The organism is Carnobacterium sp. GW821-FHT04C06 (assembly GCF_059420345.1).
The window spans coordinates 228,234-285,904 of record NZ_JBWKTN010000003.1 but is presented as its reverse complement, the minus strand read 5'-3'; the positions used below and the strand labels follow the sequence as shown (position 1 = coordinate 285,904).

Annotated in this window: 53 protein-coding genes and 2 other annotated features (1 of these 55 only partly in view); of the genes, 45 read left to right on the top strand and 8 right to left on the bottom strand. The window is 35.5% G+C overall.

The genetic code is table 11. The annotated features are described in order from the left end of the window. Both AC07SW_RS06740 and AC07SW_RS06735 read left to right on the top strand, forming a co-directional pair. Nucleotides 1-2,057, top strand: partial view of a 5'-nucleotidase C-terminal domain-containing protein gene (locus tag AC07SW_RS06740; RefSeq protein WP_494632497.1) — the 3' portion only. The gene continues 1,894 nt to the left of window position 1, outside the view; the window shows 2,057 of its 3,951 coding nt (coding positions 1,895-3,951); its start codon lies off the left edge, out of view; the stop codon is at nucleotides 2,055-2,057. Between the two features lie 303 nt (nucleotides 2,058-2,360). Then, complete coding sequence (locus AC07SW_RS06735; RefSeq protein WP_034572268.1) at nucleotides 2,361-3,542, top strand: NupC/NupG family nucleoside CNT transporter; 1,182 nt, start codon at nucleotides 2,361-2,363, stop codon at nucleotides 3,540-3,542. A gap of 71 nt (nucleotides 3,543-3,613) precedes the next feature. On the opposite strand, the gene AC07SW_RS06730 is transcribed toward AC07SW_RS06735, so the two are convergent. Then, nucleotides 3,614-3,952, bottom strand: a complete 339-nt coding sequence (locus AC07SW_RS06730) for a winged helix-turn-helix transcriptional regulator (protein WP_494632496.1) — start codon at nucleotides 3,950-3,952, stop codon at nucleotides 3,614-3,616. A 127-nt stretch (nucleotides 3,953-4,079) separates the two neighbouring features. Here AC07SW_RS06730 and AC07SW_RS06725 point away from each other — a divergent pair, with 127 nt between their 5' ends. After that, complete coding sequence (locus tag AC07SW_RS06725; RefSeq protein ID WP_494632494.1) at nucleotides 4,080-4,802, top strand: SDR family oxidoreductase; 723 nt, start codon at nucleotides 4,080-4,082, stop codon at nucleotides 4,800-4,802. Between the two features lie 124 nt (nucleotides 4,803-4,926). Beyond that, nucleotides 4,927-5,463 (top strand): dCTP deaminase/dUTPase family protein, encoded by a 537-nt coding sequence (locus AC07SW_RS06720; protein WP_034572259.1) that lies wholly within the window; start codon nucleotides 4,927-4,929, stop codon nucleotides 5,461-5,463. 36 nt (nucleotides 5,464-5,499) lie between these two features. Here the strand turns inward: AC07SW_RS06720 and AC07SW_RS06715 are convergent, their stop codons facing one another. Then, nucleotides 5,500-6,981: an AcpB/EbpR/MafR family transcriptional regulator gene (locus AC07SW_RS06715; protein ID WP_034572256.1), complete on the bottom strand. Its 1,482-nt coding sequence runs from the start codon at nucleotides 6,979-6,981 to the stop codon at nucleotides 5,500-5,502. 439 nt (nucleotides 6,982-7,420) lie between these two features. Here AC07SW_RS06715 and AC07SW_RS06710 point away from each other — a divergent pair, with 439 nt between their 5' ends. From AC07SW_RS06710 to AC07SW_RS06685, 6 genes are all read left to right on the top strand, one after another. Next, nucleotides 7,421-8,344 (top strand): helix-turn-helix domain-containing protein, encoded by a 924-nt coding sequence (locus tag AC07SW_RS06710; RefSeq protein WP_034572253.1) that lies wholly within the window; start codon nucleotides 7,421-7,423, stop codon nucleotides 8,342-8,344. Nucleotides 8,345-8,574: 230 nt separating this feature from the next. Next, nucleotides 8,575-9,324 carry a hypothetical protein gene (locus AC07SW_RS06705; RefSeq protein ID WP_051915703.1) on the top strand — a complete coding sequence of 250 codons (750 nt, stop codon included), beginning with the start codon at nucleotides 8,575-8,577 and terminating at the stop codon, nucleotides 9,322-9,324. A 131-nt stretch (nucleotides 9,325-9,455) separates the two neighbouring features. Next, a complete protein-coding gene (locus AC07SW_RS06700) occupies nucleotides 9,456-9,866 on the top strand; it encodes a VOC family protein (RefSeq protein WP_034572250.1) in 411 nt (136 codons plus the stop codon). Nucleotides 9,867-10,302: 436 nt separating this feature from the next. After that, nucleotides 10,303-12,600 carry a glycosyl hydrolase family 18 protein gene (locus AC07SW_RS06695; RefSeq protein ID WP_494632493.1) on the top strand — a complete coding sequence of 766 codons (2,298 nt, stop codon included), beginning with the start codon at nucleotides 10,303-10,305 and terminating at the stop codon, nucleotides 12,598-12,600. A 94-nt stretch (nucleotides 12,601-12,694) separates the two neighbouring features. Further along, a complete protein-coding gene (locus AC07SW_RS06690; RefSeq protein ID WP_034572246.1) occupies nucleotides 12,695-13,087 on the top strand; it encodes a hypothetical protein in 393 nt (130 codons plus the stop codon). Nucleotides 13,088-13,258: 171 nt separating this feature from the next. After that, nucleotides 13,259-13,546 (top strand): hypothetical protein, encoded by a 288-nt coding sequence (locus AC07SW_RS06685; RefSeq protein ID WP_051915702.1) that lies wholly within the window; start codon nucleotides 13,259-13,261, stop codon nucleotides 13,544-13,546. A gap of 96 nt (nucleotides 13,547-13,642) precedes the next feature. Here AC07SW_RS06685 and AC07SW_RS06680 read toward each other — a convergent pair whose 3' ends face one another. Next, on the bottom strand, nucleotides 13,643-14,542 hold the full coding sequence (locus tag AC07SW_RS06680; protein ID WP_490424758.1) for a helix-turn-helix transcriptional regulator: 900 nt from the start codon (nucleotides 14,540-14,542) through the stop codon (nucleotides 13,643-13,645). A gap of 374 nt (nucleotides 14,543-14,916) precedes the next feature. On the opposite strand from AC07SW_RS06680, the gene radA reads away from it, so the two are divergent. The 11 genes from radA to AC07SW_RS06625 all read left to right on the top strand — a co-directional run bounded on the left by radA (nucleotide 14,917) and on the right by AC07SW_RS06625 (nucleotide 24,998). Then, a complete protein-coding gene (gene radA, locus AC07SW_RS06675; protein ID WP_034572242.1) occupies nucleotides 14,917-16,293 on the top strand; it encodes a DNA repair protein RadA in 1,377 nt (458 codons plus the stop codon). A 59-nt stretch (nucleotides 16,294-16,352) separates the two neighbouring features. Further along, nucleotides 16,353-17,462 carry a PIN/TRAM domain-containing protein gene (locus tag AC07SW_RS06670; protein WP_034572240.1) on the top strand — a complete coding sequence of 370 codons (1,110 nt, stop codon included), beginning with the start codon at nucleotides 16,353-16,355 and terminating at the stop codon, nucleotides 17,460-17,462. Between the two features lie 11 nt (nucleotides 17,463-17,473). After that, nucleotides 17,474-18,190: a 2-C-methyl-D-erythritol 4-phosphate cytidylyltransferase gene (gene ispD / locus AC07SW_RS06665; protein WP_034572238.1), complete on the top strand. Its 717-nt coding sequence runs from the start codon at nucleotides 17,474-17,476 to the stop codon at nucleotides 18,188-18,190. Continuing rightward, on the top strand, nucleotides 18,187-18,666 hold the full coding sequence (gene ispF, locus AC07SW_RS06660; protein WP_034572236.1) for a 2-C-methyl-D-erythritol 2,4-cyclodiphosphate synthase: 480 nt from the start codon (nucleotides 18,187-18,189) through the stop codon (nucleotides 18,664-18,666). Before ispD ends, ispF begins: the two co-directional genes overlap by 4 nt. Before the next feature lie 84 nt (nucleotides 18,667-18,750). After that, the gene (gltX, locus tag AC07SW_RS06655; RefSeq protein WP_034572233.1) at nucleotides 18,751-20,223 is read left to right on the top strand and encodes a glutamate--tRNA ligase; all 1,473 of its coding nucleotides are present in this window, start codon (nucleotides 18,751-18,753) and stop codon (nucleotides 20,221-20,223) included. 24 nt (nucleotides 20,224-20,247) lie between these two features. Next, nucleotides 20,248-20,462: a binding site (T-box leader), on the top strand. 66 nt (nucleotides 20,463-20,528) lie between these two features. After that, nucleotides 20,529-21,041 (top strand): serine O-acetyltransferase EpsC, encoded by a 513-nt coding sequence (epsC, locus tag AC07SW_RS06650; RefSeq protein WP_034572230.1) that lies wholly within the window; start codon nucleotides 20,529-20,531, stop codon nucleotides 21,039-21,041. Nucleotides 21,042-21,093: 52 nt separating this feature from the next. Beyond that, nucleotides 21,094-22,509 carry a cysteine--tRNA ligase gene (cysS, locus tag AC07SW_RS06645; protein WP_494632492.1) on the top strand — a complete coding sequence of 472 codons (1,416 nt, stop codon included), beginning with the start codon at nucleotides 21,094-21,096 and terminating at the stop codon, nucleotides 22,507-22,509. After that, nucleotides 22,502-22,921, top strand: a complete 420-nt coding sequence (locus AC07SW_RS06640) for a Mini-ribonuclease 3 (protein WP_494632490.1) — start codon at nucleotides 22,502-22,504, stop codon at nucleotides 22,919-22,921. The genes cysS and AC07SW_RS06640 overlap by 8 nt, the downstream gene beginning before the upstream one ends. Then, nucleotides 22,911-23,780, top strand: coding sequence for a 23S rRNA (guanosine(2251)-2'-O)-methyltransferase RlmB (gene rlmB, locus AC07SW_RS06635; RefSeq protein WP_082985734.1), 870 nt, complete (start codon nucleotides 22,911-22,913; stop codon nucleotides 23,778-23,780). Before AC07SW_RS06640 ends, rlmB begins: the two co-directional genes overlap by 11 nt. A 22-nt stretch (nucleotides 23,781-23,802) precedes the next feature. After that, nucleotides 23,803-24,330 (top strand): NYN domain-containing protein, encoded by a 528-nt coding sequence (locus AC07SW_RS06630; protein ID WP_034572227.1) that lies wholly within the window; start codon nucleotides 23,803-23,805, stop codon nucleotides 24,328-24,330. Between the two features lie 77 nt (nucleotides 24,331-24,407). Continuing rightward, a complete protein-coding gene (locus AC07SW_RS06625) occupies nucleotides 24,408-24,998 on the top strand; it encodes a sigma-70 family RNA polymerase sigma factor (protein ID WP_034572226.1) in 591 nt (196 codons plus the stop codon). A 150-nt stretch (nucleotides 24,999-25,148) separates the two neighbouring features. Here the strand turns inward: AC07SW_RS06625 and AC07SW_RS06620 are convergent, their stop codons facing one another. From AC07SW_RS06620 to AC07SW_RS06610, 3 genes are all read right to left on the bottom strand, one after another. After that, entirely contained in the window at nucleotides 25,149-26,129 is a 981-nt protein-coding gene (locus AC07SW_RS06620) for a polyprenyl synthetase family protein (RefSeq protein WP_135017821.1), read from the bottom strand. Further along, nucleotides 26,129-26,686: a Gx transporter family protein gene (locus AC07SW_RS06615; RefSeq protein WP_034572219.1), complete on the bottom strand. Its 558-nt coding sequence runs from the start codon at nucleotides 26,684-26,686 to the stop codon at nucleotides 26,129-26,131. The genes AC07SW_RS06620 and AC07SW_RS06615 overlap by 1 nt, the downstream gene beginning before the upstream one ends. A 313-nt stretch (nucleotides 26,687-26,999) precedes the next feature. Beyond that, on the bottom strand, nucleotides 27,000-28,871 hold the full coding sequence (locus AC07SW_RS06610; protein WP_034572216.1) for an FAD-dependent oxidoreductase: 1,872 nt from the start codon (nucleotides 28,869-28,871) through the stop codon (nucleotides 27,000-27,002). A 359-nt stretch (nucleotides 28,872-29,230) separates the two neighbouring features. On the opposite strand from AC07SW_RS06610, the gene pplA reads away from it, so the two are divergent. The 16 genes from pplA to AC07SW_RS06530 all read left to right on the top strand — a co-directional run bounded on the left by pplA (nucleotide 29,231) and on the right by AC07SW_RS06530 (nucleotide 42,358). Next, nucleotides 29,231-30,166 carry an extracellular electron transfer flavoprotein PplA gene (gene pplA / locus AC07SW_RS06605; RefSeq protein ID WP_119907471.1) on the top strand — a complete coding sequence of 312 codons (936 nt, stop codon included), beginning with the start codon at nucleotides 29,231-29,233 and terminating at the stop codon, nucleotides 30,164-30,166. Nucleotides 30,167-30,327: 161 nt separating this feature from the next. Further along, on the top strand, nucleotides 30,328-31,410 hold the full coding sequence (locus tag AC07SW_RS06600; RefSeq protein WP_135022711.1) for an FAD:protein FMN transferase: 1,083 nt from the start codon (nucleotides 30,328-30,330) through the stop codon (nucleotides 31,408-31,410). A 26-nt stretch (nucleotides 31,411-31,436) separates the two neighbouring features. Continuing rightward, nucleotides 31,437-32,378 (top strand): 1,4-dihydroxy-2-naphthoate polyprenyltransferase, encoded by a 942-nt coding sequence (gene menA, locus AC07SW_RS06595; RefSeq protein ID WP_135022712.1) that lies wholly within the window; start codon nucleotides 31,437-31,439, stop codon nucleotides 32,376-32,378. A 93-nt stretch (nucleotides 32,379-32,471) separates the two neighbouring features. Continuing rightward, on the top strand, nucleotides 32,472-32,624 hold the full coding sequence (rpmG, locus tag AC07SW_RS06590) for a 50S ribosomal protein L33 (protein WP_074402359.1): 153 nt from the start codon (nucleotides 32,472-32,474) through the stop codon (nucleotides 32,622-32,624). Between the two features lie 39 nt (nucleotides 32,625-32,663). Beyond that, nucleotides 32,664-32,849 (top strand): preprotein translocase subunit SecE, encoded by a 186-nt coding sequence (gene secE, locus AC07SW_RS06585; protein WP_034572206.1) that lies wholly within the window; start codon nucleotides 32,664-32,666, stop codon nucleotides 32,847-32,849. A 156-nt stretch (nucleotides 32,850-33,005) separates the two neighbouring features. Beyond that, nucleotides 33,006-33,554: a transcription termination/antitermination protein NusG gene (nusG, locus tag AC07SW_RS06580; RefSeq protein WP_034572203.1), complete on the top strand. Its 549-nt coding sequence runs from the start codon at nucleotides 33,006-33,008 to the stop codon at nucleotides 33,552-33,554. Between the two features lie 67 nt (nucleotides 33,555-33,621). Further along, on the top strand, nucleotides 33,622-34,500 hold the full coding sequence (locus AC07SW_RS06575) for an alpha/beta fold hydrolase (protein WP_463685089.1): 879 nt from the start codon (nucleotides 33,622-33,624) through the stop codon (nucleotides 34,498-34,500). A gap of 146 nt (nucleotides 34,501-34,646) precedes the next feature. Beyond that, nucleotides 34,647-35,072, top strand: a complete 426-nt coding sequence (gene rplK, locus AC07SW_RS06570; RefSeq protein ID WP_034572199.1) for a 50S ribosomal protein L11 — start codon at nucleotides 34,647-34,649, stop codon at nucleotides 35,070-35,072. A gap of 107 nt (nucleotides 35,073-35,179) precedes the next feature. Further along, nucleotides 35,180-35,869 (top strand): 50S ribosomal protein L1, encoded by a 690-nt coding sequence (gene rplA, locus AC07SW_RS06565; protein ID WP_034572198.1) that lies wholly within the window; start codon nucleotides 35,180-35,182, stop codon nucleotides 35,867-35,869. A 52-nt stretch (nucleotides 35,870-35,921) separates the two neighbouring features. Beyond that, nucleotides 35,922-36,051, top strand: a sequence feature (ribosomal protein L10 leader region). A 135-nt stretch (nucleotides 36,052-36,186) separates the two neighbouring features. After that, nucleotides 36,187-36,687 (top strand): 50S ribosomal protein L10, encoded by a 501-nt coding sequence (gene rplJ, locus AC07SW_RS06560; RefSeq protein WP_034572195.1) that lies wholly within the window; start codon nucleotides 36,187-36,189, stop codon nucleotides 36,685-36,687. 71 nt (nucleotides 36,688-36,758) lie between these two features. Beyond that, nucleotides 36,759-37,124, top strand: coding sequence for a 50S ribosomal protein L7/L12 (gene rplL / locus AC07SW_RS06555; RefSeq protein WP_034572192.1), 366 nt, complete (start codon nucleotides 36,759-36,761; stop codon nucleotides 37,122-37,124). 227 nt (nucleotides 37,125-37,351) lie between these two features. Continuing rightward, a complete protein-coding gene (locus AC07SW_RS06550) occupies nucleotides 37,352-39,694 on the top strand; it encodes an ATP-dependent DNA helicase (RefSeq protein ID WP_494632487.1) in 2,343 nt (780 codons plus the stop codon). 151 nt (nucleotides 39,695-39,845) lie between these two features. Next, nucleotides 39,846-40,154: a rhodanese-like domain-containing protein gene (locus AC07SW_RS06545; RefSeq protein WP_119907477.1), complete on the top strand. Its 309-nt coding sequence runs from the start codon at nucleotides 39,846-39,848 to the stop codon at nucleotides 40,152-40,154. Then, on the top strand, nucleotides 40,154-41,803 hold the full coding sequence (locus AC07SW_RS06540) for an FAD-dependent oxidoreductase (RefSeq protein WP_135022715.1): 1,650 nt from the start codon (nucleotides 40,154-40,156) through the stop codon (nucleotides 41,801-41,803). The genes AC07SW_RS06545 and AC07SW_RS06540 overlap by 1 nt, the downstream gene beginning before the upstream one ends. Continuing rightward, nucleotides 41,803-42,108 (top strand): rhodanese-like domain-containing protein, encoded by a 306-nt coding sequence (locus AC07SW_RS06535; RefSeq protein ID WP_034572181.1) that lies wholly within the window; start codon nucleotides 41,803-41,805, stop codon nucleotides 42,106-42,108. Before AC07SW_RS06540 ends, AC07SW_RS06535 begins: the two co-directional genes overlap by 1 nt. Beyond that, nucleotides 42,098-42,358: a metal-sensitive transcriptional regulator gene (locus tag AC07SW_RS06530; protein WP_034572179.1), complete on the top strand. Its 261-nt coding sequence runs from the start codon at nucleotides 42,098-42,100 to the stop codon at nucleotides 42,356-42,358. The genes AC07SW_RS06535 and AC07SW_RS06530 overlap by 11 nt, the downstream gene beginning before the upstream one ends. A gap of 141 nt (nucleotides 42,359-42,499) precedes the next feature. Here the strand turns inward: AC07SW_RS06530 and AC07SW_RS06525 are convergent, their stop codons facing one another. Then, on the bottom strand, nucleotides 42,500-43,708 hold the full coding sequence (locus tag AC07SW_RS06525; RefSeq protein WP_135022716.1) for a YusW family protein: 1,209 nt from the start codon (nucleotides 43,706-43,708) through the stop codon (nucleotides 42,500-42,502). Between the two features lie 312 nt (nucleotides 43,709-44,020). Between AC07SW_RS06525 and AC07SW_RS06520 the strand changes: the two genes are divergently transcribed. The 8 genes from AC07SW_RS06520 (at nucleotide 44,021) to AC07SW_RS06485 (ending at nucleotide 56,574) form a co-directional block, all read left to right on the top strand. Then, nucleotides 44,021-44,629, top strand: a complete 609-nt coding sequence (locus AC07SW_RS06520; RefSeq protein WP_119907480.1) for a class I SAM-dependent methyltransferase — start codon at nucleotides 44,021-44,023, stop codon at nucleotides 44,627-44,629. A 141-nt stretch (nucleotides 44,630-44,770) separates the two neighbouring features. Continuing rightward, nucleotides 44,771-45,481, top strand: coding sequence for a DUF969 domain-containing protein (locus AC07SW_RS06515; protein ID WP_034572171.1), 711 nt, complete (start codon nucleotides 44,771-44,773; stop codon nucleotides 45,479-45,481). Continuing rightward, nucleotides 45,481-46,404, top strand: a complete 924-nt coding sequence (locus tag AC07SW_RS06510; RefSeq protein WP_034572168.1) for a DUF979 domain-containing protein — start codon at nucleotides 45,481-45,483, stop codon at nucleotides 46,402-46,404. Before AC07SW_RS06515 ends, AC07SW_RS06510 begins: the two co-directional genes overlap by 1 nt. 36 nt (nucleotides 46,405-46,440) lie before the next feature. Then, the gene (gene pcp, locus AC07SW_RS06505) at nucleotides 46,441-47,088 is read left to right on the top strand and encodes a pyroglutamyl-peptidase I (RefSeq protein ID WP_034572165.1); all 648 of its coding nucleotides are present in this window, start codon (nucleotides 46,441-46,443) and stop codon (nucleotides 47,086-47,088) included. Next, nucleotides 47,088-47,543, top strand: a complete 456-nt coding sequence (locus tag AC07SW_RS06500) for a gamma-glutamylcyclotransferase family protein (RefSeq protein WP_034572162.1) — start codon at nucleotides 47,088-47,090, stop codon at nucleotides 47,541-47,543. Before pcp ends, AC07SW_RS06500 begins: the two co-directional genes overlap by 1 nt. 335 nt (nucleotides 47,544-47,878) lie before the next feature. Then, on the top strand, nucleotides 47,879-51,463 hold the full coding sequence (rpoB, locus tag AC07SW_RS06495) for a DNA-directed RNA polymerase subunit beta (protein WP_119907482.1): 3,585 nt from the start codon (nucleotides 47,879-47,881) through the stop codon (nucleotides 51,461-51,463). Between the two features lie 117 nt (nucleotides 51,464-51,580). Then, complete coding sequence (gene rpoC, locus AC07SW_RS06490; RefSeq protein ID WP_034572157.1) at nucleotides 51,581-55,210, top strand: DNA-directed RNA polymerase subunit beta'; 3,630 nt, start codon at nucleotides 51,581-51,583, stop codon at nucleotides 55,208-55,210. A gap of 194 nt (nucleotides 55,211-55,404) precedes the next feature. Continuing rightward, nucleotides 55,405-56,574: an SAM-dependent methyltransferase gene (locus tag AC07SW_RS06485; RefSeq protein WP_034572155.1), complete on the top strand. Its 1,170-nt coding sequence runs from the start codon at nucleotides 55,405-55,407 to the stop codon at nucleotides 56,572-56,574. Nucleotides 56,575-56,618: 44 nt separating this feature from the next. On the opposite strand, the gene AC07SW_RS06480 is transcribed toward AC07SW_RS06485, so the two are convergent. Further along, complete coding sequence (locus tag AC07SW_RS06480; protein ID WP_135022717.1) at nucleotides 56,619-57,341, bottom strand: prepilin peptidase; 723 nt, start codon at nucleotides 57,339-57,341, stop codon at nucleotides 56,619-56,621. Nucleotides 57,342-57,671: the final 330 nt, after the last annotated feature.

Genomic DNA, 57,671 nt, shown 5'->3' with positions numbered 1-57,671 from the left:
CTCATTATCTAAGACCCTATATTGTTGAACAAGTTAACCTTGGTAATATCGAAGTTAAACAATCCGATACAGGTAGAACACCTAATATTGAATCTTTAAACGTTAATAAACTAATTGCAGAAGGAAAAATTCCAGAAGAAATAATCAATCAAAAAACACCTTTTACAATTATGCACACAAATGACATGCATGGAAGAATGGATGCAGATCTTAAAAACAACACACTTGGAGTAGCTAAATTAAAAACTTACAAAGATCAAATTCAGCCAACCCTAATGGTCGATGCAGGAGATGCTTTCCAAGGTTTGCCACTTTCAAATTATCGTCAAGGATTAGATATGGCAGCCGCAATGAATGCGGTAGGATATGATGCGATGACAGTCGGGAATCATGAATTTGATTTTGGTTACGACGTGGCTATGGCATACAAAAACGCGTTAAACTTTCCAATAGTATCGGCAAATGTGTACAAAGATGGGGCACGTTCATTTGAACCCTATACGATTGTTGAAAAAGCGGGACGTAAATACGCGATTATTGGTTTAACTACGCCTGAAACAGCAACAAAAACACATCCAGATAATGTTGAAGGTGTGACCTTTACAGATCCAATTCCTGAAGCAAAAGAACTATTAACGGAACTTAAAGGAAAAGCGGATTCGTATGTATTTTTAAGTCACTTAGGAGTAGATGAAACGACGCCAACCAAGTGGCGAAGTGATACTCTAGCTAAGTCTTTAAGTGAAGATACGGCGTTTAGCGATTTTGATATGGTCATTTTAGATGGTCATTCTCACACAGCCTTAAAAGAAGGTCTTCGATTTGGCAATGTTTTACTTGCGCAAACGGGTAATTATTTAAACAATGTTGGGATTGTAAACGCAGACTTTGGGAAAAATCCAAGCTCATTAAATGCTTCTCTAACACCAGCAGCTAGTTTAGCTGAATTAGTACCAGATCCAACAGTACAAGCCATTGTAGAAACTGCTAAAACAAACTTTGCAGAAGGAACATCAGAAGTAGTGATTCCTTATAATCCATTTACACTTAATGGCGAGCGAGACAATGTTCGTACAAGAGAAACGAATTTAGGAAACTTAATTAGTGATGCTTTGTATGATTACGGTCAAACTGGTTTTGCTCACCCCTCAGATTTTGCAGTCATTAATGGCGGGGGTATTCGTGCAAGCTTATTGCAAGGACCCGTGACAAAGGGAGATGTCATTGCAGTTCTACCATTTGGGAATATTATTTCGCAAGTTGCAGCAACTGGAGATCAAGTATATCAACTGTTCGAGCATTCACTTCGTTCAATGCCACGAACAGATAAAGAAGGCAAGGTCATTTTAGATGACAATGGACTTCCAGCATTAGGAGCTAATGGAGGCTTCTTACAGGCATCAGAATCGATTCGTGTCTATTACGATTCTACTAAAAAAGGCGCGGATTCAGAAGCTAAAACAGCAGGCGAACGCATTTTAAGAGTAGAATTGCTAAATAAACAAACAGGCAAATACGAGCCATTAGACAAAAAGAAAACTTACTATGTTACAACAAATGATTTCCTAGCAGCAGGAGGCGATGGCTTTACAATGCTAGGTGGGGAACGTGAAGAAGGGCCATCCATGGAAATGATTGTGATGGATTACCTGAAATCAGCCGGTACGCTTCGTGCCGTTTCAACTAAAGGAACGGTTGATTTGTCGAAATATGCTACGGAATTTCCAGGTGCACGTATTGTTTCAATGACGGAAGAAGACTTTTTAAATGCGAATAAACCAAAACCCGAAGTCCCAGGTAATAATGAATCGGGTATTGGAGAAGAAACAACTAGTCCAGGAACTGGAAGTACAGGAATTGGAAATCAAAGTAACAAACCAGCTGGCAATCAAAATTGGAACACGAATACCAACAATCAAGAAAAAATTTCTAACACAGAGAGGAATTTCCCAGCAACAGGAGAACAACAGGGAAACGAGTTGCTAAGTGGTTTTGCTTTACTTGCTTTGACAAGTGTAGGGCTATGGTGCAATAGTAGACGAAAAAAAACATCTTGATAAGTGGATAATTGATGAAAGGGTCAGACAAGATAGTCACGTCTGACCCTTTTTATTTTAAAAAATAGCGAATAAAATTTATTTTAAACCACCTGTTTTTTTAAATCTATGGTATAATATCAAATGCATGAGGAATTTATTTTTATAATGAAAAAACGTAAACCGATTTGGTTTTTAATTTCATAAAAATAGCCTATTAGCCAAATGTAAGGCTATTTTTTTTTGGAAAAGTTTGAGCATTAAAAAAACCTTTAGCAAAATTCGATAGAACATCGTATCTATCAAGTAAAGAGGGGGAGTTTGATGAAGTATTTAATTGGAGTTATCGGTATTTTTCTGATTTTAGGAACGGCATGGTTATTTAGCAAAGATCGTAAAAAAATCAAATTTCGACCAATCTTTACGATGTTGGTTTTACAGTTTGTACTAGGGTACATATTGTTGAATACTGGAGTAGGAAATTACTTAGTTTCTGGAATTGCAGATGGATTTGGCCAATTACTTATGTATGCTTCAGAAGGAGTAAATTTTGTTTTTGGTGATGTCATCAATCCAAAAGGGAATTCATTTTTCTTAGCAGTGTTGATGCCCATCGTGTTTATCTCAGCTTTGATTGGAATTTTACAATATATCAAAGTACTGCCATTTATTATTAAATATCTAGGTCTAGGCTTAAGTAAAATTAATGGTATGGGTAAATTAGAGTCGTATAATGCAGTCGCTTCTGTTATTTTAGGTCAATCAGAAGTTTTCATTTCAGTCAAAAAGCAATTGGATTTATTATCTGAAAAACGTCTGTATACGCTATGTGCTTCAGCTATGTCTACGGTTTCCATGTCGATTGTCGGTTCTTATATGATGTTGTTAAAACCAGAATATGTCGTTACAGCATTAGTTTTGAATTTATTTGGCGGATTTATCATTGTTTCGTTATTAAATCCATATGAAGTTTCTGAAGAAGAGGATATGTTGGAAGTTCAAAATGAAGAAAAACAAACCTTCTTTGAAATGCTAGGCGAATATATTATGGATGGTTTTAGAGTAGCAATTACAGTTGGAGCGATGTTGATTGGTTTTGTTGCATTAATTGCAATGATTAATGCCATTTTTGAAGGTGTTTTTGGAATCTCTTTCCAAAATGTATTAGGATATGCCTTTTCACCATTAGCCTTTTTAGTGGGAATACCTTGGAGCGAAGCCATTGATGCAGGAAGCATTATGGCAACTAAATTGGTTTCCAATGAATTTGTGGCAATGACCAACCTAAAAATGGGAAATCTTCAATTTTCAGACCGTTCAATGGCAATTCTCTCTATCTTTTTAGTTTCATTTGCTAATTTTTCATCGATTGGTATCATTTCAGGCGCAATTAAGAGCTTAAATGAACGTCAAGGAAATGTAGCAGCGAAATTAGGATTAAAATTATTATTTGGAGCAACCTTAGTTAGCTTTTTATCAGCTGCTGTTGCAGGCTTGTTATTTTAAGCTGAAAGATAATCATGCAAATAAAAAGTCAGTAATCTCAATGGCATTTTGCCTCAGATTACTGACTTTTTCTATTCTTCATTACATAATAAACGCTGGATTTTATCATGAGAGATATGTTCTAATCCCCAATTACAAATAACATCCAATACAGGAATCATACTTTGTCCGCTTTCTGTCAGAGAGTATTCAACATGAGGAGGAACTTCCTTAAAGATTTTCCGTCGAATAAGTTGGTCTTGTTCTAGTTCTCGTAGTTGATTGGTTAATGTTTTATGTGAGATTTTTTCGATGTATTTTTGAAGTTCATTGAAACGAACGGTTTTGCTTTCATAAAGTTCATATAGAATCATAATTTTCCATTTGCCTTGAATTAATTTCATGGTGGCATCAAATTCATTTAAATACATTTTTTTCGCTCCTTTAAACCAGTACATCGTTACTAAAAGGTTCCTTAGTGAAAAACAAGTGCGTACTAGTAATCTTCTAACAGTATAATATACTAAGAAGATAAATACACGAAAAGAGGAAAATGAGATGAAAAAATTAATTGTGATTACGGGTGCAAGTAGTGGTTTTGGAAAAGAAATGGCTTATTTATTTAGTAGAGCGGGGCATCCATTATTATTAATTGGACGTCGTGTAGACTTAATGGAGCAATTTAATTTGCCAAATACTCTTGTTCGAAAAGTAGATGTGAGAGATGCTAGTGAATTTGAAAAAGCTGTTCGTGAAGCAGAACAAAAATACGGAAAAGTTGATTTATTAATTAACAATGCAGGCATGATGTTGCTTGGAAATGTATGGGAACAAGATAGTGATGAGTGGCAAATAATGTTGGATATTAACATCAAAGGAGTCTTAAATGGAAGTAAAATTGTACTAAACGATATGATGGAAAGAAATGCCGGTTCGATTGTAAATATTTCTTCCATTGCAGGTCGTAAAACTTTTGGCAATCATGCGGTTTACAGTGCGTCGAAGTTTGGTGTTCATGCCTTAACAGAAACTATTCGAGAGGAAGTAGCTAGCACTAACGTTCGAGTAATGCTAGTTGCGCCAGGGGCTGCTGAGACGGAACTGTTGGGTCATACTACTAGCGATAGTATCAAAGAAGGCTATCAAGAATGGAAAGCAATGATGGGAGGGACTTCAATGAATCCTAAATACGTGGCTGAATCTGTTAAATTCATGTATGATTTGCCACAAGAAGTGATTATTCGAGAATTGCTGATTGCTGCTACGAAACAAGACGCCTAATCATTTTTAAGTTGTTGAATAATGTTTCGCTTCTTAGTGCTATCTTTGCTATAATAAATTGGATTGCGTATCTAGTAGAACGTAAAATAGGATTTGATAGTATCATTAAAAAGGAGCCATTAGAATGACCAGAAAAAGAGGATTTGAAGTAATAAGTAAGTATCAAGATCAAGGAATCAATCTCCCAACAAGAGCTACTAAACAAGCAGCAGGTTATGATTTTGAAGCATCGGAAGATGTTGTCATTCCTACTTTTTGGAAAACATTAGTAAAAAATGTGATTTGGGAAGTAACGAATGCATTTAAAGATACAGAGATTACGATGGAAGATCAAAAATTTTTAAAACCCGTGTTAGTACCAACTGGCATCAAAGCATATATGGGGGCTGAAGAATATTTGCAGCTAGCAAACCGTTCCGGGAATCCCTTGAAAAATTTCTTGATTTTAGCTAATGGTGTTGGTGTAATCGATGCAGATTATTATGGCAATGATGCTAATGAAGGACATATTATGTTTCAATTTATCAATTTTGGTTTAACAGATAAAGTTATTAAAAAAGGTGAACGAGTAGGTCAAGGCATCTTTTTACCCTTTTTGAAAGTAGATAATGATACATCTGAAACAGAACGCACAGGCGGATTTGGTTCTTCAGGCAACTAGCAAAAAAACATCCCATATGTTTAATGGGATGTTTTTTTATTTATTATTTTTTACATAATGCAATTCAGAAAGAAGCTTAGTTACTAATTTTAAATCTTTTTTAGTAGGAATCGGATTCCAATGAAAAACAGGTATATCTTTACTAAAAATTTTAGGTATTGAAACATCGGTTATAATCAAATCAATATCTTCGATGTGTTCATTAAATACAATCGGAAAAGGATTTAAATCTTTCATTTGCTCTTGTAAAGAATCTCGTTCGATGACATTTAAACCAGAAGCAAGGTAAATCGAAACGGGTTTTTCTTTTCTTTTTAGCAAATCAAGGACTAAAATTAAATACTGTGGGATCAATTGATTGTTGCGTTTAAAAATAAGTGAAAAATAAGGTTCATCTCTTTCTAATTTTAAACAGAATTGTTTAATTTTCACATAGTTATCTGGAGAGCGCTTAAAAATGTTAGAACCATTGTCTAAAATACCATAAACATTACTAGGTCCAATTAAATATAGTGCGCGGCTGTGTAGAGAGAGTAAATTTGTATAAAGGTAGAAATACTCGTTCGGAGTTAACGAAATTTCAAAAAATGTACAGAATCGTTTAATCCATATTTGACTAGCAGTAACAGGTACAAATTCATGATTTGTATCAATATCAACAACTGAATAAAAATCATGATGAGAAAAAGAGCTGGTGGTCGCTAATGAAAAATACAAAAACTGCAGTTCGTATTTCGTCAATAACTCAGCAGGCAAACTTAAAGTTTCAGCTAAAGTCAGTGCAAATTCTCGGAATTGGTCGTAGGAAAGATTGTGGTTTTGAAATTGTTGATAGTCTTCTTCATAATCAATGACATAACCCTGTTTAATTCGAATTAGAGAAACTGCAATCCAGACAATCATTTTATTAACATCAGGAATGGGAAGATTTTTAAAATTCTTTGTAATATCATGAAGAGTTACTTGTAATCTATGCAAATCAATATCCGGGAAGGGCCATTGTGTAGAGCTATACGATTCCCAAAAAAAAGTATAGTAGAAGTAGCGAATTTGATGTTCTTTACCAACAATCATTTGATTTTTTGCAAGATCTAAAGTTAAATCATATTGCTTCACTAAACGTTTTAAGCTGTCCAAATAACGTTTAGTGGTTGAAACACTTTGATAGTGCTTGGCAGAAAATTGAGAGATGTTCGTAAAATCTTGGTTGAAAATATCTAAACAAGCCTTAAAATTGATGGACTGTTCTAAATAATTTACATAGAGTATTTGAGGATCAAAGGAATCAACAAGCGTAAAAATAATGTTACGCTCATTTTGAAAATCTAAATGAATATCCTTTTCTAAACAAAATTGAAGAATATCTTGTTGAAAAGCTTGTAACAATCTAAGAGTTGTTCGCTTATCTAGACTAAATTTTTTAGATACTGATGAAATGGTTTGAATTTCGTCAGATTCCTTTAAAAGATAAAATAGTTTTAATTTATTTAAGGCATCTTTATTTAGTAACCGTATCAAAATGTAACCTCCTAGAAAATGAAAGATGAGTAAGAGCTTAACTAGTTCAATTTATGTCGTAATATACACAAATTGAATAAAAAAACGCGATTATTCAGTTTTTTTGTTTTTTTAATTCAATTTTATGCAAAAAAACATCTTTTTTTTTATTAAATTCCAATGAATGTAAACGGTTTATGCGAGTGTATATAATATTAATTAAGGTATAAACTGATAATTGCTATAAGAAAAAGCATAAAATGAATCTTCCTAATTAATCTGTCATCGGATATAATGAGAATACAGCTATAAAAAAGCTGTAGGATTGTTGATACGACAGGTGACTCTAATCGGTTTTTTCAATAAATAGTAGCTTCATTTTAACAGAAAATAATTAAAACCTAAATAGAAAACCAGTGAAAGTTGTCTAGATAAAAAAATATAGAAGAGGATTGGTAGAATGAAGTCACTAATAGAACAAAAAGACAGCAGAAAACTTGCTTTACTAGACTATTTGGCAGTAACTCAAAAGACATCAGTAGACGCTTGTAGTGCCTATTTAAATATAAGTGAAAAAGTTTTACTATTAGAACTGATGCAACTTCAAAATTTTATAGAAACCTGGGCAGACCAACTAAACATTACAATTGAAAATGATACAATTTCATTTAGTAAAAATCCAACTTTTGAAATGGAAAACGTCTATGTTGCTCTTAGAAAAAATTCTACTTTCTATTTATTACTTAACGAATCATTTCAATCAAAAGAAGCAACATTAAATGATTTTGCAGAAGCATATTACTGTAGCTATAATTATGTTTACCGTGCGAAAGAAAGAGTAGCACAATACATTGCGGAGTATAATTTTCAATTTGATTCAAAAACATTAGCGCTAAAAGGCAATAAACAAGCACTTCGGTTTTTCTTTTACAATTTCTACTGGGAGGTTCTAAAAGGAAAAGATTGGCCTTTTGGAAAAGAACTTAGAATCGAATTAGAAGATAAGCTAAAAGGGATGGAAGCAGACATTACGTTAACACCAATTGAAAAAGAAAAATTCCTTTATTGGATGGCTATCTGTTACCTACAAGTTAAAAAACAACAAACAGTGGATCAAAATTCTTTGTACCAAATAGTTGCGGAACAAGACCCACAATTTGTAAAAGTAAAAGAGCAATTAGCTTCTCTTTACGAAACAACTGAAATTGATGATGAGGTCAAAACAGAAGAAGTCTACTTTTTATATTTTGGGTTACTACTGGTTCAAGAAAAAAACATCTTAAGCACGATTAGTTCAGCGGATAAAAAAATCTTGGCCGAAACGAAACCGTTAATTCAAATGAAAATGAAATTAGCAAAAGAAAATAATTTAAAATTTAAATAAAACAGCAATTTACGGTTGCTGTTTTTTTCTAGTTGAAAGATAGATTGAAAAAAAAAAAGCATCTGGTCGCTTGGTGTAGCAAGGGTTTCTATTGTTTCATTAAATTTAGTTCATTTAAATTACAAGTAAAGATACATTTTTACTGAAAATAAGATATAATGAGAATTAGTGAATAACTCTAGTTTTAATTTAAAAGAGATGATTACAATAACACAATAAGGGGAAAGCAAATGACAGAGAAAAACAATAATCAAGAAGAGCAAAACGAGTTAAAAAATAGCGAGGAAATGGCAAGTGAAGAGACTACTGAAAAAGCAGAGCAAGTACTTATTGAAAAAGAAGAAGTTGTTGAAGCAAGTGAATTAGAAGAGGAGTTTGAAGATGATCTAGAAGATTTTTCAGATGAAGAACTTGAAGAAGAACCTAAAAGTAAATTAGCTAAATACATGGGGCCAATTTTATATAGTCTATTGGGAATTATGATTGTCGCAGCACTAATCTTTACTTATTACGTGTTCCCATTCTTTAGCAAGGTTTCAGGTGAATGGACGGGTTCCAGTGCTTCAGGAACTTTTAAAATTGTGAACAAAGGCAAAGATTCAGAATTTCGTTTTGTTGATATGAATGGAACCAAAGGCTTAGATTTAATTTTTGAAAGCAACTTAAGTCGTAAAGGTGTTAATCAGTATGATGTAACGAACACCAAAGTGAAATTATCATTGTCTAAAAAAGATATTTCTAAAGAAAATATTGAAGCGATGAAAAAAGAAACAAAATTAGTAAAAGTTGAGAAAGAAACAGCTAAGGAAGTTATTTTAAGCTATACAAAAGAAGGAATCAAATCAAGCTTTGGTGATACTAAACTAAACGATCTCTTTCATTACCAACTATCTGATATCAACTGGATGTTAAAAGGTGAAACACTTGTGTTGAAAAATCAAGTATTTGCAAATCCTTCATTAGATTTCCAACGTAAATAATCTTTCAAATAATCTTAACCAGACGTGCGTCTTGGTTAAGATTATTTTTTTTTGAGGATATCATTATCCTTTTATTTAAACTCTGTGCTATACTCAATTTAATTAAAATAAATAGAAAGAAGGAACCAATCATGCCTTTAAATATCTATTTAAATTTCAAAAATCAAGCAAGAGATGCAATCGAATTATACGAGAAAGTATTTTCAGTAAAATGTCAGGATATTATGACCTATGGAGAAGTTGAAATGGAAGGGGCACCTCCCATGGATGAAGCAACTAAAAAGCTCATCATGAATGCCAGTATTGAAATGGAAGGTACGAAAGTCATGTTCGCTGATGTTCCTGATTTTATGGAGTATAAGCCGGGCGATAATATTACCTTAGTCATTGATACATCCGATGAAACTCAGTTAACTACTCAATTTAATCAATTAGCTGAAGGTGGGAAAATAACGATGCCCTTGACAGAAACATTTTGGTCTAAGAAGTATGGTCAAGTAATCGATAAGTTTGGCATTGGATGGCAATTTAATCTATCATAAAGTAAAAAGAGCCGATTTTTTGGATACTATTTCCAAGAAATCGACTCTTTTTAAACTATCATTTATTTTGAAAAATATATTGGTGTTTTGTTATTTTTATTCAAATAAATATTACTTTAGTGTAATAAAGTAATTCATATGTGTAAAAATATATAATACTGTGTAAGCTCTCTGTGTAAGTGTTAAGTGAGGGAATACACGGTATTTCATTTGGCACGATAATTGCTTTGTACATAATTGGGATGGCAAAATATGTAAAGGAGGGTTGACGTATTATTCTGTAATTTAATCAGCTTTAATAAAAAAAGAAGATTAAACTGTGTTCTCAATAATATTCAAAGATATGGAGTTAAGAAAACTTTAAATGATAGCGTTTTCTTAAAAAGCTACAATTCTATTAGACTCTAATAGAAAACTAACTAAAAGAGGTGTCAAAATGAAGAAAATGAATCGAAAAGTTTTTGGAACATTTGCTACTATTTTGTTAACATGTGGATTAGCTGCTTCAACAGTTGTAACGGTAGCGATTGCTTCACCAGAAAAAGTGCAGGCAGCAGAAACAGCTCCTTACCGCAACGTGATGTATTATGGTGATTGGTCAATCTGGGGTGGAGAAGGAAACTTTTATCCAAAGGATATTCCAGCAGATCAATTAACACATTTGAATTTTGCTTTTATGGATTTTGATAGCAATGGGAATTTTAAATTTACAGATAAAGATGCAGCAGTCGGTGCACCAGTTGGACAAGAAGGCGTTCAATGGGGTGGAGCAAATGCGGGCGTATTAAATGCCCTCCAAGATTTACGTGCAAGCAATCCAAATATGAAAATTGGGATTTCAATTGGCGGTTGGTCAAAATCAGCAAACTTTTCAACAGTTGCTGCAAACCCAACAGCAAGAGCGAATTTTGTTGCCAATGCTATGAAATTTGTTAAATATACAAACATGGATTTTGTCGATATTGATTGGGAATATCCAACTTCTGTTCGACAACCAGACACTGTAGATAATAAAAATGATACAGGAACTCCAAATGCAACACCAGCAGACAAAGACAACTATATTACACTATTAAAAGATTTGCGTGCAGGCTTAGAAAAGCAAGGAACTGAAATTGGCAAAAAATATGAACTAACTGTTGCTTTACCTGCCTCTCAAGGAACACTAGCAGCAGGAATTGACGTGGCCAACTTATTTAAAGTCGTTGATTTTGCAAATGTTATGACCTATGACATGAATGGCGCTTGGGGCAATCAAAGTGCGCACCATACAGCTTTATATGGCAATCCAAAAGACCCTCAATACAACAGTGGACTGTCTGTCGATCAAACGGTTAAGTATCTTGAAGACAAAGGTGCATCCCCAGATAAAATTGTTATTGGCTCCGCTTTCTATACAAGAGGTTGGAATAAGGTAGCGCAAGGAAATGACCCATTACAACCAGGACTTTTCCAAGCTGCAGAAAAAAACAATAAAGATGCTGATTTATCTTTGACCTATGGTGCTAAAAATGAAAAACCTTTAACTTCTGGTGATGGTGGACGAGCTGGTGGTGTTTGGGCGTACCGTAGCATCGATGCGTTGAAAAAAGCGACGACAGGTTTGACTGAATATTGGGATGACGTGGCGAAAGCACCTTATTTATACAGTAAAGATACGGGTGAATTTTTCAGTTATGACAATACACGCTCAATTGGCTATAAATCGCAATATGTAAAGGATAAAAAGCTAGGTGGAATCATTTCGTGGATGCAGTCACAAGATAAACCAACGACTTCAACAAAACGCGATGAATTGACAAAAGCGATTAAAACAGGCCTATTAGGAAACACTGCAATTCCGAGTAATCCAATCGTTTATACAAATTTAAATGTTCAAGCAAGCATCACGCCTTATAACGAAAATGGAGCAGGATACGAAATTACAATCAAAAACAATGAAGTTGCAAATGAAAGCAATGAAGTTCTAAAATTAACAGAACTTGCTTTTGAAACGGTTAAAACTCCAAAATTCTATTTAACAACAAGCGCAAATGAAACACTAACGGCGGGTGATTATACTGCTGGAACAGTAACAACAGCAAATGGCATGACTGCAATTGACCTTTCATCTGTTTATGACGGTCAAACGATTCCACAAGGAGCCTCATATAAATTCCGTTTGAAGTCAAGTGCAGCTACAGTTGATGTTAAAAATATTCAAAAAATTAGTTTAACTCAACGAATGGCAAAAAATGGCGTTGAGCTAGGTAAGCAAGATATTTATACAGGTAATGGCGAAGTAACACCGCCCGATCCAAGTGATACTGTAGCACCAAGCATTCCAACTAATTTAGTAGCAAGCAATGTAACGGGTTCGACAGCAACTGTTACATGGTCTGCTTCAACAGATAATATAAAGGTTGCAGGTTACAAAGTACTTCGTGATGGAGTGGAAGTTAGCAATGTTACAAACGGTGTGAGCTTTACAGATACTAATTTAAAAGCATCAACCACTTACAATTATACAGTTAAAGCTTATGACGCAGCTGGAAATAGTTCAGCAGCAAGTGCAGCTTTAGTTGTAAAAACAACGGATACACCACCACCGGCAACCAATGAATGGAGTGCAACGAAAGTCTATGTTGGTGGAGATATCGTCACTTATCAAGGTCACCAATATAAAGCTAAATGGTGGACACAAGGCAATACACCAGGAGCAGAAGTCGGAGGACCTTGGGAACTAATTAAGTAAGAACTTAAATCTATAAAGATGAAAGCCTATCCGAATAAAGATAGTGCCTTTCATCTTTATATTTCTTTTAAGAACAGTAGGGGGATTGATAAAAATGACTGTTAAAAGAATTTCGTTAGAACTGTGGGAGCAGTGTAAAGTAGTTGTGCTAGGAATTATTACTCATGAAGGAATACCTGAAATGAAGGGATTGGTTACACCAATCAGCTATGTAGGATTAAAAACATTCTATTTTGATATCACAAACTATCAAATTGAGGCATCATTTTTTGAATTGCCTGTGACAGGAATCATTTGCTATTATAACCAAACAATTTTTAAAAGTGTAACAATCAATGGTCATATCCATTTGTTAACAAAAGAAGAAGTTCAACACATTCAAATCTCTCAAAAAATAAATCCATCAGCTAAATGCCAAATCTTACAATTTACTTCACAAAATGGAACCTTATACAGTGATTATAAAACACATTTGTTTGATATTTAACTAAATAAATTCAAGGAACGGTTAAAAAATCATGTGAAAACTATCACGATACCTTTACAAATCACATAGAAAATGCTATTTTATTTTCAGAAAGAACAAACATGAAAATATAATTGTAAAATTAGTTATTAAGAATGGTTATTTAATTTATCAAGGATGGGGTTGTGTAGGATGGACGCACAGATTAAAAAAGATTTATTAGATTTTATTTGGAGTGAAGGTCTTTTAGCAAAGGGACATTTGGTGAGCTCGCCAGAACATCCTGAAAAAGCATATCGGATTATCATTAAAAAAGATGAATTCATGGATATTATCGCAGAACAAAACGGGGATATGTTAGTAGTCGTTCCTGAAAAATCAATTATGGCTTTTTCTAAAAAGACAGAAAAAACGTGGGAACCTAAATATTATGAAAATTTAAGTATTGAAGATAAATTAACTGCAAGAGTACACTTTTAAAAAAATAATCTCAGCAAGACACAAAAAAGGATACACACTAAAAACGTGGAATGAATTTCCTGTTAGTGTGTATCCTTTTTTGAGTGGTCTATAAACTTAAATATCCTCCTCAAATAACGCTAAAACTTGATTGAATGGTGAGGCAATTAGCTTGCTTTTTATTTTAGTAAGCAATGTTTCGTTGCCATTTAAATAGGCTGTAGCTAACGCCAGTAAGTAATTCTTATTGGCTTGTTTGGAATCATTGATAGCAAAAAAGGTATTGCCCATTTCATAATAAAGCTCGTCTACTCGTTTTGTAAGGTTTTGTTTTTGAATTATTTTTTGAGCGTGTTTATAGAGTTTAAAAGTCTTAGTATATTGTTGATTAGAATTGAAAAATTCAGTTGTATTTAAGTACAGATGAATCAGCTGTTGATAAGGAATGGCATCTACTTGATCGAACTTTTGGAGCTGCTTAATTGATTTTTCAAAATAAGTTAAAGCTTTTACACTGTCTTTTTGGAGTTGATAAGCAACGCCAATTGCGTTGGTTGTTAGTACATCAACAAAATCAATCATAGCCGTTGGATTCTCCATTAATAAAACTAAATTGAAATAATAAAGACTGTCTTCTAAACTTTTAAATACATAAAGTTGTGTTAAACCCAAAAAATAATTGTAATATTTTGTTTCCAAAGATGTAAAACTTTTTACTTTTGGATTGTGCTTTTCAATGAACTGATGTGCTTTTAGGTATTGCTGGTTGTCGCAAAACTCTTCCAAAGATTGGAAAAAGACATAATTTGAATGGTCGTTTGAATTTTCGATACAAACCTCATTAATGGGAATACCTAAACGTTTGCAAATATTATTTAAAATAATTAGGTTTGGTAACTTATCGTAATTTTCGATTTTACTGATAGTCACCTGCGTGCAAATCCCTTGAGATAACTCTTTTTGTGTCAACTTTTGCTGTTTACGAATTTTCTTGATTTTTTTCCCCAGAATGATCATGTAAAAGCCCCTCTCAACGGGTTATCTATGTAGAGAGAAAATAATTGGCGGAATAATAATAACGATTATTATTATATTACCATGTTTACAGGCATGATAAAAGCGAACAACAGAAAAAATAATGCTAAAAAGCTAAAAAATTAAAAGAAAACCATTATTTTAACGGACAATAAGAACGATGAAGAAATCGTAGATAGACGGATAAAACACAAAATGAAAGGGACTTTTATTGTTTTATAAAAATTTAAGTTAGTATTTAACAAAATAACGATTTCTTAAAGCTTTTTTCAAGGTTTTTTCATCTAGTTGAAACAATTCTATGTTAAAATGAACTTAATATGTTTTTCGATTAGATATAAGGAGGATAAAAAGAAGTGGCCAAGAAAAAAAGTACGAAATTTGTGTGTCAAGCTTGTGGCTACGAAACTCCTAAATGGATGGGGCGTTGCCCAAGTTGTGGCGCGTGGAATCAAATGATGGAAGAAATGGAAACCGATAAAAACGATCGCAGAAGCCGTGTTAGCATGTCTGGAAAGGCAGCTAAAGCTGAAGCAATTCAAGATATAACTGTTTCAAAAGAACCAAGAGTCAAAACAAAATTAGGTGAACTTAACCGTGTTCTTGGTGGCGGGGTAGTTCCAGGTTCACTTGTTTTAATTGGTGGCGATCCAGGTATTGGAAAGTCAACCCTATTACTTCAAGTGTCTGCTCAATTAAATCAAGTAGGTGGTAGAGTTTTATATGTTTCAGGAGAAGAAAGTGCAAGTCAGATTAAAATGCGAGCAGATCGATTAGAAGTAAAAGGATCAGACTTTTTTATCTACCCAGAAACAGATATGGCAGCCATTCGTCAAACGATAGAAGACATCAAACCTGACTACGTGATTATTGATTCCATTCAAACAATGAGCCAACCAGATGTTCAAAGTGTTGTTGGAAGTGTGAGTCAAGTACGCGAGAGCACGGCAGACTTGATGAAAATTGCCAAAAGCAATAATATTGCTATCTTTATCGTCGGTCATGTGACAAAAGAAGGTGCAATCGCAGGACCCAGAATGTTAGAACATATGGTAGACACAGTCCTTTATTTTGAAGGCGATCGACACCATACATTTCGAATTTTAAGAGCTGTAAAAAATCGTTTTGGTTCGACTAATGAGATTGGAATTTTTGAAATGCGTGATGGTGGATTAATCGAAGTACTAAATCCGTCTGAACTCTTTTTAGAAGAGCGTTTAGCAGGTGCAACGGGATCTGCTATTGTTGCTGCAATGGAAGGGACTCGTCCTATTTTAGTTGAAGTTCAATCGTTGATTACGCCAACCGTTTTCGGAAATGCAAAACGCACGGCTAGCGGGTTAGATCATAACCGAGTATCGTTGATTATGGCTGTTTTAGAAAAACGAGCAGGCATGCTGTTGCAAAATCAAGATGCTTATCTAAAAGCAGCAGGCGGTGTTAAACTAGATGAACCGGCTATCGATTTGGCGATAGCCGTCAGCATTGCTTCAAGTTATCGGGAAAAAGAAACCAAATCCACAGATTGTTTTATTGGAGAAATTGGTTTAACAGGGGAAATTAGACGTGTTAGTCGGATTGATCAAAGAGTTCAAGAAGCAGCTAAACTAGGATTTACACGCATGTTCATTCCCAAAAACAACATTGGTGGTTGGACTTTTCCAAAAGAAATTGAAATTGTTGGTGTGACCACCATTGCAGATACTTTAAGAAAGGCCTTTGGTGAAAATTAAGCATAATAACAAGGGTGCCGTTTTTTGCAAAGGCACCTTTAAATAGAGGAGGAATTTCTTTGACAAAAAAAATCATAACAACGATTCTAGTCATTATTGGGGGAAGTATCGGAGCAAGTTTTCTACCAGATGTCTGGAATCTATTCAATGTAACAAATGTGTTACTTAATAATACTGTCACGAATATTTTGTTTGGAGCCATTATATTTTTACTAATTTCAGTTGTTCTCGTGAAGTATATTGAACGTGGTGTGAAAAAAGCAGAAGCGTATTTAAATCAGCTAAGTGCAAGTTATTTGCTATTTGGTAGTATCGGAACGATTATCGGTTTATTAGTAGCCTTTTTAGTGACGATGCCTTTGATTGGGTTAAAATGGCCAGTTTTAAGCAGTACATTGCCAATTTTAGTTTATGTGATTTTTGCATATCTAGGGTACCGAATTGGAACAACAAGACGTGAAGAGTGGCGTAAATTATTTCAATCCAAACCTAAGAAAAATTCAGACGATGAAGGTCAAATGTTAGAACGTAAATATGATGAGAGTTATCGTAAGTATAAAATCTTGGATACTAGCGTCATTATTGACGGACGTATCTATGACATCGCCAAAACAGGATTTATTGAAGGGACACTGCTCATTCCCAATTTTGTGCTACAAGAATTGCAATATATCGCAGATTCTGCTGATAGCTTAAAACGAGTGAGAGGGCGCCGTGGTTTAGATATTTTAAATGCATTGCAAAAAGAGTCAGATATGAACGTTGAAATGTACGATGGAGACTTTGAAGATATTACAGAAGTAGATAGTAAGTTAATCAAATTAGCAAAATTACTAGATGGCGTTGTAGTAACGAATGATTTTAATTTGAATAAAGTTAGCGAGTTTCAGAATGTTCCTGTGCTTAATATCAATGAGTTAGCAAATGCTGTGAAGCCAGTCGTTATTCCAGGAGAAACGATGAATGTGATGGTTGTAAAAGCAGGAACTGAGCGGAACCAAGGGGTAGCTTATTTAGATGATGGGACTATGATTGTTGTTGAAGATGGTCAATTTTATATGAATAAAGCGATTGAAGTGGTTGTAACAAGTGCTCTTCAAACAGCTGCTGGACGAATGATTTTTGCTAAACCTGTTCACGCACAAAGAGGAATCAAAGATAAAGAATAGGAGCGGTCGCAATGGACTATGAGCTAATTTTACTAGCAGCTGGTCAAAGTAGGCGGATGGTGGCTTCTACGAATAAAATCTTACTGTGTATACTTGATCGACCTGTAATCGAGTATAGCTTAGAAACTTTTCTGCAAGATGAGAAATGTCTGCATATCGTATTAGTTGTCGAAAAAAACGAGCAATTGTTATTAGAAAAATTAATCAGTGAAAAATTTGGTTCAACAAAAACGCCAATTACGATTGTAGTTGGCGGAATGGAAAGACAAGATAGCGTGTATAATGGATTGGCAACTTTAAAAAATCAAGAGGGATTTGTTTTAATTCACGACGGAGCAAGACCGTTTATTGAACAAAAGGTTGTTGATGAACTTGTTAATAAAATGACACAAACAAATGCGGCAATTGTTGCGGTACCTGTAAAGGATACGATAAAATGTGTGCACAATCAGGTTGTAGAAAAAACAATTCCAAGAGAATCACTTTGGCAAGTTCAAACACCACAAGGTTTTTTAATTAAAACAATCAAATCTGCGCATCAAAATGCTAAAATAGAAGGATTCTTTGGAACGGATGATGCTTCTTTAGTGGAACATTACGGAGGGAAAGTGGCTGTAGTGACAGGAGATTATGATAACATCAAATTAACAACCCCAGAAGATATGTTGATTGGTGAAGCAGTACTTTTGAAGCGAAGAACAGAAGATAAGGACGGTAGAAAATCATGATGCGAATCGGACAAGGCTATGATGTTCATCAATTAGTATCTGGAAGAGAGTGTATTATTGGTGGCGTCAAGCTTCCTTATGAATTAGGTCTGCTAGGACATTCAGATGCCGATGTGTTGTTGCACGCCATTATTGATGCGCTATTAGGTGCAGCTGGAAAAGGTGACATCGGTCATTTCTTCCCAGATACAGATGAACAGTATAAAAACTGTGATTCACGATTTTTACTGAGAGAAGTTTGGGATATATTAAGTAAAGAAGGCTATTCATTAGGGAACATAGATGCTACAATTGTAGCGGAACGTCCTAAAATGCAACCTTATCTCGAAACAATGAAAATGCATATTGCCGATGATTGTCAAACAGTAATGACAAGGATTAACATCAAGGCGACTACTTCTGAGAAGATGGGATTTATTGGTCGTAAAGAAGGAATAGCCGCTATGGCTGTTTGTTTATTAGAGAAAAAGGTATAATTAGTTTAAGTCAATAAGGGAGTTGCTTGGCTTTTTAAATGAAGGCAAGTCAACAACCTAAAAATAAGAAAAGAGGAAACAATTATGACTAAGAAAATCCGTGTACGTTACGCACCAAGCCCAACGGGACATTTACACATTGGAAATGCTCGTACAGCATTATTTAATTACTTGTTTGCGCGTCACAATGGTGGAGATTTTATTTTAAGAATCGAGGACACTGACGCCAAAAGAAATATTGCAGATGGGGAATCTAGTCAGTTAGACAATTTAACATGGTTAGGCATGGACTGGGATGAAGGTCCTTCAAATCCAGGCAACTATGGCCCGTACCGTCAATCAGAACGTGGCGACATTTATGATCCATTAGTAGAACAGTTACTATTGAGTAATCGCGCCTATAAGTGCTACTGTACAGAAGATGAATTAGAAGCAGAACGTGACGCTCAAAGAGCTCGTAGTGAAATGCCTCATTATGCTGGGAAATGCGCTAATTTAACACCTGCACAACAAGCAGAAAAAGAAGCAGCTGGTTTAAAACCTGTTATTCGTTTCCGTGTACCACAAAATACAACGTATAGTTTTGATGATTTAGTAAAAGGTCCAATTAGCTTTGAATCAGGTAGTGTTGGTGGCGATTTTGTTATTGTTAAACGTGATGGCGTACCGACTTACAATTTTGCTGTAGCAGTTGATGACCATTACATGGAAATTAGCCATGTGTTACGTGGAGATGACCATATTGCAAATACACCCAAACAATTAATGATTTATGAAGCATTCGGTTGGACTCCTCCAACATTTGGTCATATGACCTTGATCATTAACAGCGAAACAGGGAAAAAATTAAGCAAACGTGATGGAAGTATTTTACAATTTATTGAACAATACCGTGATTTAGGCTATGTGCCAGAAGCGATGTTTAACTTTATTACGTTACTTGGTTGGTCACCAGTTGGAGAAGATGAAATCTTTAGTAAAGAAGAATTTATCAAAATGTTTGATCCAGAACGTTTAAGCAAATCTCCAGCAGCTTTCGACGCTAAAAAATTAGAATGGATTAACAATCAATACGTTAAAGCAACTGATTTAGATACATTGACAGACTTGTCATTAATTCATTTAATCAAAGCTGGCTTAGTTGAAGAAAATCCAACTCCTGAAAAAATTGAGTGGGTGCGTCAATTAGTTAGCTTATATCACGAACAAATGAGTTATGGTGCTGAAATTGTTGAACTTTCTAGCCTATTCTTTAGTGACGTCCCTGAGTTAGATGACGTAGCCAAAGACGTATTAGCTGGCGAAACGGTACCAGTTGTTTTGGAAGCCTTCCACAAAGTGTTGGATGAAATTGAAACGTTTGATGTTGCTAGCATTAAAGCTGGTATTAAAACTGTTCAAAAAGAAACTGGGATTAAAGGAAAGAACCTGTTTATGCCAATTCGTGTAGCTGTAACAGGTCAATCACATGGTCCAGAACTTGGTGAAACAATTGAATTATTAGGTCGTGCTAAAGCAAAAGCTCATTTAGAAGCAGCTATTGCAAATTTAGCTTAAACAGACTATAATACTAAATTAATAGTTAAAACAGTGATGAGAAGAAGTAAATTAATGTTGGTTCTAAAGAGAGTCTGAATCGGTGCAAACAGACGTTCCAACCTAATTGAAATGCGTCTCGGAGTTACATTGTCGAATCAAGTAGACAATTGTCGGTTCACATCCGTTAATGTGTCTGAGGTAGGAACTTTTTGAAGTGCCTATAAAAAAAAGTGGAACCACGCAAAAGCGTCTTTTAAGTTGATTAAAAGGCGCTTTTTTTTACTTTACTTAGAGAAAGACTTTCAAAAGGAGGGGAGCGGAGGATGAGAACCATAAGAGAATATTTTGCGGTAGTTAAACAAAATGACCCTTCAGTCAAAAGCAATTTGGAAATTTTATTAACCTATCCTGGTTTCCATGCACTCTTATTTTATCGAATGGCTCATTTTCTTTACCAAAAACATCTCTTTTTGTTAGCTAAAATAGTTGCTCAATTTGCCAGATTTTTGACTGGAATTGAGATTCATCCAGGAGCAACAATTGGAAAAAGACTTTTTATCGATCATGGAATGGGAATAGTAATTGGAGAAACTACGATTATTGGAGATGACGTAATTATTTTTCATGGAGTAACATTGGGTGGAACTGGGAAAGATAAAGGCAAACGCCATCCAACGATTGAAAATGGCGTATTGCTGTCGGCAAATGCACAAATATTAGGTCCAATTACAATTGGAAAAAACGCTAAAATTGGTGCGTCAGCAGTTGTCTTAAAGGACATTCCAGCCAACACAACGGCTGTGGGAATTCCAGCGAAAGTAGTTAAAAGAGGCTAGCGACTAGTGAGATTACTTAAATCAGTTCACTAAAAAGATCGGAGTGAGAAGAATGTTAAAAATTTACAACACATTAACTAGAAAAAAAGAAGAATTTGTCCCATTAGAAGCTGGGAAGGTTAAAATGTACGTTTGCGGTCCCACCGTATACAATTACATTCATATTGGAAATGCTAGAAGTACAGTTGCTTTTGACACGGTTCGTCGCTATTTAGAATTTCGTGACTACGAAGTGAATTTTGTATCGAATTTTACAGATGTTGACGATAAAATTATTAAAGCAGCCAAAGAATTAAGCATTACAGCACCAGAAGTAGCAGATAAATTTATTTCTGCCTTCTATGAAGATACCTCTGCGTTAGGTGTGGAAAAAGCAACGTCAAATCCACGGGTAATGGAAAATATGCCAGACATTATCCAATTTATTGAAACTTTAATCGAAAAAGGATACGCGTATGAATCAGCAGGAGATATTTATTACCGTACACGTAAATTCAAAAATTATGGAAAATTAAGCAATAAAACGATTGATGAATTAGAAATCGGAGCAAGCAATCGTTTGGAATCTAGCGAAAATGAACGCAAAGAAGATCCAATTGATTTCGCCTTGTGGAAATCAGCTAAAGCCGATGAAATCAGCTGGGAATCACCTTGGGGACAAGGACGTCCAGGATGGCATATCGAATGCTCGGTAATGGCAACAAAATATTTAGGTGATACGATTGACATTCATGGTGGCGGACAAGACTTAGAATTTCCTCATCATGAAAATGAAATTGCACAAAGTGAAGCGAAAACAGGACATCCCTTTGCAAATTACTGGATGCACAACGGATTTGTCACAATTGGTGCCGAAGATGAAAAAATGAGTAAATCATTAGGCAACTTTGTTTTAGTCCATGATATGATAAAAGAAGTAGACCCACAGATTCTACGCTTCTTTATGGCAACCACTCATTATCGTCGCCCAATTGCCTATAGTGGAACAGCCATTGAAGAAGCAAAAGTCAATTTAGCAAAATTAAAAACAGCTTATGAAAACCTACATTACCGTTTAAGTGACTCTGTTTTAGAGTTGCCAACAGATCCATCTTTTTTTGATAAATTAACGACAATTAAAGAACAATTTATCGTGGAAATGGATGACGATTTCAATGCAGCAAATGGCATTACGGTGGTCTATGAATTAGCTAAAATGATGAACATTTACAGTGAACAAAAAGAAGTTTCGAAAGCAGTCGTAGAAGCGATGTTAGGAATGTTAAAAGAATTACTGAGTGTGTTTGGTATCATTTTAGAAGAAGAAACTCAGCTATTAGATGACCATATTGAAGCCTTATTATTGGAACGCACAGAAGCCAGAGCAGCTAAAAACTTTGCTCGTAGCGACGAAATTAGAGATTTATTAAAAAACGAGGGCATCATTATCGATGATACCCCACAAGGAGCTAGATGGAGACGTGGATAAAACGAATGAAAAAGACTGGGGTTTATTAAATGGTTTAGCTTTAGCTTATGTGGGTGATGCCATCTACGAAATCTATATACGCGATTATTTAGTAAACCAAGGTCAAACAAGACCGAATCAGCTACACAATGCTGCAACAAGATTTGTTTCAGCAAAAGCGCAAAATTATTTAATGAAAGAAATGTTAGCAGAAGAAGGCTTGCTTTCAGAAACGGAACTATTAATGTATAAACGTGGACGGAATGGAAAAAGTCATACATCTGCTAAAAATGTTGATATCACTACTTATCGAGTAGCGACAGGTTTTGAGTCTTTGATGGGCTATTTACACTTAGAAAAGCAAACCGAACGAATGGAAGAATTGATTCAATGGTGTATTAAGAAAGTGGAGGAAGATCAACATGGCAAATGAGCGTAATAATTTTGGTAAAAAAGTAACACAACAGAATCGCCGTCCTAAATCAAATAACAAACCGCAACGAACGTTCAAAAAAAGCGAACCAAAACACGTGGCTGAAATTGAAGAAACAGAAGAAGAGCGTGATTTAGTAGCAGGCAGAATGCCAGCAATTGAAGTTTTGAAATCAGAACGTGATATCAATAAAGTCTTTTTACAAGAAGGTTTGACGGGATCTAAAATGAATGAAATTATGAGTCTTGCTAAAAAACGCAACGCCCAAATTCAATTAGTTCCTAAAAGTAAATTAGACAATCTAGTCGATGGTGTAAATCATCAGGGCGTTGTTATTGCTGCTGCCGCTTTTCCATATGCGACACTGGATGATCTCTTTGCTGCTGCCGCTTTAAAAAACGAAGATCCATTCTTTATTTTATTAGATGGAGTAGAAGATCCACATAATTTAGGTTCAATCATGAGAACAGCAGATGCTAGTGGTGCTCACGGAATCATTATTCCTAAACGTCGAGCGGTTGGATTGACAGCTACAGTGGCAAAAGCTTCTACAGGGGCCATTGAACACGTCCCCGTTGCTCGCGTTACGAACTTGGTACAAACAATCAAAGAACTGAAAGAACGCGGTGTGTGGCTTTACGGAACCGATATGGCAGGTGTTGATTACCGTAAATGGGAAACAACATTACCAATTGCTTTAGTAATTGGTAATGAAGGAAAAGGAATTTCGCGCTTAGTTAAAGAACAAATGGACGGTATTGTTACGATTCCAATGGTAGGTCATGTTCAAAGTTTAAATGCAAGTGTTGCAACCAGCCTATTGATGTATGAAGTTTACCGCGGTCGCAATCAAATCTAACTAACAAGGAGGTGCATCACGTATGAAAAAAGAATTAATGATTGTGGATGGTTACAATATGATTGGCGCTTGGCCAGAGCTTGTAAAGCTGAAAAACCAAGATGAGATGGAAGAAGCCAGAGATCAATTGCTCCATCAATTATCCAATTACCAACGTTACGAGGGTATTGAAATTCTTGTCGTATTTGATGCACAATTTGTTCCTGGAATCCAAACATCCTTTCAAAAATATTTAGTCACGGTTATTTTCACGAAAGAAGGAGAAACTGCGGATAGTTATATTGAACGTATTGTTGAAGAAAAAAATAATCGATTGACCCAAGTAACAGTAGCAACAAGCGATATGGCAGAACAATGGCTTGTCTTTTCTAAAGGCGCGCTCCGAAAATCAGCCAATGAACTTTATCGTGATTTAAAACGTGCCAAACAAGCAATTAAAGCAGAAACTGTAAGTTTTCATTCTAAAACAATGCGTCGCAATACACCTTGGGATTCCCAACAACTAACAACGCTAGAAGAGTTGCGTGAAAATCTTTCTAAAAAAGAGTGATTGTTAACGAAACGTTATTTTCTATTAATAATATGTAATCGTTCCCTTCTAGTGTTGAATTAAAAGGGGGCATTCAAATGAACAGTAACAATGAACGAAAGAGTGATGGGGAACTGATTGTAGCAATAAAAAGAGGTCAGACAGAAGAATTTGAGCAATTGTTCCTCCGTTATTTACCATTAACAAAAAAGCTAAGCAACATGTACTATTTTAAATACTTAGAAGAAGAGGATTATTTACAAGAAGCACGAATGGTATTTTTTAAAGCCATTCAGCAATTTGTGGAAGGTAAGGGTCATACATTTGGGAATTTTTATAAACTTAATTTAAAGCATCATTTATTTAGTTTGATTCGTAAAGAAAATGCTAAAAAAAGAGGAGCAGATCGGCTATCTGATTCTTTAGATGAAATGTTGGAAAATAATCATGCACCCAAGTACATAGCCAACCAAGAAGAACAAGTGACAGCATACGATAAGATGATGATAAGTGAAAATGTGACAGCTTATTATGACACACTTTCTTCATTTGAACGACAAGTGTTTAATGGCTATTTAGCAAACCTAGAATTAGAGAAGATCGCAAAAAATCTTGATTGTGAGGTATTGAAAGTACGAAATGCATTAGATCGATGTCGGCAAAAATTACGAAAAAGTTTTGATGGATAATCAAAAGAATAGTTTCGTCTACTTTAAAAATATCTTTCCAACACTAAAACGTGACTAGTACGATTCCCATATATATGAAAAAATATCTTGAGGATTTTCAGTTTTTCTGAATTTCATCAAGATATTTTTATTTTTTATAGAGTCATAGACTTATAAATGTCGGCTTAGAAGACTTTTAGTAATCTCGCTAATTTGTTCTTTTTCAGGGATATCAGGAAGTTTATCAATGCCCTTTAAAGCTTTACGTGTATATTTTTCAGCGAGTTCTTGTGCTTGAGATACACCACCAAGGGTTACTACAAGTTGGTGAACGGTTTGGATGTCTTCATTGGTCATATCCGCTTTTTTTGAAAGATAAGGAGCAAAAGCTTTAGGGTTTTTACGAAGTGCAAAAATCAATGGAGCGCTATAAACACCTTGTCGTACATCTTCTAAAACAGGTTTGCCAAATATTTCAGCTGATTGCGAGTAATCAAGAATGTCATCCATAATTTGAAAAGCCATGCCAATATGGCTGCCTATATAATAACAAGAACGAGCAAACTTTTCAGTAGAACCACCTTCTAACGCGCCAGAAAAACAACTTAAAGCAAAAAGTTGAGCTGTTTTACCCGATATTTGTGTTAGATATTGTCTCATCGTGATTTTCTGATTGTACCGCAAATGCATTTGATCCAGCTCGCCCATCAAAATACGTTCCATACCTCTAGTATCGATTTGAATACTTTCGATTGAACTTGAATATTTTGATAATAATTTAAAGCAGACGGTAAATAAATAGTCACCTGCGTAGACAGCAACGTCTTTACGATACTTAGCTTGAATGGTAGGTGTGCCACGTCGAAGGGGAGAATCATCAACAACATCATCATGGATTAATGTCGCCATGTGTAAGATTTCCAGTGCGGCAGCCACGGCTTGAATTTTTTCTGAATCTGGCTTAGATCCAAATTTTGAAAATAAAATGGTGTAGGCAGGTCGAAGTAGCTTGCCGCCGGAATGAATCAATTCAATAATTGTTTTTTCAATATCTTTATTTCGGATTGTGATGCTGTTTTCCATTAAATTTACGGTCGCTTCTAATTCTGATTTAAGTTCAGGGTAAGCTTCCCATAGTGGATGAATCTTCATTACGATTCTCCTTTCATGTGATGGTCAGAAAATGGATGATACATCGCTTTAAAATCGCGTAATGTTTGGACATGTTCTATTAAATAATTTGCTGCAATGCCAATGGCAATACCAGATAAGATACCTAAAAAGGCCAATACAGGCAAATAGAGCATGACTGTCCAAGTTTGAGCAATCCAACTGGCGATCATCAGTTGACCCACGTTATGTAAAATGCCACCAGTCGCACTGATTCCAATAATACTTACGCGTTTTGGTCCCAATTGTTTTACTGCTAGCATGCCAACGTAACTCAATAACGCACCTGCGCAACTATACATGAATGTCGATAAGGTTCCACCTAATAATGTGGTCAGTAAAAGTCGCATCCAGACAACCGTAAAGCTGTCTTTAACTGGCAATGTAAAAATAGAAATAATTGTAATTAAGTTTGCTAAGCCAAGTTTTGCTCCAGGAGCAAAAGCAAATGGAAAGGGAATGCTGCGTTCGATAAGCCCAATTACAACTCCTTGTGCGGCTAGTAAAGCAATATAAACAATCTTTTGATTTCGAGTCATCTCGCTTTTCCTCCTTTAATGAACAGTCATCTTTTAGTTTATCAAATCGCTCTTGTGGTTTCTATCTGCAGGGTGATAACAGACAGAGTTCATTTTTCGTTGTTAATGAATGAAAGCAAAATGATTTTAGTTCCATAGTAGTTTGGTGCAAATAAAAAAGAACAAGAGGCAAAAAAGAAAATGATGAAAAGTTTTTTTTATGGTATTAAAAAAATACATTTCTTTTCTCTCTCCTATTTTTTTAGTTGATTTTGTAAAAAAAAGAATGGTTAAGGCAGCATTTTTCATCTGCCTTAAACCATTAATTAATGACTTATTTTCCGTCGTATAAGGATTTAGGTGTACCATACCACCATTTTCCAGCGACTTTTTGTACCCATGGAATCACATAATAATCTAAACCAAAGGCACGACCAGAACCATTCATTAATGCAATAGCGGCGAAAATAAACCAAATATTTACCCAGTAGAACATACCTGATAATGCGAAGCTGATTACTAATGCAATTGTAGCAGCATTGCTTAACCAAGTGAATAGACCTGCAATAATAGCAAGTGCAATTAATAACTCAATGATTGTCATAGCTTTTTGGAAGAATAATGCAACTTCAGGAGTTGGAATCATTTTTTCCATCATCCATTCAAACCATTTAGGAGCTTTCTCAAAGACCATCATAGGTTCTTCGCCATATGCATAACTAAAACCGAATACAGGTTTTGCAGTTTCAACAACAGCATCAGCAGCGCCACCGGCAGCTTCAGATGCACCACTCGTAGCTTCTTGCAACCAAGCAAATGGCAGTTTTACTGAATCGCCAAACCATGATTCTCCACCAAACCATCCAAAGGTTTTCTTACCAGCTTCAAGGAGCCACATACTACCGTAGAATACGCGCAGTGGAACACTCCATAGCACGTTACCATAACGAGATAAATGACCACGGAAGATATTACGTTTGTCTTTAATGTGGAAGAATTCATGCATAATATATTGGAATGCATAGTATCCTGAACGAATATCAAAGAAATATTTCAAGTTAACAATGTGTTTCATTAAGATAGCTAAGAAACCACTTAAGTGAATTTTTTCAAATAAACAAGCAACGCCATAACGGCTACCGATTGATACCATGAATCCTTGATAATTTCCTTTGTATTCATGTTTTTCAGTACCGTCAATTTCAGCAATGATGTTAGCAGCTGCAGTATGAGCTGTACATTCAGCAGCTTGAACGATTTGTGGTGTTGGAGTATTTTCAAACTCTTCAAAGTACACTAGATCGCCAATAACGTAAACGTCTTTTAAATCTTTTGCTTCCATATATTGATTGGCAACTAAACGTCCAGCGCGAGCTGCTTCCATACCAAATTCAGCAGTATCAGAGTTTGCTCTAACACCAGCAGTCCAAATCAATGTGTGAGTTGGGATGCTTTCGCCTGATTTTAATAAGATGTGATCTTCTTTCACTTCAACAATAGGTGAGTCAGTTAAAATTTTAATGCCTTTTTTAGTCATGTAACGTTCTGCTTTACCAGCATCATTACGATCTAACATATTTAAAATGGTTGGTGCAGCTTCAACTACATATAATGTAATTTCTTCAGCTGAAATTTTATTGTCTTTTGCAAGACGTTCTTTCCATTCTAGCAATTCTCCGACCATTTCAATCCCAGTAAATCCAGAACCACAAACAGTGAAAGTTAACATGGCTTTACGTGTTGCTTCATCACGAATTTTAGCAGCTTTAGCTACTGTTTCTTCGATATGAGTACGTAATTTCATTGCATCTTCCCATGACCATAAAGTGAAGCCGAAATCTTTAACACCAGGAGTTCCAAAGTCATTAGGCTCGCCACCCATACCTAATACTAGGTAATCATAGCTGTATGAACCTTGCTCAGTTGTAACAACTTTTGTATCGTGATTAATGTCAGTAACATTATCTGTTACTAATTTAACATTTTTCAAACGACAAAATAGACGTTGTAAGTCATATTGAACAGCATTAGGCTCAACACGAGCACCAGCTATTTCATGTAATTCAGTCATCATAGTGTGGTATGAGTGACGGTCGATCAAGGTAATCGTAACATCTTTGTTCTTTTTGTACTTTTTCGCTAGCTTTTTAGTAGCAGCTACTCCAGCATAACCTGCGCCGATAACAACAATATTCTTTTCGGGCATTTTTTCCACTCCTTTGAGATAGTTATTTTTAAGAAATAATAATAGCAACTATAAATTATAGTTAAATGGTTCACAACCTTACTAATTATACAAGATTTAATAAATTAAGTCTATGATTATCTCGTTATAAAAGATAAAACTTTCGTTATCTAAAAAAGTTTGTGAACTATTGTTCAAATTTGAACGAAAAACGAATATTATAATAAAATTCTAATTAAAAACGTGATGAAATAAATAGACAAAAAATCAAAAAGTGAGTATGATGTTAATAGGTACTTACGGACATTGTGAACAATATAACATATAGCGTTTACAAATTGCCTTAAGTAAACTAAAAAGGATAAGGTGGGAATTTTATTATGGAATTCAAAAAAGTAATGACAATTGGGTCATTGGTTTTAGCTTCAACTTTTGTATTAGCAGCTTGTGGTGGCGGAAACGACACTAAAAAAGACAGCTCAGATAGCAAAACAAGTGAAGTAGCTAAAGATTCTTCTAAAAAAGAGTCAAAAGAAATGGTTAAAACAGCTGGTGGCGAGTTAAAAGACGGTACCTACACTCTTGAAGAAAAAAACTTTGACGATAAAGGCTGGAAAGTAAACTTCAGCATGACTGTTAAAGATGGTAAAATTACTAAATCTGATTACGATTATTTAGATAAAGATGGCAAGAAAAAATCTGAAGATAAAGCTTACCAAAAAGCAATGTCTGAAAAAACAAAAGAAAAAATTGGGCCTGCTGACTACATTCCAGCTTTAAACGAAGAATTAGTTAAAGCTCAAGATGCAGCATCAGTTGACGTTGTAAGTGGCGCAACTCACTCATCAGAAGCGTTCAAAAACTACGCACAACAATTAGTTCAAGCAGCTCAAGCTGGTAAAACTGATAAAATTGAAATTGACAACAATGCGGATCTTAAAGATGGTACGTATTCATTAGAAACTAAAAATGCTTCAAACGGCTGGACAGAAACATTTGAAATGGTAGTTGCTGGTGGCAAAATCACTGAATCTAAATACGATGGTACAAACGATAAAGGTGAATTAAAATCAGAAAACAAAGAATACCAAGAAAACATGTCTAAGATTGCTAAAGTTGGACCAGCAGATTACTTCCCAGCTTTAAACAAAGGATTAGTTGAAAAACAAAATCCAGGTGAAGTTGAAGTCGTAAGTGGCGCAACTCACTCATCAGAAAGCTTCAAATTATGGGCAGCACAATTAATCAACGCTGCTGAAAAAGGAAGCCAAGACAAAATCGTTGTAGATAACATCGTAATGTCTGAAAAAAAATAAGTCTAACGACTAATTGAATGAAAGTTGAAGGTCTTAGGGGATTGATCACTCTAAGGCCTTTTCTTATGAAATTAGCTAGTAGATAAACTTGTAAAATAATAGCGCCACTACTATAATGAAAAAGATAAATAGAGACTGATAGACAAGGGGCAATTATGAAGATGAAAAACAAACACTTACTTTTAATGAGCTTTTTCTTCGTTTTAGTAATCGGATTGGCAGGTTGTGGAGATGGAAAAGAAGAAAAAAAAGCTGCAATTCTTAAAGATCCTTATTCAGATACACAGTTTTTAATGGGAACAGTTGTCAATGTAAAAATATACAACGAAGGCAAGGAAGACGTTTTAGAGAAATCATTTGACCGAGTAAAAGAACTAGCTGCTAAAATTACAGTGAATGAAAAAGGCTCTGAAATTGATGAAATCAACGATCAAGCGGGAGTTGCTCCTGTGAAGGTAACAGATGACATCTATTACTTATTAAAAGAAGCCTATCATTATAGCAAGACGTCAGAGGGCGGATTTGATATGACGATTGGTTCATTAACGGATCTTTGGCGAATTGGTTTTCCAGATGCTCGAAAACCAGCACAAAATGAAATTGATGCCGTCCTACCATTAATTGATTACAAAAAAGTTGTTTTTAATGATAAAGACAAAACAGTTTATTTACCTGAAAAAGGTATGCAATTGGATTTAGGTGCTATTGCAAAAGGTTATATTACGGATGAAGTAGTGAAAGTCTTAAAGGCAAACGATGTTGACACTGCAATTGTCGATTTAGGTGGAAATATTTTTGTTTTAGGACACAGCCCAAGAAAAGCAGATGCAGACTGGAATGTCGGAATTCAAGATCCAAATGAAACACGAGGCACAACGATTGGAACCATTCCAGAAAGCAATCGTTCGATTGTAACATCCGGTATCTATGAACGTTTCTATGAAGACCCAACAGACGGGAAAAAATACGATCATTTAATGGACGGTACAACGGGTTACCCATTTGATAATGATATTGCAGGTGTTTCAATTGTTTCAAAAAAATCAATTGATGGCGATGGGTTATCAACCGCTGTCTTTTCAAAAGGTGTTAAAGGCGGTTTAGAATTTGTCGATAAGTTAGACGGTGTTGAAGCTATTTTTGTGACGAAAGAAAATAAAATCTATCTTTCAAAAGGATTAGATGGCGTATTTAAATTAACAAGTGACAGCTATACGGTAGGAAAACGAGACACATTGAAATAAGAAAATAAAGGAACGGGAGAAAATCTATGTCCTTCAAAACATTTTTAAAATTAGTAGAGATTCAAACAAAATTAGCAAGTTTATTTCCATTTTTACTAGGAACATTATTTGCTAGTGTGTATTTTAAGCAATTTAATCTAATTAATACGTTGTTATTTTTTGCAGGAATGTTGATATTTGATATGACGACGACTGCAATCAATAATTTTATGGATTATCAAAAAGCGAAAAATGCAGGTTATAAAGATAACGTTAATGTGATTGGACAAGAAAAAATACCCGAAAAGTTAGTTCGCATGTTGATATGGGTGATGTTGTTGGTTGCAGCTGTCTTAGGGATTATTTTGACTTGGCGCACAGATATTTTAGTCTTATTGATGGGCGGAATTTGTTTCTTTATCGGTGTGTTCTACACTTTTGGACCTGTCCCACTGTCAAGAATGCCTTTAGGAGAGCTGTTCTCAGGAGTGACAATGGGGTTTGGAATCTTTTTCATATCTGTGTATGTCAATTTGACAGAAGGCACACTTTTGGCTTTTGAATTTTTACCAAATAATCAATTTATCTTAAGTGGTAATTATTTAGAAATAGTGACGGTATTGCTGGTGTCATTGCCATCCGTATTTACGATTGCGAATATTATGCTAGCAAACAATATTTGCGATTTAGAAGAGGATATTTCGAATCATCGTTACACACTGCCGTTTTATTTAGGAAGAAAGTTAGCGGTTCAGCTTTTTGATTTTTTAATTTATTTTTCTTACGTAGCGATTATTGTAGCGGTTATTTTCGGTGTCTATCATCCAATTATGCTAGGCGCATTAGTCAGCTTTATTCCAGTTAAAAAGAATCTAGCTATTTTTAGCAAAAAACAAGTGAAATCTGAAACCTTCGTCATCTCGATTAAAAATTTAATTCTAGTAAATGGTTCTCAAGTGTTATTTTTATCCCTTAGTTTGTTATTTTAAATAAAAATAATAAAAGTTGATTTGACACATTTTACAAGGAATGTTAAATTATAAGATGATAAGTATCGGTCATAAAGAAAGTATGGTGGAAAAATGACTAGTAAGAAAACAGCATTAGCATGTTCAGTATGCGGTTCAAGAAATTACGCTAAAAAAGTAAATGAAGGCAATCGCACAGAGCGTCTAGAAATCAAAAAGTTCTGTAAATATTGTAATCAACACACATTACATCGTGAAACAAAATAAACTATTTTTAAATGAAACTAAACGTTCGGAGGTATAAAGATGGGGAAATTATTCGGCTATTTCGGTAGCGTTAAACGTGAAATGCATGAAGTGACTTGGCCAACAAAAAAAGAACTAAGAAAATCAATGATGACTGTTATCGGCACTGTATTTTTCTTTGTAATCTTCTTTATGGTTGTTGATTATGGCATTACATCAATTTTAGATTTATTTCTAAAAAAATAATTAAATTACTAGCGAGTATGCTGTAGTAATGGTATACTTACTGTACAAACAAGCGATAAGAAACCTTCTTTATAATATTGAAGGTTTTTTTGTATGAATTTAAAATGATCGGTATAATACCATGAAATTAAAAATAAAAATTTAGGAGTGTTCATCGTGGAAACAGTAGAATTAGAAAAAAATTGGTACGTCTTACACACGTATTCTGGTTACGAAAATAAAGTGAAAACAAACATCGAATCTCGTGCAACAAGTATGGGAATGAACGATTACATTTTCCGCGTAGTAGTTCCTGAAGAAGAAGAAACAGAAACAAAAAATGGGAAAGAAAAAATCAACATGAAAAAAACGTTCCCTGGATACGTCCTTGTAGAAATGATTATGTCTGATGATTCATGGTATGTCGTTCGTAATACTCCTGGAGTAACAGGATTCGTTGGTTCCCATGGTGCAGGTAGTAAACCCGCTCCACTATTAAAAGAAGAAATTGAAGTTATTTTACGTCGTCTAGGTATCAGCACGCGTCATCAAGAAATCGACTTTGAAGTGGGCGATACAGTCACAATCATTGAAGGTGCATTTAGTGGATTGATGGGTAAAATTACTGAAATTGACATGGAACGCGCTAAATTAAAAGTAAACGTAGATATGTTTGGTCGTGAAACAAGTACCGAACTTGATTTTGAACAAATCGACAAATTATAAACGAATAAAGAAAGTTCCTTTTAATAAAGGGACTTTTTTTCTATCTATTTGTAAAAGGAGGGTCATTATGAAAAAAATAAGCTTAATTCTGTTTGTATTTATGATTTTAATTGGAAGCATTATTTTCTATTCAAAGTGGAATGACACAACAGGCCAACCTAAATTGCCCCAAAAGAATGAACGAGCAAAAGTTGCAAAAAAAGAAACGGTATCCGAATCAATTCCTACCATCTTTGTTCATGGGTACAGTGGTACCAAAAATTCATTCGGTGGAATGATTAAGCGACTGACTAAAGAAAAAGTAGCAACTCCTTCTTTAATAGCAACAATCACAAGTGACGGAGAAATCACTTATGAAGGAGAATTTAATAAAAAAGAAAAAAATCTAATGATTCAAATATTGTTTGCGGACAATAAAAGTACAGAAGAAAATCAAAGTTGGTGGCTACAAGAATTAATGCAGTCCTTAAAAACAAAATATGGAATTGAAAAGGTGAACGCAGTGGGACATTCAATGGGTGGTGTGGCATTAACTAATTATGTGACGGCAGTTGGGATAAACGGTGCTTATCCTGAGGTAGAAAAACTAGTTCTAATTGCAGCGCCAATCAACGGTCTTGAAATTGGAGAAGACGGCATAACTGATTATGACCTGACAGAGAACGGCCCCAAAATGCAGACAGAGCGCTTTGCCAATTTCGATACTTTAAAAGAAAAAATCCCATCCAAACTAGCCGTTTTGACGATTGCTGGTGATAAGGAAAATGGCACGAAAAGTGATGGCTCTGTTTCAGTTGCAAGTGCATTGTCAGCCAAATTCATTTATCAATCGCAAGTGACGGATTACCGAGAAATGGTATTTACAGGTATAAAAGCGAGCCACAGTCTGCTTCATGAAAATACAGGCGTTGACAAGGCAGTTGCCGAATTTTTATGGTCAGAATAAACACCGTAAAAAAAATAATTTAAAGGTTGAAAAACACAAATGAATTTGATATAGTATGTAGGTACGTTTTACGTATGTAAGAAAGTGGGAGGGGAAATATTAACCCCATTAACCACATCACGGACTCAATCAAGGAGGTATGTCTCGTGGCTAAAAAAGTTGTTAAATTAGTTAAATTGCAAATTCCTGCAGGAAAAGCAAATCCAGCTCCACCGGTAGGACCTGCATTAGGTCAAGCACAAGTAAACATCATGGGATTCTGTAAAGAATTCAATGCTCGTACTGCTGATCAAGCTGGACTAATCATTCCAGTAGTAATCTCTGTATATGAAGATCGTTCATTTACATTTATTACAAAAACACCACCTGCTGCTGTTTTACTTAAAAAAGCTGCTGGTATTGAATCTGGTTCAGGCGAACCAAACACTAAAAAAGTTGCGACAGTTAAACGCGATAAAGTTAGAGAAATCGCTGAAACAAAAATGCCTGACTTAAACGCTGCAAATGTTGAATCTGCAATGCGTATGGTCGAAGGTACTGCAAGAAGCATGGGGATCACAATCGAAGATTAATCTTCATTAACCGCTTCTTACGTATCGACTCATAAGTTAATTTATTAGCTTTGAGGATTAAGTGGGAGGTAAAACCGTTATAACCACAATCAAGGAGGAAAAAGAACATGGCTAAAAAAAGCAAACAATATCAAACTGCCCTTAAGCAAGTTGATGTTACAAAAGCTTATTCAGTAGAAGAAGCAGTTGCTTTAGTAAAAGAAATCGATTTTGCTAAATTTGATGCAACAGTAGAAGTCGCTTATAGACTTGGTGTTGACCCTAAGAAAGCTGACCAACAAATTCGTGGGGCAGTTGTTCTTCCAAATGGAACAGGTAAAACACAACGCGTTTTAGTATTTGCTAAAGGCGAAAAAGCTAAAGAAGCAGAAGCAGCAGGCGCAGATTACGTAGGTGAATCTGATCTTGTTCAAAAAATCAGTGGCGGTTGGTTCGATTTCGACGTAATCGTTGCTACTCCAGATATGATGGGTGAAGTTGGTCGTCTAGGACGTGTTCTAGGACCTAAAGGATTAATGCCTAACCCTAAAACTGGTACTGTTACAATGGACGTTACAAAAGCAGTTAACGAAATCAAAGCTGGTAAAGTAACTTACCGCGTTGATAAAGCTGGTAATGTACAAGCTCCAATTGGTAAAGTATCGTTTAGTACTGACAAATTAATTGAAAACTTTAAAACAATCAACGATACAATGTTGAAAGTTAAACCTTCTTCAGCTAAAGGTCAATACATCAAAAACATTACTGTAACAACAACTTTTGGTCCTGGCGTAAAAGTTGACCAAAGTTCTTTATAATCACTAATTAAAATTTTACTTGACCTAGATGATTGTACTTGTTACAATCATCTAGGTTAATAAATATTTACCGAAGACAGTAGGTGACGCAAGTCTTAATTTCCTACCGAGGATCATACTATGTGCAAACATACAATAATCCCTCTATGTCTAAGGTGACATGGGGCTTTTTGCTTTTCTTGACTATAATGACTTGTTTTGCAAGCCAGAGTAGGTAAAGAAGTGAAAAATGAGTCTTATAGAAGTGGTCTTAAGACGATTTTTATAGTTCTTATTTTTAAATCCCCAGACAATCTATCAGGAGGTGAAACTTACACATGAGTCAAGCAGCAATCGCTACAAAACAAGTAATCGTTGAAGACGTAACAAAGAAATTTGAAGCAGCAGCTTCAATCGTCATTGTTGACTATCGCGGATTAACTGTTGAAGAAGTTACAGAATTACGTAAACAATTACGTGATGCTGGTGTTGAGATGAAAGTTATTAAAAACTCTATTCTTAGCCGTTCAGCTGAAGCAGCTGGTTTATCTGGTTTAGGAGATATCTTTAAAGGTCCTACTGCTATCGCATTCAGTAATGAAGATGTTATTGCACCTGCAAAAATCATCAATGAATTTGCTGAAAAAGCTGAAGCATTAGAGATTAAAGCTGGCGTTATTGAAGGTAAAGTTTCTTCAAAAGAAGAAATCGAAGCTCTTGCAAAACTTCCAAATCGCGAAGGTTTGTTATCTATGTTACTTTCAGTACTACAAGCACCAGTCAGAAATACTGCACTTGCTTTCAAAGCAGTGGCAGATTCAAAAGAAGAAGTGGCTTAATTACGAGTTACAATTTTTTTGAAACAAAACAAGCAATCTAAAAATATACCCAATAATGGAGGAAATTAACAATGGCATTAAACATTGAACAAATCATTGCTGATGTGAAAGAAGCAACAGTATTAGAATTAAACGACTTAGTAAAAGCAATCGAAGAAGAATTTGGCGTTACAGCAGCTGCTCCTGTAGCAGCTGCTGGTGTTGCAGGTCCTGCAGCAGCAGAACAAACTGAATTTACAGTAGAATTAACTTCTGCTGGAGATCAAAAAATTAAAGTAATCAAAGTAGTTCGCGAAGCTACTGGCTTAGGTCTTAAAGAAGCTAAAGCATTAGTTGACGGAGCTCCTACAGCACTTAAAGAAGGCGTATCTAAAGATGACGCTGAAGCTATGAAAGCACAACTTGAAGAAGTTGGAGCTTCTGTAGAAGTTAAATAATCATTTTTAATGATAGAAGAAGACACGCAGTTTACTGTGTGTCTTTTTTTTGTGGATAAATAAGATGCAATCAAAAAGTTATTCAGTTGTGGAAAACTTTTTTCCGGATTCTAACTTGCTATTCATCCACAGTAAAGAAAAACAAGTCATTTTTTGTGGATAAGTCTGTCTTTTTTCGAATGTATGTTCTATAATGTGGAGAGTTACATAAAGAGAGTAGGGTGCGTATGAATCAAAACAATCGGTTATCTGTTAGGAAATTAGTAGAGTTTGTATTGAAAAAAGGTAGTATTGATGAACGTTATACAGGTTCTGCGCATACTGCAATCGAGGGAACAAAGCTTCATCAGAAAATCCAAAAAGAAGCTGGGGATAACTATCAAAAAGAAGTGTTCTTAAAAAAAGAGCTGTTAATAAATCAGCGGAATTACTCCATCGAAGGACGAGCGGATGGCGTTGTCGAAGAAAAAAGTGGGAAATATTGGGTCGATGAAATTAAAACCTCTGAAATAGACTTTGATTTATTACCTGATAATACGCTTGAACGGTTTTGGGGACAACTTATGTGTTACGGCTATATGCTAGCTGTGGAAAAAGAATTAGCAGAGATTGAATTGCAGTTAACATACTATGAAACATTAAATGAAAAAATAACTCGAACTAGAAAAAAAGTATCCATCACTGAATTGACTTCTTTTTTTAATCATTTAGTGGAACAATATGAAAAATGGGTCATTTTTAATGACAATTGGCGTATTTTGCGCAATCAAACACTTAAACAACTTGACTTTCCTTATGGTGATTACCGCTCAGGACAAAGAGAACTTGCTGTTGCGGTGTATAAAACAATTTTAACTGAACAAAATTTATACTGTGAAGCGCCAACTGGAATTGGCAAAACAATGTCTACTTTATTTCCAGCGGTGAAATCGATTGGAGAAGAGAAAGCTGAAAAATTATTCTATTTAACAGCTAAAACCGTTACACGTCAAGTAGCAGAAGATGCAGTCGAACAAATGGAACGAAATGGAGCAAAACTAAAGAGCGTTACGTTAACGGCTAAAGATAAAATTTGTTTTTTAGATGAACGTAAATGTGATCCGAAGCACTGTATATTTGCAAGAGGCTATTATGATCGTTTGAATGAAGCGTTATTTGAATTGCTACAGCAAGAAAATCATTTTACAAGAGAGATTGTGGAAAGTTATGCTAGAAAATATACACTATGTCCATTTGAATTATCTTTAGATATTAGCTTATGGTGTGACATAATTATTTGTGATTACAATTATTTGTTTGATCCGATTGTGTATTTGAAGCGATTTTTTAACGATGAAAAGAATGAGTATGTATTTTTGATTGACGAAGTCCATAACTTAGTTGATCGTTCACGAGAGATGTTCTCTGCAAGCTTATCGGAACAAAAAATAATAACGATATACAGGGAGTTGTTGAAAGAAGATCAAAAGCAACGACGTGTGATGAACCGTTTAATAAAAGATTTTAAAAGTTTTAGAACCAACTGTGGCGAAGTGGAGTTTATGACTCAAAGTGAACCAGCGGATTTATTTTTAAAACATGTAGTTAAATTTACTGAGAACACAAAAGAATGGTTGCTGGTGAATCAACAAGCGAGTAGTCATTCGAAAATGTTAGAGCTTTATTTTGAAGCACTAACCTACTTGAAAATTTCAGAATTTTATGATGAACGATACGTAACCTATGTTCATTTAGTAGGGAAGGATATCACTATTAAGCAATTCTGTTTAAATCCCTCTTTTTTAATTAATCAAACATTGAAACGTGGAAAAGCATCAGTTTTATTTTCCGCCACACTGTCTCCAATCAACTATTTCGCGCAATTACTAGGAGGGAAAGAAAAGCCTTTAATGTATCAATTGCCTTCACCATTTAAGCAAGAACATCAATTGTTAGTAATTGCAAATTACATTGATACTCGTTACCAAGTGCGTCAAGCCAGCCACCAACCGATTGCCAACGCTTTGACTACAATGGTTACTCAAAAAAAAGGCAATTATTTATTCTTTTTTCCTTCTTATCAATATTTGGAATCGATTTATCAAGAGTTTGTCGAAAAGAATCCGACAGTAGAAACGGTGGTTCAAGGAAGGGTTATGGATGAACAGCAACGTGAATTGTTTTTACAGAAGTTTAAGAATAGGCCAGAATCGAATTTAGTTGGTTTTTGTGTACTAGGAGGCATTTTTTCAGAAGGAATCGATTTAAAAGGGGAACGTCTTATTGGTGTGGCTATAGTTGGCGTGGGATTAGCACAATTGAATGCAGAAGCTGATTTAGTTCAAAAATATTACCAAACAGAAAACCATGAGGGGTATCAATTTGCGTATCAAATTCCTGGAATGAACAAAGTTCTTCAAGCGGCAGGGCGCGTGATTCGAAGCGAAACAGATATTGGCGTTGTTCTATTATTAGATCAACGTTTTAATGCTAGAAGATACAGAGAGTTATTCCCAGAACATTGGCAACAAATCGAGAGTGTAAACAATGATAGAGAACTAAAGAGCCAGTTAATGAGATTTTGGAAATAAAAAAGATTATTATGGAAGAAATTTCTTTCATAGTAATCTTTTTTATTTACAAATTATACCGCAAGGGGTATAATTTGTTTTGGATACGGTAGGAGGTATTTTTGGATTTCCTTCTAAATGAAGTATAGAGTATGAAAGGATTGTGTATAGAATGTTTTTCTTTAAAAAATTACCAAGTATCACAACAAAAGAATTAGAAGAAATGTTACCTAAGAAACCGATGATTATTGATGTTCGTGAGCCACAGGAGTTTAGTGGTGGACATATTCCTACAGCTAAAAATATTCCTTTGAAAAAGATAAACAGCTATCAAACAAAAGAACCTGTTTACATTATTTGTCAGTCTGGTATGCGAAGCAAACAAGCGGTGAAGACATTACGAGCTAAAGGTATGGATGCAGTCAACGTTAAGGGCGGAATGATGAGTTGGGCTGGAAAAGTTAGAGGAGGAAAATTATAATGAGATTTGTTATTATTGGTGGAGTAGCTGGCGGAATGTCAGCAGCTACTCGCTTAAGAAGATTAAACGAAGATGCAGAGATTATTGTTTTAGAAAAAGGACCGTATGTGTCTTTTGCAAATTGTGGCTTGCCTTATTATGTTTCAGGAGAAATTCAGCAACGCCAAGAATTGCTAGTACAAACACCAGAACAATTAAAGGCACGTTTTCAATTAGATGTTCGACCATTTAGTGAAGCCATTTCAATTGATGCTGAAAATAAAGTTGTACAGGTTCGAAATGATGAAGGAGAGTATTCTTTGTCTTATGACAAGTTAATTCTATCTCCAGGAGCCAAACCGTTTATTCCGCCTATCGAAGGATTGGATCAAGCAAGCAATGTCTTTACCCTTAGAAATGTACCGGATGTTGACCAAATTATGAAATTTACCATTAGTCAAAATCCGAAAAAAGCAATGGTTATCGGTGCTGGTTTTATCGGTTTGGAAATGGCCGAAAGCTTAGCAAAACGTGGGATAGACGTAACAATTGTCGAAAAAGCACCTCATGTACTGCCTCCTATTGATGAAGAAATGGCTGCTTTTGTTACAAAAGAATTAAAAGACAATCAAGTAACTGTTTTGACAGGAACGTCAGCGACAGCCTTTACGAATAACGGGGGACGTGTCCTTTTAGAAAATGGAGAAGAGATTGCAACAGATTTAATTATTTTATCAGTCGGTGTGCAACCTGAAAATACATTGGCTCTACAAGCTGGTATTGAAACAGGAATGCGTGGAGGAATTTTAGTAGATGAACACTATCAAACAAGTCAAAAGGATATTTATGCTGTAGGCGACGCTATTTTGGTGAAGCAGTTTACGAGCCAAGAGGATGCCCTGATCTCACTAGCATCTCCTGCTAACCGACAAGGTAGACAAGTTGCAGATGTTTTATCAGGTATACCCCGCAAAAATTTAGGAAGCTTAGGAACAGCAATTGTCCGCGTCTTTAGCCAAGCAGTTGCTTCGACTGGTTTAACAGAACGTCAATTAAGAGCCCTTGGTTTAGAGTATAAGAGTGTCCACGTTCAAGGGAAAAGCCATGCTGGATATTTTCCTCATGCAGAAGGGATTTTATTGAAGCTGCTATTTAACCCTACAACAGGCGAGCTATATGGCGCTCAGGCAATTGGGAAAGATGGCGTGGACAAACGCATTGACATTATTGCAACGGCGATTAAAGGTCGTTTGACTGTTGAGGATTTACCAGAATTGGAATTTAGCTATGCACCTCCATTTGGCTCTGCAAAAGATCCAGTGAATATGGCGGGTTATGCTGCATTAAACATTATGGAAGGTATTTCTGAGTCGATTCAGTGGTATGAATTAACAGAAAAACAAGCAGAAGGAGCCTTTTTATTAGATGTTCGAACAACCAATGAGGTAGCTCAAGGTAGTTTAAAAGGTGCGTATCACATTCCGTTAGATGATTTGAGATGCCGTCTTCATGAATTGCCAAAAGACAAAGAGATTATTGTAAGTTGTCAAAGTGGATTACGTAGTTATCTTGCAGAACGTATTTTAAAACAATCAGGTTATCAAGCGAAAAATTTAGACGGCGCATTTAACCTGTATTCAACTATAAAACCAGAGGAGATCGTAAAATAATGTATCAATCAATTACAATGCCAGAATTTGAGCACTTAGTAAAACAAGGTGGAATTTCAATTTTAGATGTTCGTGAACCTACTGAATTTAGTAGCGGTCATATTAAAGAAGCGGTTCTAATGCCGTTGAATTCAATTCCAGAACAATTAAATCAATTGAATAAAGAAAAAGAGTATTATATTATTTGTCATTCCGGTATGCGTTCAGCATCAGCAAGTGCTTTCTTAGCAGAAAAAGGATACAGCGTTACAAACGTCATGGGTGGAATGTCTGCTTGGAAAGGAGAGACTCTTAGTGGAATGTGATAAAAAAATATTAAATCGTCTAAAACGTTCAGAAGGTCAAATTAGAGGCGTTTTGAAAATGATAGAAGAAGAACGAGAATGCCAAGATGTCATCACGCAACTTTCGGCAGTCCGTTCAAGTATTGATAAAGTAATGGGAATCATGGTAGCTGAAAACCTCGTTCATTGCATTGAAGAAAGCGACAATAGTAAAGAAGTTTATGAACAACGTGTTAAAGAAGCGATTGATTTAATTGTAAAAGTAAAATAAAGAAAAAACGCTGTATCCATTGGATACAGCGTTTTTCTGATTAACTGAGATATTAGGGTATCTTTTAGTATAGTTTTATTTTTTGAGGTTTAAATAAGAATTAGCAATCTAAATTTATCGATTAATTAAAAAGAAGAGGGGTTACTTTTTAATTTTGATTTTAACTTTAGTATTATCTGTAAATTGTGCTTGTAATTGGAATTGTTTGTAGTCAGAACCCGCATTTAATTTTTTAACAACGTGTTTTTCAATGTCTGATTGACTAGCAGAATTTAAATCGATACCAGTTAAAACAGCTTTTACTTTTTCTTCAGCTTTAGCGCCTTGGAAATTTTCTTTTGTTAAGCCATTTTTGTATTGAGCTTTAATAGTTCCGTTAGAATTTACTTGATATTGTAATTGGATATCGCCTTTTTTATAATCAAGTTCGATTTGTAATTGACGGATATCTGAAGTTTGTTCAGCACTTTCTTCTTCACCAGCGTTTGATGAATCACCAGGTTTTTCAGTTTCTGGAGCTTCAACTTCTGGAGCAGATCCATGAGATTGCACGCCTAATTCAGCTTTAGGGAAATTATTTTTGATAACAATTACTTTAAAGTCTAAGTTCGCAACATTTGCAACCTTTTGTAAAAGAGCAAGTGATTGGCTAGCGTTTAATTTAACACGGTTCGCAATTAAAGTAGCTTCAGAAGCTTCATAACCAGCTTTTTCCCAAACTTTAGCATCTGTCAACGCTTTTTGGATAGCAGCAGCATTTTTAGTTGTTAGTTCAAGTCCAGTTAATTCTTTAATTTCAGCTTTCGTGAATAAAGTGATTGATTTGTACGCATTAGATTCAATTACAGTACCTAATGGAGTTGATGTTTCTGGAACTTCAACTTCAGGAGTTTCTGTACCTGGGTTACTTACTTCAGGTTTTTCAGCTTCTGGAGCTGATACGTGATTTTGAACGCCGATTTCAGCTTTTGGATAGTAATTATTTTTTACAAGAGTCACTTTAAATTGTAAATTAGAAGTGTTTGCCATTTTCTTTAAAAGGTTTAAAGATTGGTTATAGCTTAATTTAACACGGTTCGCAATTAAAGTAGCTTCAGAAGTTTCGTAACCAGCTTCTTCCCAAACGGCTACTTCAGATAAAGCTTTTTGGATAGCAGGTGCATTTTTAACAGTTACATCAAGACCTGTTAATGTTTTGATTTCAGCTTTGCTAAATAATGTCACCGATTTGTATTGATTTGACTCGAGAACTGTTTCTGCGTTAGCTTTTGGGCTAACGGCTAACGTTGACATCGCGCCAACTGATAAAACTAGACCTGCAATTAATGTTGATTTTGTTAATTTGTTCATAATGTAGAACCTCCTAAGTTTTTTTCTACTATTTTTTGATTACTAGTTAATGAATAGTAGCTGACGTCAGTATACGAAGAAATAATTAAAAATACAACCGTTTTGATTTTTTTAAATTTCCCAAAATTGAGTAAGAAAATGTAAAAAACTGATGTGTCTGCGTTTGCCGAACTATTTTTAAAGAGAAAAGTCTGTAAAATAGAGGGATTCTATTTTTTTAGTAAGTATTTAGTTGAAAAGTAGGAAGTTTAGCAAAAAAAGTGTAGAATATAGAAGAGATTAATGAACAATTGGTTCAGAAAGGAATTTACAATGGCAGATCATTATTATACAAACAAACCTAAAACTGAATCGAAAGAGAGTGCTTGGACGTATCAGTTAAAAGGCTTTGATTTTAAATTTGTTACAGATTTAGGTGTGTTTTCAAAAAAAACAGTGGATTTCGGATCGCGTTTACTAATAGAAACAATTGATTTAAACGATGTAGTCAGTGGTGACGTGTTAGACGTAGGGTGTGGATATGGTCCAATGGGCTTATCTTTAGCCAAAGCAGATCCAAATCGTCAAGTTGAAATGGTTGATGTAAATGAACGAGCGTTAGGATTAGCAAAACAAAATGCTTCGAATAATCGTATTTCCAATGTTTTGATTCATCCATCAGATGTGTATGATCAAGTTGAAGGCAAAGAATTTGCGCTAATTGTAAGCAATCCGCCGATTCGTGCAGGAAAAACAGTCGTACACACGATCTTAACTGACGCATATACACACTTGAAAAAAGGTGGGAAGTTAGTTATTGTAATTCAGAAAAAACAAGGGGCACCAAGTGGAATGAAAAAAATGGAAGAAACCTTTGGAAATGCTGAAGTTATCGCTAAAGATAAAGGTTACTGGATTATTCAAAGTATTAAAGAAAACTAAATTAAAACATCAAAAGAAGAGTGTTTATTGTTCTTTTGATGTTTTTTTATTTTTCAAAAAAATGTTATTAAATCATTTCCATTCAATTTTACATAGTGTATACTGAAAAAATATAATGAATTATGAAGGGGTTTAAATAAGATGGAAGCAATTAAGTTGATAGGTATTTTGATTATTCTAGTTGGCTTTATTTTTAAGTTTGACACAATTGCTGTGGTATTGGTAGCAGCATTAGCAACAGCATTAGTTTCGGGGATTTCGATTCCAGATTTTTTAACGATGTTAGGAGAAGCGTTTGTTTCCAATCGTTTAGTTACGTTATTTTTACTAACATTACCTATGATCGGTTTATCTGAACGTTTTGGTTTACGTCAGCAAGCCGTTGTATTAATTGAAAAAATGAAAGGTTTAACACCGGGGCGATTTTTAACAATCTATATGATAATCCGTGAATTGGCAGGCTTCTTTTCAATTCGTGTACAAGGGCATACACAATTTATCCGTCCAATCGTCAATCCGATGGCACAAGCTGCAGCATTGACTAAATATGGTGAAATTACGCCAGAAGATGAAGATAAAATCAAAGCAAAAGCAGCCGCGACCGAAAACTTTGGGAATTTCTTTGCTCAAAATACGTTTATTGCAGCAGCCGGAGTATTATTGATTGAAGCAACAATGAAATCATTAGGTTATGAAGCGACAGCGGTAGCGATTGCACAAGCATCTATTCCAATCGCGTTGATTATGTTGCTGTTAGTTGCGATTTCAAATGTGTTATTTGATAAAAAAATGGCTAAAAAATATGGCATGGAAAAAGTTGAAGAAATCAAAAGCAAAGGAGGACGTTCTTAATGGAAAGTTTAATCAATAATTTATTGGAGTTCTTCTATATTTTAATCGGTTTGTTGTTAATGACAACGGCTGCGCGTGTGTTTATGGATAAAACACATCCAACGAGAATGGGAACGTCTTTATTTTGGATGTTACTAGGAATTGTTTTTGCATTTGGCAACTTCATTCCGTTCATGATTGATGGCATCATTATTTTAGTGATGGGTGTCTTGACGTTGTTTAAACAGGTTCAAATCGGCAAATTAGCTGAATTAAATGAAGCAGAATCAGAAGCTGCTTCTAAAAGAATTGGCGCATGGATTTTTCTACCATGTATTTTACTAGCTGCTTTGGCAGTTGGAATTGCTCAACTAACACCATTAGGTGGTCAAGTTGGGATTGGGTTAGCTTCAATTGGTTCGTTACTTGTTGTTATTTTCATTACGAAAGCAAAACCTAAAACCGTCTTAGACGATTCAGATCGTATGATTCAACAAGTTGGAACAACTGGAATTTTACCTCAATTACTAGCTGCTTTAGGTGTGATTTTCACACAAGCTGGTGTTGGGACAGTGATTTCGAATGGAATCTCAACAGTAGTTCCAGAAGGGAATCGCTTAGCAGGTGTTATTGCCTATTGTCTAGGAATGGTTATTTTCACAATGATTATGGGAAATGGATTTGCAGCCTTTACAGTTATTACTGCTGGAATCGGTGTTCCCTTTGTGATGATGCAAGGAGCCGACCCAGTTGTGGCTGGAGCGCTTGCAATGACGGCAGGTTTTTGTGGAACGCTATTAACACCAATGGCGGCGAACTTCAATGCGTTGCCAGCAGCCCTATTAGAAATGAAAGACACAAATGGTGTTATCCGAGCACAAGCGCCTCTGGCCATTTTAATGATTTTGATTCACATCGTCTTAATGTATTTCTGGGCGTTTTAAAAAATAAATTTTAAGGATAGAAAGGAAGTAAAGTATATGAAAATTTTAGTTACAGGATTCGATCCATTCGGTGGAGAACCAATTAACCCTGCTTTAGAAGCTGTTAAAGGATTAGCGGATACAATCAATGGTGCAGAAATCATCAAGTTAGAAATTCCAACAGTATTTGGTAAATCGGCTGAAGTTGTAAAAGCCGCAATGGAAAAACATCACCCAGATGTTGTGTTAAATATCGGTCAAGCAGGCGGTCGTTTTGCAATTTCGCCAGAACGAGTAGCGATTAATATTGACGATGCGAGAATTCCAGATAACGAAGGCAATCAACCTGTTGATATCGCAATTCAAGAAGACGGAGCACCTGCCTACTTTACACAACTACCTATTAAAGCAATGGTGACACAAATGAAAGAAGCAGGAATTCCTGCTAACGTATCAAATACAGCAGGAACATTCGTCTGCAACCATATTATGTATCAAGTTCAATATTTGATTGAAAAAGAATATCCAGCAGTTAAAGGCGGATTTATCCATGTTCCTTATATTCCAGAGCAAGTTATCGAAAAAGCAGGTCAACCATTTATGAGTCTAACAGATATGACTAAAGGACTGACAGCAGCAATCGAAGCCATTATTTTATATGATGGCAAAGAAGATTTAAAAGCTGTTGGAGGTGCCATTCATTAATGAAAGAAGCAGTACCGCGTCCCTTATTCACCTATGGTAGTTTGATGGAAAATCTTTTTAATTACGACTTGTATTTAGCTGGGAAAGTAACTGGATCCCCTAAAAAAGCACGTATAAAAGGAGAACTCTATCATTTAGATTCTAAAGGCTATCCAGCATTGTTGCCAGGAGACAACTGGGTATATGGTGAAATTTTTGAGCTGAAAGAATTCTCAAAAGAAATCCTTCCGTTAGATAAAATGGAAAACTACTATGGAAAAGGCGCAAGCAACAATGAATACGAACGTCAACTCGTTGAAGTAGAAGTTTTTAATGAAGCTACAGAAAAATATGACCTTAAAGAAACGGTTTATTGTTATCTATATGTACCGGACCATGATGAAACATTCGCTACTCAAAGTACCTATTTAGCAACTGGGAATTGGCGAGCTTATTATCATCAAATCGCAGGTTAATCACACACAGAAGGAATTTTTCCTTCTGTGTTTTTTCATATATCGAGGATGTTTTAAAAATCTTGACAAGTGAGTCAATCAGTTATATAATGACTAAATGCGAATACTGTAGTCAGTAGCATAGAATTCACCCTGAAATATTGTCCAGAGTGAGTTTTTAAAGGGAAAACAAAAGAAATTGTGAATTTTATTAAAGAAAATGTCACGAATCTTTTGGTTTTTTTTTGCCAAAAAATGAAAAAAAAGCTAGTTTGTTACTTATATTTAACAAAAGTAATGAAAATGTAATATTCATTTTAAAGCTTGCTACGGTTGCATTAAATATGTTTTGAGGGGTGAATAGGTTGGCAGGCCACTTAGTAAATTACGGAAAACACCGTACACGAAGAAGTTTTGCACGAATCAGCGAGGTTTTAGAGTTACCAAACTTAATTGAAATCCAAACTGACTCATACCAATGGTTCCTAGATGAAGGATTGCGTGAAATGTTTAAAGATATCTCACCAATTGAAGACTTTGCAGGAAACCTATCATTAGAATTTATTGATTATCAATTACACAACCCAAAATACACAGTTGAAGAAGCGAGAAGCCATGATGCCAATTACTCAGCTCCGCTTCACGTGAAATTACGTTTAATCAACAAAGAAACTGGTGAAGTAAAAGACCAAGAAGTATTCTTTGGCGATTTCCCATTAATGACTGAAATGGGTACATTTATTATCAACGGAGCAGAGCGTGTTATTGTATCACAATTAGTTCGTTCACCAGGGGTTTACTTCCATGGTAAAGTTGATAAAAATGGCAAACAAGGTTTTGGTTCTACTGTTATCCCTAACCGTGGAGCATGGTTAGAATATGAAACAGATGCAAAAGATCTTTCTTATGTAAGAATCGACCGCACACGTAAAATTCCACTTTCAGTATTAGTTCGTGCTTTAGGATTTGGATCAGATGATCAGATCTTAGAAATTTTTGGCGATAATGAAAGTCTACGTTTAACGTTAGAAAAAGATTTACACAAAAATTCTAGCGATTCTCGTACAGAGGAAGCCTTGAAAGATGTTTACGAACGTCTACGTCCAGGTGAGCCTAAAACTGCTGACAGCTCAAGAAGCTTGCTAAATGCTCGTTTCTTTGATCCAAAACGCTACGACTTAGCAAATGTTGGTCGTTACAAAGTCAACAAAAAACTAAACCTTAAAACCCGTCTATTTAACCAAACTCTTGCTGAAACATTAGTTGATCCTGAAACTGGTGAAATTTTAGCAGAAAAAGGAACGTTCTTAGATCGTCCAATGATTGATAAACTAACACCATTCTTAGACGCAGGTCTAAACAGTGTGACTTTATATCCAACAGATGATGGTGTTGTACCAGAACCTGTAACGATTCAAGTAGTTCAAGTAATTTCACCAAAAGATGGCGAACGTGTTGTTAATGTGATTGGAAACGGCAACGTTTCAACTGACATCAAAAACATTACGCCAGCTGATATCTTAGCTTCAATGAGCTATTTCTTCAACTTACAAGAAAATATCGGCAACGTAGACGACATTGACCATTTAGGAAACCGTCGTATCCGTTCTGTTGGAGAATTATTACAAAATCAATTCCGTATTGGTTTGTCACGTATGGAACGTGTTGTTCGTGAACGTATGTCGATTCAAGATGTTGCAACCGTAACACCGCAACAATTAATCAACATTCGCCCAGTTGTAGCAGCAATCAAAGAATTCTTTGGTTCTTCTCAATTGTCACAGTTCATGGATCAAACGAATCCACTAGGTGAGTTGACTCACAAACGTCGTCTATCTGCCTTAGGGCCTGGTGGTTTGACAAGAGACCGTGCCGGATATGAAGTTCGAGATGTACATTATTCCCATTATGGTCGTATGTGTCCTATCGAAACACCTGAGGGTCCAAATATCGGGTTGATTAATAGTCTATCAAGTTATGCAAAAATTAATAAATTTGGTTTTATCGAAACACCATACCGTCGTGTGGATCGTGAAACTGGTAAAGTAACAAAGCACATTGATTATTTAACAGCAGACGAGGAAGATCACTACGTTGTTGCCCAAGCAAACTCAGTATTGCTTGAAGATGGTAGCTTTGAAAGTGACATCGTGATGGCTCGTTTCATCAGTGAAAACTTAGAAGTTCCAATTAGCCGTGTCGATTACATGGACGTTTCACCAAAACAAGTAGTTGCTGTTGCGACAGCATGTATTCCGTTCTTGGAAAACGATGATAGTAACCGTGCGTTAATGGGAGCCAACATGCAACGTCAAGCTGTACCGTTGATTCATCCACAAGCTCCACTAGTTGGAACTGGGATGGAATACAAATCAGCACACGATTCTGGAGCTGCATTAATTTGTAAAAATCCTGGTGTCGTTGAATATGTAGATGCTAAAGAAGTTCGTGTTCGTCAAGATAACGGCGCTTTAGACAAATACTCAATCACAAAATTCCGTCGTTCAAACTCTGGTACATGTTACAACCAACGTCCAATCGTTTCTAAAGGCGACCGTGTGGATGCTAGCGAAATCCTAGCTGATGGTTCTTCAATGGAAAACGGTGAGATGGCATTAGGACAAAATGTTTTAGTGGCCTTCATGACTTGGGAAGGGTACAACTATGAGGATGCGATTATCATGAGCGAACGTCTAGTTAAAGATGATGTTTACACTTCTGTCCATATTGAAGAATATGAATCAGAAGCTCGTGATACAAAACTTGGACCTGAAGAAATCACTCGTGAAATTCCAAATGTCGGAGAAGACGCATTAAAAGACTTAGACGAATTCGGAATTATCCGTATTGGGGCTGAAGTTCATGATGGCGATTTATTAGTTGGTAAAGTAACTCCTAAAGGGGTAACCGAATTATCTGCTGAAGAACGTCTATTACATGCGATCTTTGGTGAAAAAGCTCGTGAAGTTCGCGATACATCATTGAAAGTTCCACATGGTGGTGGCGGAATCGTTCACGACGTTAAAATCTTTACACGTGAAGCAGGAGACGAATTATCACCCGGTGTGAATATGTTAGTACGCGTTTATATCGTACAAAAACGTAAAATCAACGAAGGCGATAAAATGGCTGGACGTCACGGAAATAAAGGGGTCGTTTCTCGCATTATGCCAGAAGAAGACATGCCTTTCTTACCAGACGGCACACCTGTTGATATCATGTTGAACCCTCTTGGGGTACCATCACGTATGAATATCGGACAAGTTCTTGAATTACACATCGGAATGGCCGCTCGTCAACTAGGAATCCATATTGCGACTCCTGTATTTGATGGAGCAAGCGAGGAAGATGTTTGGGAAACTGTACAAGAAGCAGGAATGGCAAGTGATGCTAAAACTGTTTTATACGATGGACGTAGTGGTGAGCCATTTGATAACCGTGTTTCAGTTGGTGTGATGTATATGATTAAATTAGCCCACATGGTTGATGATAAATTACATGCTCGTTCAACTGGACCTTACTCATTAGTTACACAACAACCACTTGGAGGTAAAGCTCAATTTGGTGGACAACGTTTTGGAGAGATGGAAGTTTGGGCACTTGAAGCGTATGGGGCAGCTTATACACTACAAGAAATCTTAACGTACAAATCAGATGACGTTGTTGGACGTGTGAAAACATATGAAGCAATCGTTAAAGGTGAAAAAATTCCAAGACCAGGTGTTCCAGAATCATTCCGCGTATTAGTAAAAGAGTTACAAGCTTTAGGACTAGATATGAAAGTTCTAGATGCAAATGACGATGAAATCGAATTACGTGATTTAGATGATGATGACGATATCGTAAACATTGATGCACTTAGTAAATATGCAGAAGAACAAGAAAAAATTCGTGCTGATGCTCGTGAAAAAGAACGTTTAGAGCAAGAAGGCGCAGAATAATAGAAGTATCCTATTGAGACATCTAAAGTCGAATGCAGATTTGACTTTAGATGATCCCTCAATAGCAAATCGAGCAGGTAGGGCAGCTCAACCAATAATTAAAGGGAGGTAGGCCCCTTGATAGACGTTAATAATTTTGAAAACATGCAAATCGGTTTAGCATCTCCAGACAAGATTCGTAGTTGGTCTTATGGAGAAGTGAAAAAACCTGAAACCATTAACTACCGTACACTAAAACCAGAACGCGATGGCTTGTTCTGTGAACGCATTTTTGGCCCATCAAAAGACTGGGAATGTGCTTGTGGTAAGTACAAACGTATTCGCTATAAAGGAATTGTTTGTGATCGTTGTGGAGTGGAAGTAACAAGATCTAAAGTTCGTCGTGAACGTATGGGTCACATCGAATTAGCAGCACCTGTTTCACACATTTGGTATTTCAAAGGAATTCCAAGTAGAATGGGTCTTGTCTTAGATATGAGCCCACGTGCTCTTGAAGAAATCATTTATTTTGCTTCGTATGTTGTTACCGATGCAGGTGACACCTCTTTAGAACGCAAACAATTGTTAACTGAAAGAGAATATCGTGATAAACGTGAACAATATGGTCAAAACTTCCAAGCAGCAATGGGAGCAGAAGCAATCAAACAATTGCTAGATGATGTTCAATTAGAAAAAGAAGTGGCTGAATTAAAAGAAGAGTTAAAATCTGCTCAAGGGCAAAAAAGAACTCGCGCCATTCGCCGTTTAGATATCTTAGAAGCATTCCGTCATTCAGGTAATGAACCTAGCTGGATGGTTATGGACGTTGTTCCAATCATTCCTCCAGATTTACGCCCAATGGTTCAATTAGAAGGTGGACGCTTTGCAACGAGTGATTTAAATGATTTATATCGTCGTGTAATCAACCGTAACAACCGTCTAAAACGCTTATTGGACTTAAATGCACCAAATATTATCGTGCAAAATGAAAAACGTATGCTTCAAGAAGCCGTTGATGCCTTGATTGATAATGGTCGTCGTGGCCGTCCAGTTACTGGACCAGGTAACCGTCCATTGAAATCATTGTCACATATGCTTAAAGGGAAACAAGGTCGTTTCCGTCAAAACTTACTAGGAAAACGTGTCGATTATTCTGGTCGTTCTGTTATCGTAGTAGGTCCAAACTTGAAAATGTACCAATGTGGACTTCCAAAAGAAATGGCCATTGAACTATTCAAACCATTTGTAATGAAAGAACTAGTTGCACGTGATCTTGCAAGCAACATCAAAAACGCGAAACGTAAAATTGATCGTCAAGATGAAGGTATCTGGGATGTATTAGAAGACGTTATTCGTGAACATCCAGTATTGCTTAACCGAGCACCTACTCTTCATAGATTAGGGATCCAAGCCTTTGAACCAACTCTAGTTGAAGGACGCGCAATTCGTCTTCACCCATTAGTATGTGAAGCCTACAATGCCGATTTCGATGGAGACCAAATGGCGGTTCACGTTCCACTTAGTGATGAAGCACAAGCTGAAGCACGTATGTTGATGCTAGCTGCCCAAAATATCTTAAATCCAAAAGATGGTAAACCAGTTGTAACTCCTTCTCAAGATATGGTACTAGGAAACTACTACCTAACGATGGAAGAAGAGCAACGTGAAGGCGAAGGGATGGTCTTTAAAGACTTAACCGAAGCATTGATTGCCTATCAAAACGGATACGTTCATTTACATTCAAGAATTGGTGTTCAAACAACGTCCTTAAAAGACAAACCATTTACTGAATGGCAAAAAGAACGTACATTGATTACGACAGTAGGGAAATTACTTTTCAATGAAATCATGCCTGTAGAATTCCCTTACTTGAATGAACCAACTACTGAAAACTTAGAAGTTGCTATTTCAGATCGTTTCTTTGTAGAGCCAGGAACAGATATCCCAGCTCATATTAAAAAACAAGAAATCAATTTACCATTTAAAAAGAAAAATCTTGGAAATATCATTGCCGAAGTCTTCAAAAGATTCCATATCACTGAAACTTCTAAAATGTTAGATAGAATGAAAGACTTAGGTTACAAACATTCTACACGTGCTGGTATTACAGTAGGTATCGCTGATATCGTAGTACTACATGAAAAACAAGAAATTTTAGATGAAGCTCATAAACAAGTTGATAACGTAACAAAACAATTCCGTCGTGGTTTAATCACTGACGAGGAACGTTACGAACGCGTTATTGGCATTTGGAATTCAGCTAAAGACCGTATCCAAATTAAATTAATGGAAAGTTTAGATGCGAAGAACCCAATCTTCATGATGAGTGACTCTGGAGCCCGTGGGAATATTTCCAACTTTACTCAGCTTGCTGGTATGCGTGGACTTATGGCCGCTCCTAATGGACAAATCATGGAATTGCCAATCACATCAAACTTCCGTGAAGGTTTAACCGTCTTAGAAATGTTTATCTCAACCCATGGAGCTCGTAAAGGTATGACCGATACAGCCCTTAAGACTGCCGATTCAGGTTACTTGACTCGTCGTCTAGTTGACGTAGCACAAGATGTTATCATTCGTGAAACAGACTGTGGTACTGATCGTGGCTTAGATATTTCAGCAATCAAAGAAGGAAACGAAGTCATTGAACCTCTTGAAGAGCGTTTACTTGGTCGTTACACTCGTAAAACTATTTTCCATCCAGAAAATGGTTCAGTTATCATGAAAGAAAACGAGATTATCACTGAAGATCTTGCAAAAGAAATCATGGACGCTGGAATCGAAGAAGTATCAATCCGTTCAGTATTTACATGTAACACGAAACATGGTGTATGTAAACATTGTTACGGTCGTAACCTTGCAACAGGTTCAGAAGTTGAAGTTGGGGAAGCAGTTGGTACAATTGCGGCTCAATCAATCGGAGAACCAGGTACCCAATTAACAATGCGTACCTTCCATACAGGTGGGGTTGCCGGAGATGATATTACTCAAGGTTTACCTCGTATCCAAGAGATCTTTGAAGCTCGTAATCCTAAAGGGCAAGCGGTTATCACTGAAGTTACTGGTGAAATCATTGCCATTTCAGAAAATGCTGCTGAACGCACTAAAGAAGTGACAATCAAAGGAACAACGGATACTCGTAGCTATCCAGTACCTTATACCGCTCGCTTGAAAGTTGCAGAAGGCGACACGATTCATCGTGGAGAAGCACTTACTGAAGGATCAATCGATCCAAAACAACTATTACGTGTTCGTGATGTATTATCTGTTGAAAACTATCTATTACGTGAAGTTCAAAAAACTTACCGTATGCAAGGGGTAGAAATCGGCGATAAACATATCGAAGTAATGGTTCGTCAAATGTTACGTAAAGTCCGAGTTATGGACCCAGGTTCAACAGAGATTTTACCAGGAACATTGATGGATATCAGCGAATTTACAGACAAAAACTACGAAACAATTATGGCAGGAAATGTACCAGCAACTGGTCGTCCTGTACTACTTGGAATCACAAAAGCTTCTCTTGAAACGAACAGTTTCTTATCAGCTGCATCTTTCCAAGAAACAACTCGTGTGTTAACAGATGCTGCAATTCGTGGAAAACGTGATCCGTTACTTGGTCTTAAAGAAAATGTTATCATTGGTAAGATCATTCCAGCTGGTACCGGTATGGCTAAATACCGTAACATGGAACCAAAAGGAATTGGTGTTGTGAGTGAAAATGTTTACAGTATTAATGACACAATTGAACCAAAAACAGATTTCTAAATCCATTTAAACCATCCACTATTTGTTCAATCAAATAGTGGGTGGTTTTTTGATATTTTTTTGGAAACTCAAGTTACATAAAGAGCTATGATTGGAAAACTATAAAAATGAGGTCTACAATAGAAGATGAGGAGTTAAGCAAATAAATAATTTAGTGGATTATAAATTGGTTAGCAGACAAGGGAGCGATAAGTATGTTAGAAAAACAATTTTTCAAAAAAGTATTTAGTCATTCATTTTCAATACCTGTCAGAGTGAATTTTTGGGATGGAACATTCGAAATTTATGGAGTTGGCGAGCCTCAAGTAACAATTACGTTTCATGAAAATATCCCAATCAAAGAAATTCTTAATAATGCTTCAATTGCATTGGGCGAAGCCTATATGGATAAAAAAATTGAAATAGAAGGTTCCTTAGAAGAGTTAATTGCATCCGCCTATGAAAATGCAGAAAGTTTTATGTTAAAAAAAGATTTCCGTCAGTATTTACCAAAGATGTCACATTCTGAGCAAAAAAGTAAGAAAGATATCCAAATGCATTATGATTTAGGAAACGATTTTTACAATTTATGGTTAGACAAAACGATGACCTACTCATGTGCGTATTTTAAAAACCCACAAGATACCTTAGAAGTTGCTCAACAAAACAAAGTGGAACACATCTTAAATAAACTCGACTTGAAAGAAAATGAAACGTTGTTAGATATTGGATGTGGGTGGGGGACTTTAATTCTGACAGCTGCAAAAAAATATCAAATACAAGCAACGGGTATCACCTTAAGTAAAGAGCAATTCCGATACATTAATAGCAAAATTAAAGACGAAAATTTAGAAGAACTTGTAACGGTTAAATTAGAAGATTATCGCAAATTAAAAAATGAAACCTTTGATCATATTACAAGCGTGGGAATGGTTGAACATGTAGGGCAAGAAAATTTAGGTATCTACTTCAAAGATGTTTATGAATTATTAGCACCAAATGGAACAGCTTTAATTCATGGGATTTCAAGACAACAAGGCGGTGCCACAAATGGTTGGTTAAACAAATATATTTTTCCAGGAGGCTACGTTCCGGGAGTTGCAGAAATGGTCACACAAATTACTGGAAATGGACTGCAATTAATAGATTTAGAAAGCCTACGTCGTCACTATCAAAAAACAACAGAAATTTGGGATGAAAACTTTAAAAAGCAATTGCCAGAAATACGCAAAATAAAAGACGAACGCTTTATTCGAATGTGGGATCTATATTTGCAAGCTTGTGCTGCTTCGTTTAAATCAGGCAATATTGATTTAATTCAGTACTTAGTGACTAAAGGAGCCAATAATGATTTGCCAATGACACGAGAATATATGAATCCATAGTAGATGATAAAAACGATTAATCTAGCCAAGGTTAATCGTTTTTTTTAATATCTTTGAAAACAAAAAACTAGAAAAGCACCAAGACTAATAAAAGGAGCAAAAGGAAGTTTATCATTTAGTGAAAAGAACAGTCGCTTTCGACTGATAAAAATTGCTATTAATGCAAAAAAACAACTAATAATAATGGCTACTAATATTCCTTGGAAACCTAAGAGCCAACTTAACACAAAGTAAAATTTAATATCGCCACCACCTAACCCTTCATGAGTTACAAAAGAAATACTAAGTAATAAAAAGAGAATAAAAATAGAATTTAACGCACTGTGAAACCAATTAAAATCATCTAAATACCAACATTCTAAAAGAATGATAACTAAAAATAAAAGCATTAAAGAATTTGGCAAAATAAAATAAAATAAATCCGTTAGGCTAAAGATTAAACTAAAAAAAATCAAGGTCCATGCAATCAAAAGCTCTAAAGGTTGACTTTTAAATAAGAAAAAAGAGAAGACAACAAGAACTCCTGTTGAAAATTCTATTAATAAGTAATAAAAAGGAATAACAGATTGACAAATTAAACAGCGACCTTTTTGAATAATATAAGAAAAAACGGGAATCAAAGAAAGAATAGGCAGTGTCGTTTTACAATGCTCGCAATGAGAACGAGGGCGAATGATAGATTGATTTAATGGTATCCTCAAACTAATTACTAAAATAAAAGATCCAAAACAACACCCAAAAATCCAAAGTAATATTAAAAACAACATGAAACTTCACTCCAATCTTAATAACTATCCTAGCTATACTATACGAAAAACAAGGAGTTTTCATTTAAAATAGTGTTAAAAAAAAAGAATAGTAAAAAAAACTGTTTTTTTATTAAAATAGGTTGACAAATATTAAAGGAACATGGTATGCTTTCTAAGGTGCTTTTGTAGACAGATTCCTGTAAATCAGTCGTTCTGACTGTTACAAGGGCCATCATTAAAACACTGATGGGAAAAGGTTGCAATTATAGCAATTATTTTTTTGCAAAAAAAGGAACCACCTGGATGTGTGGACTTAGAATGATAACATAGGGAAGGAGGAAACTAAAA

Coding starts and splice junctions, on each gene's coding strand:
- AC07SW_RS06525 (WP_135022716.1), bottom strand. CDS start 43,708: ATGAACAAATTAACAAAATCAACATTAATTGCAGGTCTAGTTTTATCA.
- rplL (WP_034572192.1), top strand. CDS start 36,759: ATGGCATTAAACATTGAACAAATCATTGCTGATGTGAAAGAAGCAACA.
- ispF (WP_034572236.1), top strand. CDS start 18,187: ATGATGCGAATCGGACAAGGCTATGATGTTCATCAATTAGTATCTGGA.
- AC07SW_RS06680 (WP_490424758.1), bottom strand. CDS start 14,542: ATGATCATTCTGGGGAAAAAAATCAAGAAAATTCGTAAACAGCAAAAG.
- AC07SW_RS06620 (WP_135017821.1), bottom strand. CDS start 26,129: ATGAAGATTCATCCACTATGGGAAGCTTACCCTGAACTTAAATCAGAA.
- AC07SW_RS06575 (WP_463685089.1), top strand. CDS start 33,622: ATGAAAAAAATAAGCTTAATTCTGTTTGTATTTATGATTTTAATTGGA.
- AC07SW_RS06615 (WP_034572219.1), bottom strand. CDS start 26,686: ATGACTCGAAATCAAAAGATTGTTTATATTGCTTTACTAGCCGCACAA.
- AC07SW_RS06600 (WP_135022711.1), top strand. CDS start 30,328: ATGAAAAACAAACACTTACTTTTAATGAGCTTTTTCTTCGTTTTAGTA.
- AC07SW_RS06485 (WP_034572155.1), top strand. CDS start 55,405: ATGTTAGAAAAACAATTTTTCAAAAAAGTATTTAGTCATTCATTTTCA.
- AC07SW_RS06515 (WP_034572171.1), top strand. CDS start 44,771: ATGGAAGCAATTAAGTTGATAGGTATTTTGATTATTCTAGTTGGCTTT.
- cysS (WP_494632492.1), top strand. CDS start 21,094: ATGTTAAAAATTTACAACACATTAACTAGAAAAAAAGAAGAATTTGTC.
- AC07SW_RS06685 (WP_051915702.1), top strand. CDS start 13,259: ATGGACGCACAGATTAAAAAAGATTTATTAGATTTTATTTGGAGTGAA.
- pplA (WP_119907471.1), top strand. CDS start 29,231: ATGGAATTCAAAAAAGTAATGACAATTGGGTCATTGGTTTTAGCTTCA.
- AC07SW_RS06550 (WP_494632487.1), top strand. CDS start 37,352: ATGAATCAAAACAATCGGTTATCTGTTAGGAAATTAGTAGAGTTTGTA.
- AC07SW_RS06725 (WP_494632494.1), top strand. CDS start 4,080: ATGAAAAAATTAATTGTGATTACGGGTGCAAGTAGTGGTTTTGGAAAA.
- epsC (WP_034572230.1), top strand. CDS start 20,529: ATGAGAACCATAAGAGAATATTTTGCGGTAGTTAAACAAAATGACCCT.
- rplA (WP_034572198.1), top strand. CDS start 35,180: ATGGCTAAAAAAAGCAAACAATATCAAACTGCCCTTAAGCAAGTTGAT.
- AC07SW_RS06510 (WP_034572168.1), top strand. CDS start 45,481: ATGGAAAGTTTAATCAATAATTTATTGGAGTTCTTCTATATTTTAATC.
- ispD (WP_034572238.1), top strand. CDS start 17,474: ATGGACTATGAGCTAATTTTACTAGCAGCTGGTCAAAGTAGGCGGATG.
- rlmB (WP_082985734.1), top strand. CDS start 22,911: ATGGCAAATGAGCGTAATAATTTTGGTAAAAAAGTAACACAACAGAAT.
- rpmG (WP_074402359.1), top strand. CDS start 32,472: ATGACTAGTAAGAAAACAGCATTAGCATGTTCAGTATGCGGTTCAAGA.
- gltX (WP_034572233.1), top strand. CDS start 18,751: ATGACTAAGAAAATCCGTGTACGTTACGCACCAAGCCCAACGGGACAT.
- secE (WP_034572206.1), top strand. CDS start 32,664: ATGGGGAAATTATTCGGCTATTTCGGTAGCGTTAAACGTGAAATGCAT.
- AC07SW_RS06695 (WP_494632493.1), top strand. CDS start 10,303: ATGAAGAAAATGAATCGAAAAGTTTTTGGAACATTTGCTACTATTTTG.
- rplJ (WP_034572195.1), top strand. CDS start 36,187: ATGAGTCAAGCAGCAATCGCTACAAAACAAGTAATCGTTGAAGACGTA.
- AC07SW_RS06535 (WP_034572181.1), top strand. CDS start 41,803: ATGTATCAATCAATTACAATGCCAGAATTTGAGCACTTAGTAAAACAA.
- AC07SW_RS06735 (WP_034572268.1), top strand. CDS start 2,361: ATGAAGTATTTAATTGGAGTTATCGGTATTTTTCTGATTTTAGGAACG.
- AC07SW_RS06690 (WP_034572246.1), top strand. CDS start 12,695: ATGACTGTTAAAAGAATTTCGTTAGAACTGTGGGAGCAGTGTAAAGTA.
- AC07SW_RS06625 (WP_034572226.1), top strand. CDS start 24,408: ATGAACAGTAACAATGAACGAAAGAGTGATGGGGAACTGATTGTAGCA.
- AC07SW_RS06710 (WP_034572253.1), top strand. CDS start 7,421: ATGAAGTCACTAATAGAACAAAAAGACAGCAGAAAACTTGCTTTACTA.
- AC07SW_RS06480 (WP_135022717.1), bottom strand. CDS start 57,341: ATGTTGTTTTTAATATTACTTTGGATTTTTGGGTGTTGTTTTGGATCT.
- AC07SW_RS06705 (WP_051915703.1), top strand. CDS start 8,575: ATGACAGAGAAAAACAATAATCAAGAAGAGCAAAACGAGTTAAAAAAT.
- AC07SW_RS06500 (WP_034572162.1), top strand. CDS start 47,088: ATGAAAGAAGCAGTACCGCGTCCCTTATTCACCTATGGTAGTTTGATG.
- AC07SW_RS06630 (WP_034572227.1), top strand. CDS start 23,803: ATGAAAAAAGAATTAATGATTGTGGATGGTTACAATATGATTGGCGCT.
- pcp (WP_034572165.1), top strand. CDS start 46,441: ATGAAAATTTTAGTTACAGGATTCGATCCATTCGGTGGAGAACCAATT.
- AC07SW_RS06720 (WP_034572259.1), top strand. CDS start 4,927: ATGACCAGAAAAAGAGGATTTGAAGTAATAAGTAAGTATCAAGATCAA.
- AC07SW_RS06610 (WP_034572216.1), bottom strand. CDS start 28,871: ATGCCCGAAAAGAATATTGTTGTTATCGGCGCAGGTTATGCTGGAGTA.
- menA (WP_135022712.1), top strand. CDS start 31,437: ATGTCCTTCAAAACATTTTTAAAATTAGTAGAGATTCAAACAAAATTA.
- AC07SW_RS06730 (WP_494632496.1), bottom strand. CDS start 3,952: ATGTATTTAAATGAATTTGATGCCACCATGAAATTAATTCAAGGCAAA.
- AC07SW_RS06700 (WP_034572250.1), top strand. CDS start 9,456: ATGCCTTTAAATATCTATTTAAATTTCAAAAATCAAGCAAGAGATGCA.
- AC07SW_RS06545 (WP_119907477.1), top strand. CDS start 39,846: ATGTTTTTCTTTAAAAAATTACCAAGTATCACAACAAAAGAATTAGAA.
- AC07SW_RS06540 (WP_135022715.1), top strand. CDS start 40,154: ATGAGATTTGTTATTATTGGTGGAGTAGCTGGCGGAATGTCAGCAGCT.
- AC07SW_RS06520 (WP_119907480.1), top strand. CDS start 44,021: ATGGCAGATCATTATTATACAAACAAACCTAAAACTGAATCGAAAGAG.